The organism is Nocardia sp. NPDC005998, from assembly GCF_040614395.1.
Taxonomy (GTDB): Bacteria; Actinomycetota; Actinomycetes; order Mycobacteriales; family Mycobacteriaceae; genus Nocardia.
On the sequence record NZ_JBEXUI010000045.1, the window covers coordinates 1 to 56807 of the forward strand.

Here is a 56807-nt window from a genome sequence, read left to right on the forward strand (position 1 = left end):
CGCGTGCTGACCGGGTTCTTCTACACCGGCCCCGACGGCCAGCAGATCGCCGATACCGATGTGGGCACCGCGAAAGAGGTGCCGGGCGAGGCGCACGAAGCGGTCCCAGTCCGGGTACCGCGGTCGCAGCGTCTCGGCGGTCTGGAAGTGGCGCTTACCCCAGTGCGGGCGACCGTTGTACTTGTCGAAAACCGATTCGCAGGCGCGGAAATACGGTTCGAATTCCATTCCGCGATATTGGTGCACGGCGATGTAGCAGGTGTCGCGGCCACCGGCCGGGGACAGGAATGCGTCATCGGGGGCGACCCAGCGCACCTCGATCGGCATGGGCGTATCGAACCTCGTCGATAGTTCCTTGATCTCGCGGATGGCGGCGGCGGAATGCTCGCGCGGGATCGCGTACTCCATTTCGGTGAAGCGAATCAGCCGGGGCGAGGCGAAGACTCGATAGGAGCGGTCGACCTGGCGACGGTAGCTGCCCGCGTATGCCGCACCGCGATGGATCCACGGCACCAGCCGCGGCTGCCGCTTGCCCAGCCGACACAGCGCGTCGAAGGCGTAGTTGGACATCAAAATGTCGGCGAACCAGTCGGCGGCCTTGCCGCGTGGCTGCTCCGGCAGGTCAACGGGGTTGTTGCGCTTGGTCATCGCCAGCGGACTGTGTCCGAACATGTAGAACTCGAAATGCTGGTTGCCGTCGACATAGTCGTCCAGATCCGCGAGGACCTGCTCGACCGGCACCGGCCGCTCGATCCCTTCGAGCACGAACGAGGGCACCAACTGCAAGGTGACCGCACTGACCACGCCGAGCGCGCCGACGCTGACCCGCGCAGCCCGCCAGCCGTCCGGATCGGTCTGCTCGTTCACTTCGACCCGGCTGCCGTCGGCGAGTACCAACTCGATGGATTGCAGTGCGGCCGAGAGGTTTTGCAGGGTTGCGCCGGTGCCATGGGTGCCGGTGGCGGTGGCACCCGCGACGGTCTGCACATCGATATCGCCCAGATTGGGGAAGGCCAGACCGAGCGGATGCAGTGCGGTGCTCGCGGCATTGAGGGTGATGCCCGCCTCGACTCGGACGCGGCCGGTCTCCCGGTCCACGGTGAGGATGCGGTTCATCTTCGAAAGATTCACCAGGATGCCGTCGGTTAGCACCGCATCGGTGAAGGAATGGCCCGCTCCGGCGACTCGTACCGTCTGTCCGGTGGTGGCGGCGCGGCCGATGATCGCGGCCAGTTCTTCGGTATTGCGAGGGGTGGCAATGGAAGCCGGAGCGCACTGTTGATCCCCGGCCCAGTTCCCCCACGAGTTGGTCATACGTCCAACTTTAAGGGACCGGCCATATATGCGCTAGGTGTGTCCGATTTTTTGCGCTAGCGCTTTCTGCCTGCGCAGGCGAACGACTTGGCCTGTTCGACTTCCTCGTCCGTCAATGGAGGTACCGGAAGCGGTCGGCGCGGCGCGGTATCGCTGCGTACGCCGTTCAGTGCGATGGCCATGTAGCGCTGCCAGGTATTCGGGTTCACCCGTTTGGAGAACTCGGCGAGCGCGTCAACCATGTGGATCAGCGCGAAGAAGTCCGAGGGCTCGATATCGGGCTGCAGTGCGCCCGCGTCGCGGGCGCGATCGATGACCGCGGCGATGGTCGGCTTGATCCGGTCGCGCAACTGGGCGAAGCGGTCCATATCCTCTTCGAGTTCGAGCATCACCTCGCTGAAGCCGCGATTGGTAGCCAGGTGGGTGCAGGCGTACTCGAAGAACTGGACCAGGCCCAGCCAGGGGTCCGGATGCTGCGCGGCGGCCTCGGCGGCGACGGCGAACTCGCCGACGTTCTGTTCGAAGACCTCGGCGATCAATTCCTTCTTGTTGGCGAAGCGTCGGTAGACGGTGCCGACGCCGACTCCGGCGCGTTCGGCCACGTCGTCGAGGGTGATCTCGAGTCCGTGATCGGCGAAGAGCTGGCGGGCTGCCTCGACGATCCGCTGCTGATTGCGGGCGGCGTCGGCACGTAGACGCCGAGGTGGAGGCACGGTAGTGGCGTGATTCACAGGAACATCCTAGCAATAAGCGGGATTAAGCGGAGGTGTTGTCTCCGTTATTGTGTTAGCTTAGACCGGTAAGCGGAGGAGGTGCCTCCGCATTGGGACTCGAGACAAAGGGGACACATGACTACCACGTTGGACCGTGGGGCACCCGCCCCCGAGAAATCTGACTCGGGCCGCCGCGGCTCGCATGCCCTGCGCTGGTGGGTGCTCGCCGTACTCGGCGTGGCTCAGCTCATGGTGGTGCTCGACGCGACCGTCGTGAATATCGCGCTGCCCGCAGCGCAACTGGACCTCGGTTTCAGCGATGGCGACCGGCAGTGGGTCGTCACCGGTTACGCCCTTGCCTTCGGCAGCCTATTGCTGCTCGGTGGCCGACTCAGTGACCTGTTCGGCCGGCGCAACACCTTCATTATCGGCCTGGTCGGATTCGCCGTCGCCTCTGCGGTCGGCGGCGCCGCGACCAGCTTCGAGATGCTGGTCGCAGCCCGAGTCGGGCAGGGCGTCTTCGGCGCATTGTTGGCACCGGCCGCGTTGTCGCTGCTGACGGTCACCTTCACCGAACCCTCCGAGCGGGCCAAGGCCTTCGGCATCTTCGGTGCGGTCGCCGGTGCCGGTGGCGCGATCGGCCTGCTGCTCGGCGGCATGCTCACCGAATGGGCGTCGTGGCGCTGGGTGATGTTCGTCAACCTCGGCTTCGCCGCGGTTGCGCTGGTCGGTGCGGTGCTGCTGCTGGCACGGCATGTGGTGACCGAGCGGCCCAAGCTCGACATCCCCGGCACCGTCGTGGTGACCGCCGCGCTGTTCGGCATCGTCTACGGTTTCTCGCACGCCGAATCGACCAGCTGGACCAATCCGGTCACCCTCGGCTTCCTCATCGGTGGCGCGGCGCTGCTCGCGGTGTTCGTGGCGATCGAGACCCGGGTGGCGCATCCGCTGCTGCCGCTGCGCATCGTCTTGGATCGCACTCGCGGCGGTTCGTTCCTGACGGTATTCGTCATGGGCATCGGGATGTTCGCGATCTTCCTGTTCCTGACCTTCTACATGCAGCTGAGCATGGGCTACTCGCCGATCAAGACCGGTCTGGCCTTCCTACCGATGGTGGCGGGCATGGTTGCCTCCTCGACTACGGTGCCATCGCTGCTGATGCCCAAGGTCGGTCCGAAGATGGTGGTCGCCGGTGGCTTCCTGGTGGCCGCACTCGGTATGGCATGGCTGACCCAGATCGGCCTGGACAGCAGCTATGTCGGGAATATCCTGCCCGCGCTGATCCTGATGGGTCTTGGCCTCGGTGGCGCGATGTCGACCGCATTCCAGGGCGCGACGGCCGGTGTGCACCACGAGGACGCGGGTGTGGCCTCGGCGATGATCAACACCAGCCAGCAGGTCGGCGGTTCGATCGGCACGGCGCTGCTGAGCACCATCGCTGCTTCTGCCGCGACGGATTACCTGTCCACGCACCAGCCCGGTCCGCTGGCGATGGCACAGGCGCAGATCGAGAGCTACACGACCAGTTTCTGGTGGGCCACCGCGATATTCGTGGCCGGTGCGGTCATCACCGGATTACTGATGCCGAATACGGTGCCAGCGCCATCCGAGGGTGAGCCGGTCATCGTGCACTGAACTGTTCCGCCCGAACAGCACGGCGCCCGCGTCAATGATGACGCGGGCGTTGTGTTTTCGGTGCACCGGTAATCCGGTATCAGCAGTTGCTCGGGGCCGGAAGTCCCGCGAAACGATCGGACAGATAGGCGAATGCCCGTGGCGCGCCGATGAAGATCGCCGAGTTGTGGTCGGCGCCCGGGATCAGGTCGAGCAGCACCGGGGTGCCCGCCGCGCAATAGCGGCCCATCACGTCGCGGGCCAGCCAGGGATCGACCTCGTCGTTGGTGCCGTGCCATTCGTATATCGGCGCGCGCGGTACGCCGGAAAAGGTCTCCAGACTGTTGTCGTCCATGACCCCGATCGCGCTCGCGTCCGCGTCGAACGGCGAGCCATTGAAGACATCGTCGAAATCCATATTCGCGCCCGCCGCGATGATCTCGCTGGTGCAGGCGTTGGCGACCTGATCACGCAGTGCCCATCCCGTCGGATTGAGGAACCGTTCCATCGCCAGCTGGGTCGGGTATTCGCGCTCCAGCCCCATCCCGGCGGCGAAACCGAGGCCGAACAATCGATTCGGTGCCTGGCCGACCTCGCGGGCGAGTTTGCCGATATTCACCGGCACGCCACCCTGCGCCACCCCGACGATCGGCAGTTCCGGCGCATACTCCGGGGCGAGCGCCGCCGCGAATCCGGTCGCCGTGCCGCCGCCGGAGTATCCGGTCATGCCGACCGGACTGCCCGCGAGATCGGCTGGTGGGAAACGTTTTACCGCCCGGATGCCGTCGAGTGTCAGCATGCCGCCGAGGCGGCCCGTGCCGTAGGCGCTGGTCGGGCCGAGATGATCCGGAACGGCCACCGCCCAGCCGCGGGCCAGCAGCACATTGAGCAAGGGCGCCTCCTGCATACCGCCGTCGAAAAGGCTGTGCGAGGGCGCGCATTGCAGGCCGAGCGAATTGATGGCCGGTTGATACGACACCAGCGGCCGATCGAGTCCGCCGCCCACCGGTAGCAGCACCGTGGTGACGGCTGCAATGGGATTGCCCGCCGAATTGGTCGACCGGTAGAGCAACTGCCACGCCGTCGCGCCGGGGAAGCCCGTCGCGGCCACCGGCCTGCTGCGGATCACATCGCCGGGCTGGAAGTTGCCCACATCCGGTGGCGCCCAATAGAAACCGTCCGGATCCGGAATGGGATAGGTCGGCTGCGCCATGGCGGGCGGTGCGTAACCGAGTCCGGTCAGCGCGGTCGCCAAGATCGCGACACCGAGTCGCCGGACCGACGGTCGCCATGTCCGACGAATCGATCTGCCGAACAGTTGCTGGCACCCGGTTCGGCGGCCTGCCACCGTATTCCGAAGTGCGTTGGGTACTGCCCGTCGTGCCGCCATCATCGCTCCCGACCTGTCTCCGTAGGGGTAGGTGGGAACTTCGGCCAAACCTTCCAGGCATTCGTACGTGCTCCGGGGTGCCATGTCAACGAACGGCGCTGTTCATGGCGTGCGCCGCCGTCCCGGATATGCGGATCATCCGGTGACCGTTAGCATTGCGCCGGTGGTGCTCGCGGTGATCTCCCTCGGCGGTGGTCTCGGTGCGCTGCTGCGCTATGCCATCGGCGTGTGGTGGCCGGGGCAACCGCATCAGGTCCCCTGGTCGACGTTCACGATCAACGTCGTGGGATGCTTTGCGATCGTAATTCTGATGGTTCTGAACACCGAAGTGTGGGTAGCCCACAGACTGCTGCGCCCCTTGCTCGGTATCGGATTCCTCGGCGGCTTCACCACTTTTTCCACCTACAGCGTCGAGGTTCGTAGACTGCTCCAATCGGGTGCCACGGTCGAGGCGCTCGGCTATCTCGGGGGGACGATGGTGGCGGCATTGGGGGCGGTCGTGCTCGGCATGACTGTGGCACGGTGGGCGGCTGGTACGGCACGACGAACGAGTTGAACAGTGGAGAGCACGACGGAAGGGGGTCAGGCGATGAGTGATTCACCGGCGGGCACTGGTCCGGCCGCGGGACAGTGGCAGTCTGCGGCGCGACTGACGATCCTGCTCGACGAGGACGACAAGTGGCGGCACGGCCCCCTGCATCACGAGATCGTGCGACGTGCCCGCGACGCCGGACTGGCCGGAGCCAGCGTGTGGCGCGGAGTAGAGGGCTACGGCGCCTCCTCGCGCATCCACACCAGCCGGATCCTGGATCTGGCCGAACACCTACCCGTCCTGGTAATGGTCGTCGACGAGGTGCAGCGGCTGCGGACCTTCGTGCAGCAGAATTCCGAGGTGCTCGCCGGGGTGAACGTCGTGCTGTCCGACGTCGAGATCTGGCATCCGACACTGGGGGTCGCCCGATGATCGTCCTGCTCGTCGTCGTGGGTGGCATGGTCGGCGCACCCGCCAGGTACCTGATCGACCGTGCGGTTGCCGCGCGATTCGAATCTCTGCTGCCGCTGGGCACATTGACCGTTAACATTGTCGGTTCGGCGTTGCTCGGTGGACTGATCGGCGCCAGTGCGAACAGCTGGCTGTTGGCCACCGCGGGAACAGGCTTCTGTGGTGCGCTTACCACATTCAGCACCTTCGGCTACGAGACGATCCGCCTCACCGTCGAGGGCGCCGACGCGTATGCGTTGGGCAATGTGGTGCTCAGCGTCGTCACCAGCCTGACCGCGGTGTACGCCGCCGCGGCCACGACCCGGTGGTTGTGGCCATGATTTTGATGACGAGCCGGGCGCAGCCGACACGGAAGGGAGACCCGAGCATGGCCCATGATCGAGCCGGGCGACACGCGCGTCCCTCCGACCTGGAGGACATCGCGCGTCTGGTGACGGCCTACTACAGCCGCATCCCGGATCCGGCCGATCCCGCACAGCAGGTGGCCTTCGGTACTTCGGGGCATCGGGGTTCGAGTCTGGACTGCGCGTTCAACGAGGCGCACATTCTGGCGATCACCCAGTCGATCGTGGAATACCGTGCCATGCGCGGCATTACCGGTCCGGTCTATCTGGCCCGCGACACCCACGCACTCTCCGAGCCCGCGTGGACCACCGCGCTCGAGGTACTCGCCGCCAACGATGTGACCGCGATGATCGATGCCCGCGACCGCTACACCCCGACACCCGCCCTGAGCCATGCGGTGTTGCGCCACAATCGCGGCGGCGCCAAACACCAGGCCGATGGCATCGTCGTCACGCCCTCACACAATCCGCCGCGCGACGGCGGCTTCAAATACAATCCGCCGCACGGCGGTCCGGCCGACACCAGGGCCACCGACGCCATCGCCACCCGCGCCAACGAACTGTTGCGCGGCGGACTGGCCGGTGTGCGGCGGACCACGCTGCGGCATGCGCTGGAAAACGGCGTCGAGCGCTACGACTACCTCGACCACTACATCGCCGATCTGCCGAATGTGTTGAACCTGGACGCCATTCGCGGTGCCGGGATCCGGCTCGGCGCGGATCCGATGGGCGGGGCCAGTGTCGACTACTGGGAGGAGATCGGGCAGCGCTACGACCTCGAGCTCGAGGTCGTCAACCCGTTCGTCGATCCGACCTGGCGGTTCATGACCCTGGATTCCGACGGCAAGATCCGGATGGATCCGTCCTCGCGCTATGCGATGGCCTCGCTGATCGCCATCAAGGACGACTACGACATCTCCACCGGCAATGACGCCGACGCGGACCGGCACGGCATTGTCACCCCCGACGGTGGTCTGATGAATCCGAACCATTTCCTCGCGGTCGCGATCGAATATCTCGTCGCGAACCGGATGGGCTGGGACGCGCTGACCAAGATCGGCAAGACGGCGGTGAGTTCGTCGATGATCGACCGGGTGGTCAGCGTGCTCGGGCGTGATGTGTACGAGGTGCCGGTCGGCTTCAAATTCTTCGTACCCGGATTGTTCAGCGGCAGTCTGGCTTTCGGCGGTGAGGAGAGTGCGGGCGCATCGTTCCTGCGGATGGACGGCACCGTGTGGACCACCGATAAGGACGGCATCCTGCTCGCCCTGCTGGCGACCGAGGTGGCCGCCGTCACCGGTCAGAGTCCGTCGGCACGCTACGTCGAACTCGAGAAGCGCTACGGCAGTCCCGCCTATGCGCGGATCGATGCCGCCGCGACCCCGGAACAGAAAGCGTTGCTCGCGAAGTTGACACCGGACATGATCACCACAAAGGAGATCGCCGGTGAGCCGATCACGGCGGTGCTCACCCGGGCGCGCGGCAATGGCGCGCCGCTGGGCGGATTGAAGGTCACCACGGAGAATGCGTGGTTCGCGGCGCGGCCGTCGGGGACCGAGGACAAGTACAAGATCTACGCGGAGTCGTTCCAAGGGCCCGAGCATTTGGCACAGGTGCAGGCGGCCGCGGAGGAAGTGGTGGGGCAGGCGCTGTCCGGTGAGTGATAGATCGGTTACGGGGTCGGCTGGGGCGCCGGGTTCGGCGGATTTGGTGGGTTCGCTCGGTTCGTCGGGGGTGGTGGGTGTGCCTGGTTCGGTGGTGCCGGGGGGTTCGGCGAGGGTACGGGGTTCGGCGGAGACGGCTGGGGCGCCGGGTTCGGCGGATTTGGTGGGTTCGCTCGGTTCGTCGGGGGTGGTGGGTGTGCCTGGTTCGGTGGTGCCGGGGGGTTCGGCTGGGGTACGGGGTTCGGTAGAAACGGCTGGGGCGCCGGGTTCGGCGGATTTGGTGGGTTCGCTCGGTTCGTCGGGGGTGGTGGGTGTGCCCGGTTCGGTGGTGCCGGGGGGTTCGGCTGGGGCATGGGGTTCGGTAGAAACGGCTGGGGCGCCAGGTTCGGCGGATTTGGTGGGTGCGCGCGGTTCGTCGGGGGCGGCGGGTGCGCCTGGTTCGGTGGTGCCCGGGGGCTCGGCGAGGGCACGTGCGTCGGCGGAGACAGGGGGTTCGGCGAGGGGGTTGGGACCGACGGTGGCGTCGGGTTCGGTCGGGGGGCCGGGTGCGGCTGCTGCTGGATCGAGCGGGGCGGCGTCCAGGGCCTTGCCGGTCGAGATCTGGGTGTTGATCGGCGCATCGTTTGTTATCGCCGTCGGATTCGGTCTGGTGGCGCCGGTGCTGCCGCAGTTCGCACGTGGGTTCGGGGTCGGTGTCGCCGCTGCGTCGGCGATCGTCAGTGCCTTCGCCCTGATGCGGCTGCTGTTCGCGCCGGTCAGCGGTCGATTGGTGCAGCGGCTGGGGGAGCGATCAGTCTATCTGGGCGGACTGCTGATCGTCGCGGTGTCGACCGGGGCGAGTGCGTTCGCGCAGAGTTACTGGCAGCTGCTGGTGCTGCGATCGGTGGGCGGTATCGGGTCGACCATGTTCACCGTATCGTCGCTGGCGCTGGTCATCCGGATGTCACCGCTCGGACAGCGCGGCCGGGTGTCCGGGCTGTGGTCGACGAGCTTTCTGATCGGATCGGTGAGCGGGCCGCTGGTCGGCGGTGCGCTCGCCGGGCTCGGGCTGCGGGCGCCGTTCCTGATCTACGCGGGCGCGCTGCTGCTCGCCACCGCCGTGGTCTATGTGAACCTGCGGCATTCGACTTTGGCCGCCCCCGAACCCGTTGACGGGCTGCGGTTGATGTCGTTCCGCGAGGGGCTGTCCCGGTCGGAGTACCGCGCGGTACTGCTGTCGAATTTCGCCAATGGCGCTGCCGTATTCGGCGTGCGAATGGCGTTGGTGCCGCTGCTCGTTGTCGAAGTACTGCATCAGAAACCGGGTATGGCCGGTGTGACACTGACGGTGTTCGCCGCGGGCAATGTCGCGGTGCTGTTCGCCTCCGGCAGGCTCTCCGACCGATTCGGCCGCAAGCCGTTCCTGATCGCCGGATCCCTGATCTGCGCGATCGGCACTGCAGGACTCGGTATTGCGGCTGACCTGCCCTGGCTGTTGGCGACCTCATTCGTGGCCGGACTCGGATCGGGCATGTTCACCCCCGCCCAGCAGGCGGCCGTCGCGGATGTCATTGGACCGAAGGCTCGCGGCGGCCCGGTGCTCGCCGGGTTCCAGATGGCCGCTGATCTCGGCACGGTCATCGGCCCGGTCGTGGTAGGCGCGGTGGCCCAACACTTTTCCTACGGCCTCGCACTCACCCTCACCGGTGCCCTCCTCGCCGTAGCCGCCGCAGTCTGGTCCCTCGTCCCAGACCCCCTATACCGCCGAGCCACGGATACCGAAACCCCACCGGACTGCCCACCCGACCACATCTGCGGCCCCGACGGAGCCGACCACCTCCTACTCGACAAACCCCCCAACAACACCCCCCACCCCTAACCCCACAAAGCAGTTGGACGTTTGTTCACCATGCGCTGGTGCAGGACTGCTCTCGACGTTTACCTGCACCAGTGCATGGTGATCATGGTCCAGGCCCCCTCGGGAGTGGAGGTGGGGTGGGGTGGGGCAGAGTGTGGGGGGTGAGCGAATCGGGTTCGAAGTACACGCCGCGGCCGGTGTCCAATGTGACCACGTATGCGCTGGGGGGCGTGGCGCTTGTGGTGATTGTGTTGATCGTGATTCTTGCTCTTCGGTGGGGGCGTGATGATGCCTCGATTCGTAATGACGGGTATGGGGCGGTGCACGATGCGGCGGTGACCGCGGTGTTGGACCAGAAGAGCGGTGCGATTCTGCTCGGTCGCGGGGATGCGTCGAAGACCATCGATGTGTACGAGGATCCGCTGTGTCCATCCTGCGGTGCGCTGGAGCGGCTCTACGGTCAGGAGATCGCGCAGAAGATGGACGAGGGCAAGCTCGCCGTGCGCTATCACCTGGTGACATTCCTCGATCCCAAGTCCAAGAGCAAGGACTACTCGACCCGCGCGGTGGCGGCGAACGAATGTGTCGCGGAGACCGGCTCCGGTCCGGTGTACTCGAAGTTCCACGCCCTGCTGTTCACCTCGAAGCAGCCGAAGGAAGGCGGCGCGGATCTCAGCAATGAAGATCTGACGAATGTCGCGAAGGAGGCGGGCGCGTCGCTGGAGGCGGTGCAGTGCATCAGCACCGGCGCGAAGCTCGACGCGGCGAAGATCCACGCCCAGATGGCGCGTGCCGCGCTGACCGATGCGAATGGCGAGGTCGCGACGCCCGCTGTCTTCGAAGGCAAGGACAAGGTCGACGTGAACAACCACGAGTGGGTGGTCGACCTCACCAAGTGACCGGTTCGTGCCGGGCGATGCTGTCGCAGCGCCCGGCACGACGTGCTATTCGGCTGGTTCCGGTTCCGGTTCTTCCTTGATCGCGGCGAGTTCGCGCTCGACGCGCTCGTCGTGCGCCTTCGCCTCCGCGGCGGCCTGCTTCGAGCTCCAATGTCCGGACATCAGGAATACGAACGGCAGGAATACGACCTGCGCGATCAGGCAGATCCACCACCAGCGCTTCCACTGTCCGGGCGAATCCTTGGCCGCCTGCTGCACCTCGGTGGCGTGGGCGGCCAGATAGGCCTGGTCATCGACGGGGATGGTGCCGACCGACTGCAACTGCGCCGTCGCCTGCGTGAGCTTGGGGCCCACCTTGGCCGCGACGGCGAGATCGGCGGCCGGGAGCTGCTGGGTCGCCTGCAGGCGCGCGATGGCCTGGTCCACCGGGATGCCGAATTTCTTCGCGACCTGGCCGACCGCCGCGAGCCCGGCCGTGGCATCGGCCGGATTGGTGGACAGCGTCGCCAGGGTGGCCGGGTCGATCGCCTGTAGTGTCGCCAGCTCCTGCGGATAGCGGGTATTGAGGCCGATGGTTGTCTGGATATCGGCGGGTGACGCGCCGGTCAGCTTGGTGAGCGCCGCGACCTGTGCGGCCGGATCATTGGGGTTCTTCTGCAGTGCCGCGAGGGTATCCGGGCCGACCGTCTGAATGGTTGCGAGCTGTGGACCGTACTTGTGCTGGATCTCGGCGAGGCGAGGACCATAGTTGACCAGCGTGCCAGCGGTATTGATCACGATCAGCAAGCCGAACAGCACAATGGTGACGACGCCGCGCAGCGTGCCGCCCCAGACCGCGAGACCCACCGCGGTTGCGGCCGGATTCCGGTTCTCCACGGTCTCGGTGAAGCTGGCCATCCAGGTGGCGTAGGCGATACCCGCGCCGACCGCGATGACACTGAGCCACAATGCGAACGTGTAGTACCCGGTGTCGGGCTTCTCCGTGTAGCCGAGGAATACGAACAATCCGACAATGCTGATGAGCGCGCCGATGATCATGAACGGCTTGCGCACCTTGAGGTAGTCCGAAATGATGCCTGCCAGCACGAGCGCGATCGCATTGGCGATCCAATACCAATTTCCGAGGGCATTGGCCTTGGCCGAACTGAACCCGAAAATGGTTGCCATATAAACGGGTAGGAATGACACGATCGTGTAGAAGTAGGCGAGGAACAGGCTGATCGCCAGCGCCGATCCGACGATATTGACGCGCAGCATCTGCCGCCATTGCCCTTGTTCCAGCGTGCTGACGTCCAGCCCGCGCGCCCGCGCTTCGATCAGCGCGCGGTCGCGCAGGGACACCATGATCTGGTCGCGCAGCGCCGGACTCAGTTCACGCAATCCGATCACCGCGAATACCGCGATGACCATGCTGATCACACCGCAGAGCCGATAGTGGTACTGCCAATCGGGATGGGCATCGAGGGTGTGCGTGGAGATCTCGGTGGTGATCAAGGCGCCGAGCACCGGTCCGAGGGTCCAGAAGCCCATGGCCGAGGCCCGGCCCAGCTGTGGGGAGAAGTCACGAATCAATGCCGGTGTGGCGACCAGTACCGCGCCCTCGACAATGCTCACCACGCAGTAAACGACGAGATAGGCCTCCTTGCTGGTGGTCGCGGGCACGGCAAACAGGGTGAGCAGGGAGCAGATCACCACGCCGTAGGCGACGATATTGGCTCGTCCCCAGCGGTCGAGCAGACCGGCGAGCACCGAGGCGGCCGCGCCGAATGCGGCACCCGCGATGAAGATCCCGACGAAGTACCGGAAGGATAGGTGGAAGTAGGCGATCAGCTCATTGCCCACCGCTCCGGTGACGAACAACTGGTAGTACAGCGCCACTGATGTGATGACCACCAGGGCCAGATACCAGGAGCGGGCGGGAGTATCGGGATAGTGCGGTAGCTTGCGCTGCCACAGCCCCGTCAGTAGGGTCGGCGGCTCAGCGGTCCGGGTCGAGCTCATGGTCGAGATGCCTTTCTAGCCACGGCATTTCGTAAGGAACCTGAACCGTCCGCGGGCCAGGACGAGTTGCCGGGTGGAAACAGGGTAGTGATATGGATCACTTACCGCAGGTGTTTCGGGCCATGAGACCGATTGATTGCGTAACTGAAATGGGCGGTACCGGTGAGCGGGACTGGTAGTTGACTGTGCGAGCGCGCGCGGGAATCGCGAATTCCACTATCACGGAGTGATGTTCGAATCCGATGTGCCGCGGGTGGTCAACGGGTATCGCTGGAAATAGTTGCTCGGTGTCCGGATGATTGCTGGAAATAGTTCCGGTGCTATCGATTTCGGCGGTGCGGAGTCCGGTGTGCGGGCCGACGACAACGGGGTCCGTGCCGTTGGCACGGACCCCGTTGGGGAGATCTGGGCTTACAGGTAGGCGCCGCACACGGGCCACGCACCCGGGCCCTGGGTGGCGAGCACATTTTCGGCGACGCGGATCTGCTCGTCACGGCTGGCGCCGCTCGGGCTGCCCGAACCGCCGTTGGCGGACCAGGTGCTCTGTGTGAACTGCAGGCCGCCGGAGAAGCCGTTACCGGTGTCGGTACCCCAGTTGCCGCTGCTCTCGCACTGGGCAACGGCGTCCCAGTTGTGGCCGGCGGCCGATGCGGTGGCGGTGGACAGACCGAACGGAACTGCGGAGATGGCACCGGCGACGGCGGCGATACCGAGGGCGCGGGTGAACTTGCGGTTCTGAGTCATGTGTTTTCCTGGCTGCGCCCGCTCGGCCCCGGCGGACTTACCGCCGTGTCCCTGCCCCCAGCGATGTCGGGGATCCTCGGAACCGCGGGGCAGGGTTACCGGCGTTCGGCGGTTCGCGTTCGAGCCCGTCTCGTTGATCAGGGCTGTCGACGACGGTAGCGAAGAATTCGCCGCAGATCACGTAGAGATAACGTCCGAATTGCCTGAAGCGCAGAGCTAGGGTTTTTGATATTCCTGCAGTTCGAATGGGTAAAAATGTATATCTGCGGTTGGTCGTGATAGTTACGTTATGTGTTCGGGATCACTGTGAAATAGTGACCTGTATCGCGTTTGCGCGCCGATTCCTGGGATGAATGTCCGATTCGGCAGCGGCTTCGGATGGCCTCCCGCTGTTACACATGGTGCAGCAGTCATCTGCCGGGGTAATTGTGAATCCAACACACTCCGATTCACGGGTTCGATCAAATCGAGTAATCCGGTGTGGAGATTGGTTTGGCGCCGCCCGACAGAAGCGGCAGAGCGCTGTCGATGCGATACAGGAATCGGGCTCGTAGCGGGGCTTCTAGGGCCCGGATGCCCGACAAGGCCGGGCGAGCACGACCGCACATGGCTCTGACGTGCAATCGAGCGTGCGTTGTCACGAACGACGATGCGAGGTTGCGCCACCGCCTAGGCGACCCTGACCAGCCGTACGCCGTACCAGGGCAGCCACACGGATGTCCCCGTCGCCGAGAATGCGCTGGTGCAGGGGTGCTCTTGGCGTTTACCGACGTGAGCGCATGGTGATCGCTCGTCCAGTGGGCTTGTTGGGGCTGGTCGGTGATGGGAGGGGCTGGTGCGGCCCGGCAAAGGTGATCGTCAGCCTTTGCGGCTCACCAGAGCGATGCCGACGAGGGACGCGACCCACAACAACCCGGCGGCGATGACCCATCGGATGTCGTCCGGGTTCAAGCGCAGATGTGCGTTGGCCTGCCCGCCACATCGGGCGTCCGCCACGGCGGGAGCGCTGGTCGATAGGAGCATCCAGCCGACGTAGCAGCTCCATCCGACTCGCACCCAGTAGGGACGCCACCACTAGTCCGGTCGTCGCAAGGTGCCCCCATCGCCGCCAGGAAAACAACCGCACCCCGGTCCGATAGTCAGCCGAGAATGCGCTGGTGCAAGGTGCTCTCGACGTTTACCTGCCTCAGCGCATTGTGATCGCTCGTCCAACGGGGTGGGGCGGTCGCATCTGCGGGGTGAGACTGGCGGAGTTGGGCCGGTGCGTGGAGTCGGTGATGGCTGCTGGGTGGTGGTGGGTTGCGGGTGGGTGGGCGTTGGGGGTGGTCGTGGCGGATCTCATTCGCGACCGAGGCGGCGGAAGTCGGGGCGGGGTGCGATTACGGCGGACCTGGTGATCGGCGGGACGGACCGGGATCGTCAGAGATGCGCTTCGTTCCGTTCGGATCGGTGCAGGCCGGTGTACTGGGTGACGGAGCCGCTGCCGCGGTGGCTGTCGCTGTCGAACCGCGATGGCGGTGGGGGTGGTGTCAGTTGCTCAGTGCTCGAGTAGTGGGTGCCGAGGCGTTGGGGCTGGTTGTGGAGGATCCAGCTGCGCCCCGGATGGCGGAACTCGGGGGCGATTGTCTGATGGACCCGGTGGTGACCCTGCGGTGGTGATTGCGTTGGACCGCGATGGCCGGCCGGGGGTGTCAGTCGCTGGGGGCTCGGGCTGGTTGTGGTTTGTCGTCGGGGATCTCGTCTTCGGGGCGGATTCGGCGTAGTTGGCCGTGTACGACGATGTAGCCGTCGAGGGGGTAGGCGATGTCTTCGGCGGTTGGGCGATCGGCGAGGCGGCCGGGGATTGTCGCGGGTGCTTCGTTCGGCTCGGATCGGTGATGGCCGGTGTACGGGGCGGGGGCGTCGGTGTCGGTGCGTGGGAAGAGGTAGCGGGCGCCTTCGCGGACCGTGGTGTGGATATCTCCGGTCGGTGCGGTCCATTGCAGGCGGTCGAGGTCGGCGCGCCAGGTGCGCCAGGGGAGTCTTTCGTTGTCCGCCAACGTCTTCAGGCGATGGTGGCGGGTACACAGCACGGCCAAGTTGGTGCGTATGGTTCGTCCGCTGCGGTCGGGCCGCCGGCCGTCGGGGTGATTGTGGTCCAGTTCGGATTCCGCGGCGGGCATGACGCAACCCGGAAAGCGGCACATACCGTCCATCGCGCGCACCTCACGTTCCAGTCGCGGCGATGGCCGCCATTGCACCGCCTCCTCGGCCGCGGGCGGGTCGTCGGCGGCGGCCGAGCGCTCCGGAATCACTTGGAAGCGCGCGTGTTCGGCCAGAATCCGGGCCAGCGCCGCATCGATCGGCCCGTACCCGGCGAGAAAAGCCGGTGCCTCCTGAATGCCGAGCAGGGTGTCCGCCGGAATCCCGATCTGGATCAAGGGCCTGCGCGGCTTCTCGATCGGCACCCCGAACTTCGGACATCGCGCACCGCGCCCACAATGGCATCGCAGCCGCCCCGACCCATCCGCCAGCGCGACCAGGGCATCGGCCCGCCGCTGCGGCATGCTCCGCGGATCCGATGCGCACACCTGCAGACCCATCTCCCGCAACCGCATCGCAACCGTCTGCGCACCCGGGGCAGGGAGCAACCCGTCGAACACTGCCATGCCGTCCTGCACTGCCCGCAGCCGCACATCCCGCTCGTCCTGGCGCAACTCCCGCCGTCGCTGCGTCCCGCCCGGATCCAACCGCGCCGCCCACCGCCGCGCCGCCTGCCGCAGCCGCATCGAATTGTTCCGCCCTGCCGCATCCAGCAGCCGCGGCTCGAGAATATCCAGCACCTCCCTCGCCACCGCCCGGGTGTTGTCCACGATCACCCGCACCTTCGCCAGATCGATCCGCCCCGCGGCAAACGCCGCCCGCGTCTGCGGCAATGAATCCTCCAGTGCCAGACCGATATCGATCAACGCCCCCGCCGTGCCCTCGTCGACCTGCAGAGCCACGGCGGCCGCACTGGCCGCGAACTCCCCGGCCCGCACCCCGCCGGGCCCCGGCTCCGCACTCTCGGCCCGATGCCGCCGATACAACTCCCGCACCGCGAACACCTCGGCGGCCTGCGCCATTGCCGCCCGCCCGTGCGCCGCCCGAAGGGCCTCGATCAGCCCCTCGTCACTCATGGCCCCGAAGTCCACGGATGAGAGATCATTGCTATCGAACATGTGTTCGATTCTAGGTTCGAACAACCCCTTCCGCTACCCCCGAATCAAGGCGATTTGGTTGCCGACATGCCAGTGGTGTAACTTCGTTCAGGCAGTCAGGGAAACCTGAAAGCAACCCACTCGGGGCTATGGCGCAGCTGGTAGCGCACCACACTGGCAGTGTGGGGGTCAGGGGTTCGAGTCCCCTTAGCTCCACAGAAACACCAGGTTAGGCTCGGTTTTTAACCGGGCCTAACCTGTTTTATTTGGCCCGACCCCACGGAAACCCCACGGTTTGCATCCTGGTTTGTATCGGATGGGCCGGTGGGCGTGGTGATCCTGGGACCGACCTGGGGGCTGGGGAAGATGCTGGTGACCGGATCGCGTGTAGCCAGCTGGCTTCCGTGCCACCTCGGTAACGCACGGAACTCCGCAGTTGAGTGTGTTCGTCTACCGGCGCCGCGGCCCGGAATCTGTTCGAACCGACCGGACAAGGCCGCATCGAACTAGAACTCGGCCGCTCGCTCGAAGGCCGCGACGCCACATATCTGCGTTACCACGTGATCCATGCATGAACTTCGAACATCACAGCCATGCTCGAATTCGATCCTCGTTCGTTCGGTCGAGATGAGCTCGGCTCGTTGATCTTTCAGAGCTCGAAGCACCCAGGCTCGGCCTCAGCTCGCGGCCGCCAGCACCCTCCACATCTTTCTGGTACGCGAGCGGACCTGCGGAGCCGCGTATTCGATTCGCCGGCGCGCTTCGTCAGCGCTGATCCGCAGCAGGTCGGTCAACAGCTCCACGGTGTCCCGATAGCCGGTGTCTGCGGCGAGGCCACGACGCTCGGCTTCGGCGACGGCCGCGCGCATGGCAGCATCCAGTCGCCTCCGGCGGCGTTCGGTTTCGACGAGGGTGCGCAGCAAGTCGACATCGGCCAGTTCCGGCCATCCTGGTGTTCGAGCATCCGGCGCCAGCGCGGTCGAATGTATGTTCACCCGCAGCAGCCTACCTCACACATAGAACATATGTTCGATAACTCGCTTGCCGGCCATGCTCGAGTCGGTGTCACTGGATGAAGAACACGTTCCCTACGCCTGCTTGTGTGATTGCCGCGCCTCCCAAGGTTGCCGATCGCATTGGCGCCGTTCATGAGAGTAGTTTGCAGACCGAAGCTCTCTTGTCGTTGCCGTCCGGTTCGGCGGTCAGTATTCGTTCTTGATGACGAAGTAGGAGCCGCGAATTGTCCCGGCCAACTTGGACTTCTGCCTCGCGAACTTGAACGAGCCGAGTTCCTTGGGGACGTCCATCCCTTCGGAGAGTTTGAATCCGACCGCCCGCTTGTCGCTGCCGTCGACGGAATACATGACGTTGATGGCGAGCCCGTTCTCGTAGAAGACATAGGCGAAGCGAATATTCGCCACCTCGAACGCCGTGGCTTCCAGGGGCCGTGACGAGATGACGATGCCGCGTTCCTCTTCGAGGATCCGGCTCACCCAGTCGACGGTCGATTCGGCATCTCCCGCAGGTTCCACTGTGAAGTCGTGGCCGTACTTGTTTCTGAAATATCGGGCCTCGTTCGCCCGCAGGCCGGCGAGGGCATCCGCGACCGACGACGATTCCAGGCCGACGGTCGATACGGTGGTGAAGTCCACGGTGTAGGGCATGGCGAACTCCTCAGCGAATTTGTCCGTTCAACTTCCTGAACCCGGGTATCCATCTCGTCCCGAGACGGCATGGCGAGGTTGAATCGAGCTGGACTCTACAACCCCGTGGGACCACAGTGTGGAGTGCGAAGCGGTCGAACCGACGTATGCGGTGCTCATAGAGTGAGCCAGGCGGAGACGATCTGGTCGGCGCGGCGTGTCGCAAGGGTACCCACGTCCGATAATCGGCACTACCGCGCGTTCGAGGTAACTCGTGGTGCAGGTTGCGTACGTTTGGTGGTGGTTCGCGGATGTGGGCGCAGACTCGAGCCGGCCCTACGGTTACCCCACTCTTTCGTCGTCGATGTGACGTCGACGTCGGGTGCGCCTACAGGGGGAGGACTGCTCGCGGAGCCGAAGCGGCATCGTCGGTCGCGTAGCCTTTTCCCTGCTCAGTCGTCTGCTCGGCGTCACGGACCGTCTCGGGCGTAGTGGTCGGGAGGCTGCGGTGCTGCCGGTCGACTTGACGTTCTGATGAGCGAGTCATTGAGGGTTGAGTATCCGTAGTGGGGGGGGGAGTTCGGGGGAGGCCGTGCAGTTCGGTTCAGGCGGGAGTTCCTCGCTATGTGCTGTATTTCCGTTGTGGCCGAACGTAATTCGTAGCCCTGGTCGAACACGCTGGTCTGGCACCGCGAGAGAAGCTGTCCGGCACGTTCACCGGACGCACCAGACTCACCGGCCAAGGACGATCCAGCCTGCGTTTGGCCGCGTGGCGAGCGGTCTGGGGCGCGTGGCGGTCTCAACCCTTCGTCCATGTCCTGGGGAACAGTCGGATGACTTCGGGGAGGTGGCTAGGGTTGGCGGCGGGATCTCGAAGGAGACTGCATGCGCCGCGGAGAAGTCTGGTGGGCCGAGTTCGATGAGCGGCGCCCTGTGGTGTTGCTCGACGGCGACGAGTCGTCCGGCTTCCAGGCGTTGCAGATCGTGCCGCCGTCGGGCATCGATATCAGTGGGTTGGGCATCGAGGTGCAGATAGGTGCCATTGAGGGGCTGCCGTATCAAGGTGTGGTACGGCTTGGATTCCCAAATCCGGAATTCGTCTTCTGTACCTGGCTGACCACCGTCACCGCGGAATCGCTCATTGAACGGGCGACGGTGTTGACGACGGCCAAGCTCGACAAGATCGATGAGGCCCTGCGGCTGACTGCCCAGCCGCAGGAATCGACCCCTGAGGCGACGGCCAGGCTCAAGGAGATCAGGGATGCGCTGCGGCGGGGCGAGTTCCAGAACTGACTCGCGTGTCGCGACGATTCAGATTTTGGTCGGCGGCGGCGCGCGCCGCTCGGCTGCATCAAGCCTCGTGGAGGACCTGCCATCGATGTAGTCACGGAATAACGTCCGCTCATCGGCATTACCGAGCGCTCTCAGGTGATCTCGCCACCCGTGGCATCAACCATGTGACCGGCCAGATCCTGCCGAGATCTTGACTCAAGCGGTTTGGCGATGCCGGTGATCCACGCATACGGTGCGGGGTCGCCGTTCTCGTCCGCCGCGTCGAGGTCGATGCCGCAGGGTATGCCGTCCTTGCGATCGGGCTCCTGCCGCACCAGGCCCAGGATTTCCCCGGGCCGGATCGTCAGAGCCAGACCGACTTCGTCAAGCCGCTACGCGGGGGTGCATCGTGCGCGGAATGCATCAGCACCAACGTTTGCTGCCCACGTGCGGTCGGCGACGAACTCTGGCAGGCGAATAGGTTGGGGCACTTCATATTTGATGCTGTGATCGCTTACCCGCCGGAAAGCAGCTTCGTTGCACCGCGCCGGATTTCCTCGATCACCGCGTCGAGCGCGCGGCCCGTCGACCGGCGGCGGTGACGGACCAGCAGCAATCCGGGTTCGACGATCGCCGGCCCGGGGAAACGAGCCAGCCGCCGCTCGTCGACGGCGAAAACGGGCAGTACGGCCAGTCCGAGTCCAGCCGCGACGCAGGCCCGGGCGGCCTCGATACTGCCCAACCGAGTCGTGCGAACCACTGCCGCACTGTCCCGCAGGCACCGAGCGACCTCGTCGCTGTAGGTGCAGCCCTCTTCGAGTAGGAACCATCGCTGCTGCGCCAACTCCGCCCACGATTGCGCTGTCACCGATTGCCGCCGATCGGTAACGAATGCGAGTTCGAGGGTGCCCAGCTGATCGACAACGAGATCGGGCGCCTCGAGCGACGGCTCGAGCATCAGTGCGAGCGCAAAGCGGCCGGTACGTAGCGCGTCGGCCGCGTCGGCCGTGCCCGCCGGCGACAGCATGACCTCGACCCCCGGATGACGTCGTTGCAACGCCGCGATCACTCCGGGAAGCAGGTGCCCGCACAGGGATTCCGGCGCCACGATGCCGACCGTGCCTTGGATCGGGCCGGCTACATCCGGATCGGCGCGCAGCGCTGCCTCGGCATCGAGGACCAGACCGGCTTTCTCCAGGGTCCGCCGCCCCGCGTCGGTCAGCGTCGCGCCGAGCCGCAACCGATCGAACAGCCGCAGCCCGAGCTCGGTCTCCAACGTCTTGATGTGTGCGGTCACCGTCGACTGGGCGAGGTGTAATTCGGCCGCGGTCGCAGTGAAGCTGCCGGTCCTCGCGACTGCGACGAAGGTGGCGAGTACCCGGGTGTCCATACCGCCGATGCTATCGGAATATCCGATGGAGAATATCAAAATACATCGTTGGACTCGATCGTCGCGCGATGCGAGCATGAGACATATGAGCACCGAAGTACTGCGCTACACCGCATTCAGTACCGATCCGGCCGGCGGCAACCCCGCCGGGGTCGTCCTCGACGGGACCGGACTCGACGACTCCGAGATGCAGCGGATCGCCGGGAAGGTCGGCTATTCGGAGACTGCCTTCCTGAACCACACACGCGACCGGCACTACCGGGTTCGCTATTTCAGCGCGCTCGCCGAGGTCGATTTCTGTGGCCACGCCACCATCGCAACCGCAGTCGCACTCACCGAACGCATCGGTCCCGGCACACTGAATTTCCGAACCAACATCGGCGATATCGTCGTCGAGACCAGTACCGCCGACGATCACCCGGCCGCGACATTGACCAGCGTCGCAACGCATTCCAGGGCGGCGACCGCGACCGAGATCTCCGACACGCTGGCAGCGCTCGGCTGGGACCCAACCGATCTCGATCCGGCCTTTCCTGCCCGGGTGGCTTATGCCGGCAACGACCATCTGATGCTGGCCGCCGCATCCCGCGAACGCCTGGCCGCCCTGGACTACGACTTCGACGCCCTCGGCGCAGTCATGCGCGAGGCCGGATGGACGACGGTGCACCTGTTCTGGCACGAGGACGACCGCCGCTTCCAGGCCCGCGACCCCTTCCCCATCGGCGGAGTCGTCGAGGACGCCGCAACCGGTGCCGCAGCGGCGGCCTTCGGCGGATACCTCCGCGACATCGGTTATGCCGAATCTGGCCGAATCACCATCACCCAGGGCGTCGATATGGGGCGGCCGAGCCAGCTGCTGGTCGACCTCGATCCAGCCGCAACCGGCATCCGGGTCACCGGACACGCAGTGCGGATCGACTGAGCATCAGCCGCAACCGCGCCGAATTCCGGATCGGAGCGGCAAATTACCGCGGCGGCGGTGCAGTCGCTAAGCCATGCCTGTACCGCTGCCGTGATCGCCGGGGTCAAGGTCGCCCCCTGCAAGCGAACCTTGTCACCGGCGATATCTGGTCGAGCTGACAGCGCGTGATCGGAACCATTTCCGTCAGGTTCAGTGTGAGTTCTTCGGGCGTGTCAGCTATCGGATAGGTCGGTTCTGCCATGCGGTCCAGTCGCTGGTGGTCGCCGCGGTGGCCTGGAGCAGCAGGGGCAGGTACTGCTCGGTGAGGGTTTCGATGGAGGTCTCGGCGGCGTGCACGGTGACGTTCATTGCGGTGCGGACGATTCCGCGTCCGTCGCGCACCGGGGCGGCGATCGATCGGACCCCGGGGGCTAGATCTTGGTCGGCGAGGGCCCAGCCGCGTTCTCTTGTTTCGGTGAGGATTTCGTCGATTTGGGCAGGGCTGTAGTCGGTGGTCCGCAAACCCGATCGGCTGGGTTCGGCCAGGACGGTATGGACGGTTTCGGGGTCGAGCGCGGCGAGCAGGACCCGCCCTTGGGAGGTGACCATTGCCGGGAAGCGGGTTCCTATGTCGACGCGTAGGGCGATCAGTTTCGGGACGGCGACGCGGGCGACGTAGACGATGTCGGAGCCGTCGAGTTCAGTCATCGATGAGGACTCGCCAGTGTGGGAGACGAGTTCTTCCATGTGGGGTCGTGCAATGTCCCACAGGTTGAGCGCGCCGATGTAGGCCATTCCGAGTTCGAGAACCCGCGGGGTGAGGGTGTAGCCGTTGTGTCCGGATCGGACGTAGCCGAGTTCTTCGAGGGTGAGCAGGATGCGCCGGGCGGTGGGCCGGGCCAGGTCGGCTTCTTTGGCGACTTCGCTCAGCGACATCACCGGCCGGGTGGGGGTGAAGATTTTCAGCACGTGCAGACCTCTGGCCAGGGCTTCGATGAAGTCGGGTCCTTGCCCACGTTCGGCCATTGCAGCCCCTTCCAGGTATGGCGGTTGCCTCTCGAGTTTGTAGCTCGAGTCGGAGGTATTGGGTAGCGAGGTGTCGGTGCCGGCTCTCACAGTGCGCCCTCCTATGACGCTTGACACAGCGATCTGAGCGGGGCATTGTTGACCCTACACGAACGGACGACTGTCCGCCAGGCGGACAGAATTCGTTTGAACTGCATTTACTGCCTGCAGTAGCGCGTTCGTGGAGCACAACAGAAACGTGCGGCACCCGACGGTGAGCACGCGCACAGCGCATAGACCGTCATCGATCGACCGAACACTGCGGATCGCTTTCGGTGCCTGCACGTCGCACTTTCCAATCTCCGGCCTCGAGGTCGGATGGCACGGCATCTCGAAAGGACCACCAGCGTTGAAAACCTACGACATCGTCGTCATCGGTTTCGGACCTGTCGGGCAGATGATGAGCATCCAGCTCGGCCAGGCAGGGCACTCGGTCGCCGCATTTGAAGCCCACGAAACCCTCTACGGCCTGTCCCGCGCGGGCCACATGGACGACGAGATCGTCCGCACACTGCAGAAGATCGGCATCGATGAGGAGTTCAAGTCCGACGCGGTGGCCTGGGAGATGTACGACATGCGTACCAAGGCTTTCGATGGGGAGCTGCTGTTGCGTTTGGACTGGAGCCAGGTCGGACCCCATGGGCACCGCGGGCACTGGATCTTCTATCAGAACTATCTCGAACTCGCGATGAACCGCGCCGCGACCGAGACCGGCAACGTTGATGTCACGATGGCGACGAAGGCCGTGTCGTTCGAACAGGACGATGAGGGCGTCACCGTGACCCTCGAGAACCGCAAGACCGGGGAACGCAGTCAGGTGCGCGCGCGGTATCTGGTCGCCGCCGACGGCGCCAACAGCACCATCCGTGAAGCCCTCGGCATCGAGAGCTGGGTCGGCAACTGCGACTACGAACAGCTCGTGGTCGACTGCAAGGAGAAGCACAAGCTGCACTTCGAGTTCGACAACGGTCAGTTCGCCGATCCCGCGCGTCCGGGCTGTCTGTTCCAGCTCGGTGCTCAGCATCACCGCTGGGAATGGACGTTGCTGCCCGGGGAGAAGCCTGAGGACTTCACCGAGGAGCGGGTCTGGGAATTGCTGTCGCCGTGGGTGGGTCCCGAGGATGTGGAGATCCTGCGCCGGCCGGTCTACCGGTTCCGGGAAGTTGTCGCCGAGCACTGGCAGGACAGGCGGGTGTTCCTTGTCGGCGACGCCGCCCACGTGCTGTGGCCGTTCGCCGGGGAAGGCATGTGCAACGGCATCCGCGACGCGTCGGCACTGACCTGGCGTATGGATCTGGTGCTGCGCGGACAAGCCTCGCCGCAAATTCTCGACAGCTATACCGCCGACCGTAAGCCGGTCTTCACAGCGTGGATGAACCTGTCGCGCGAGATCGGGTTGCCCTGTGTGATCACCGATCCCGGCATCGCCGAAATGCGCGATCAGGGGATGAAGGTGGCCCTGGCCGACCCGTCGCTGGCACCGCCGTTGCCGCAGATCCCCGGCCCGAAGGCCTTCGTCCGTCCCGGGGACCCGACCGCGGGAACAGTCGGCTACCAGGGCCTGGTCGAAGTCGACGGACAGATTGGACTGTTCGACGATCTCGTCGGTACCGGCTGGGTGCTGCTGAGCGCCGATGCCGCGGCTGTCGACTCACTGAGCGAAAACCAGCGGGATTTCGCCGATCGGATCGGCATCGTCACCGCCTACATCGGCGCGCCCGGATCCGGCGCCCCGGTGATCGACGTGGACGGAACCTACACCTCATGGCTGTCCGAACTCGGCGCATCCACCGTCCTGGTGCGCCCCGACTTCTGGTTGTTCGGCAGCGTGTCGAGCGCCGGGGAGGCGGGGCTGCTGCTGGACTCGCTGGCCGACGGGTTCGCGGGCCGCTTCCCCGCCCCGGCCAGGGTGCCGCAGCCCGACGCGCAGCCGGCGGCGGTGTGATCATGACCGAGACCGCAGAGTCGGCCGTCGCAGCCGCGCCGTGGCGGGCCGAGGTCGACGCGCACAAGCGGGCAATGCCGCTGCAGCGGCTGATCGGCAACGGCTTGGACTACGCCGACGTCGTCGAGTTGTATGCCCTCGCCGACGCCGGGATTCCCTGGGCGGATGCCGGTGCTCGAATCGGTGAACGGATCGCCGACTCGGCCATCGAGTCGCTGGCGGCCGGGCACACCCGCACAGCACATGCCGATTTCCTGCGCGCCAGCGCCTGCTACCGGGTCGGACAGGTGCCGCTGCCGGACACCGACGCCCGCAAAACGCCCATGTACCGCAAGCTCATCGAGTACTACGGCGCAGCCGGCGCGCTCAGCGATCCCGCCGTCGAGCACATCAGCATCCCCTACCAAGGTGCCGAGCTGCGCGGATGGCTGCTCAGACCGCGCGGGGTGAGCAGGCCCCCGACAGTAATCGTGATGGGTGGGTTCGACGGCTGGCGCGAGGAATACCACGTCGGGGCGACCTATTTGGTCGCGCGCGGGGTAGCGGTCCTGCTCGTCGACGGCCCCGGCCAGGGCGAGACCCGGGTGCTGCAAGGCCTGTATCTCGACCACGATGTGCCCAAGGCGTTTTCGGCGATGGTCGACTACCTGCTCGCCGACCACCGGCTGGGCGACCGGATCGGTATCTGGGGCAACAGCATGGGTGGATTCCTCGCCGCCCTCGTCGCGGCCACGGACTCGAGGATCGCGGCCTGCTGCGTGAACGGCGGCACGATCCGTCCAGCGGAGATCCTCGACCGCTACCACCGGTTCATCACCAAAGTACAAGCACTGCTGGGGATTTCCGATCCCAGCCACGCACGGGAGGTGATGGAAACCTTCGTGCTCACCGATTCGACGCTCGCCTCGCTGCGGTGCCCGTTGCACGTCATGCACGGCACACCGGATCGCGTGTTCCTGATCGAGAACGCCCGCGCCCTCTACGACAGCGCCGCCGCACAGGACAAGACCTTCAGCGAGTTCCCCGACGGCGACCACTGCATCTACAACCACTCCCACGACAAACACACACGCATTGCGGACTGGTTCGCCGACCGGCTCAGCGACGACCAAGGAGACCCCCGATGACCAGTACGGCCAGGCCCGACATCCCGCAGGGCCGCATCCTGATCCGCGGCGCACACCTGCTCACCCAAGATCCGGCTCTGGGGGAGTTCGTCGGCGATGTTCTCATCGATGACGGTGTCATCGCCGAGGTCGGTACCGGCATCGACGACGCCGGCGCCACCGTTATCGACGGCGCCGACCGGGCTGTGCTGCCCGGATTCGTCGACACTCACCGCCACACCTGGCAGGGCGCGATCCGCCAGGTCGGCACCGGGTGGGACTTCCCGAAATACCGTCAGCACATCCAGCTCACCTGGGGACCGCAGTTCACCCCCGACGACGTCTACATCGGTAACCTCGTCGGCGCGATCGGCGCGATCGACGCCGGGATCACCACCTTGCGCGACGAATCCCACATCCAGAACAGCCCCGCCCACACCGACGCCGCGATCGCCGCGTTGCGTGAGTCCGGGATCCGCGCGGCCTTCGCCTACGGCTGGCCCTCGATCGACTCCGACAAGTGGATGCTGCGTGGAGAAGCCACCCACCCCGACGATATCCGCCGGGTGCGCTCGCAGGTGCTCAGCGACGACGACGCCCTGGTCACCCTGCAGGCCATGCTGCGCGGCCCGGAGCTGTCCACCCTCGACGTCACCACACAAGACCTCGCGATGGCCCGCGAGCTCGGCATCCGCTCGAGCATGCACGTCGGAAACGGCCCCTGGGGCCCGCAATACCGTGGCATCGGCAGCCTCGGCGAAGCCGGCTTGCTCGGGGAAGACCTGCTGTTCATCCACTGCTGCACCAGCGATGACGAAGAACTGAAGATGCTCGCAGACTCCGGTGGCCACGCCTCGGTCTCGGCCGCGGTGGAGGCGGTCCTGCCCGGCCTCGGCGCGCCCGCCACCGGCCGGCTGCTGGCCAACGGAATCCGCCCCAGCCTGAGCGTGGACACCGAAGCCTCGGTGGCCGGCGACATGTTCAACGTCATGCGCGCGGCGCTGTCGGCACAGAACGTGGGCGTCAGTATCGACCCCGCAAGCTATGAGTTCCTGCCCGCCTTCACTCCCGCCGACCTGCTCGCTATGGCCACCATCGAAGGCGCCCGCGCCTCGGGCCTGGACCACAAGACCGGCAGCATCACCCCCGGCAAAGCCGCCGACCTGATCATCCTGCGCCTCGACGCCGCCAACCTGCTGCCCGCCAACGACATCGCCGCCAGCATCGTCGGTGCCGGTCACCCCGGAAACATCGACACCGTTCTGATCGCCGGACAGGTCCGCAAATACCAGGGTCGGCTCGTCGGCCTCGACCTCACCGACATCCGACACCGCGCCGAAGCCTCACGCGACCGGCTGTTCAGCGTCGAGCTCGTCGACGGCTGACCACACCACTACGGACCCCCGACGGGTTCAGCGAAAGGAAACCGCAGTGACTTCCGATCCGACCCCCCGACTGCGACCTGCCCGCCCCCTCGACGGCATCGTCATCGCCGATCTGTCCCGCGTGCTGGCCGGCCCCTATGCCACGATGCTGCTCGCCGACATGGGCGCCGAGGTGATCAAGGTCGAAGGACCGGGCGGCGACGACACCCGCTCGTGGATGCCACCAGTCCGCCCGGACGGCGTCTCGACCTATTACTCGGCCATCAACCGCAACAAACGCTCGGTCGTGCTCGACTTCAAAGATCCCGACGATCTCACCGTCGCCCACGCGCTGACCACTCGCGCGGACATCGTCGTGGAGAACTTCAAACCCGGCGGCCTCACGCGTTTCGGCCTGGACTACGAGGCGGTCAGAGAACGCAACGAGGCCGTCATCTACTGCTCGATCAGCGGATTCGGCACCGCGAAGGGAGCGTCGCTGCCCGGTTACGACCTGATCGTGCAGGCGATGTCGGGGCTGATGAGCCTGACCGGTGATCCTGATGGCTCTCCGTATCGAGCAGGGATCAGCGTGTTCGACGTCATGGCCGGGTTGCACTCGACCATCGGCATCCTCGCCGCATTGCGCCACCGCGATGCCACCGGCGAAGGACAGCGCATCGAAACCAACCTGATGTCCTCGGCCATGAGCGGCCTGGTCAACCAGACCTCGGCCTACGTGGCTGGCGGCGTGACCCCGCACCGGATGGGTAACGCACATCCAAGTCTGTTCCCGTATGAGCCGCTGCCCACCGTCGACAAGGACCTGATCGTCACGGCCGGCAACGACGCACAGTTCCGTCGACTGGTTGAAGTCCTCGGTATCGCCGACGTCGCCGACGATCCCCGCTTCGCGAGCAATGCCGACCGCACCGCCAACCGTGAACAACTGCGGCCGCTGCTGATCGAACGGCTCCGGACCCAACCAGCGCAGCACTGGTTCGAACGGCTCAACGCCGTCGGTGTCCCCAACGGACCGATCAACACGATCGCCCAGGGCGTTGAGTATGCCCGTGAGCTCGGGTTGGACCCGGTGGTGCAAGTCGGCCCCGAACGACACGCGATCCCAGGTGTGCGCAACCCGATCACGTTCTCCACCCTCACTCCCCGCTACGAACTGCCGCCGCCTGGCCTCGGCGAACACAGCGACGAGATCCGTGCCTGGCTGTCTGCCACCGCGACCACCTCGGAGGAACGATGAGTACCGACAACACTCCGAACCGATACCCCACCGCTCTGGGCACGTCCACCCGCACCGAGATCAAACTTCTCGGCCACGACCTCGCCGGCGACCTCATGGGCCAGGTCGGCTTCGGAGAGCTGGCGTTCTGGCTGGTCACCACCCGCCGCCCCACCCCCGGTGAGCTTCGGGTGTTCGAGTCGGTGCTGGTCGCTCTGGCCGACCACGGCTTCACCCCGACCGCGATCGCTGCCCGGCTGACCTACCTCAGCGCTCCGGACTCGTTGCAGGGTGCGCTCGCAGCCGGTCTTCTCGGTGGCGGCTCCCGGTTCCTCGGCGTCACCGAGGACTGCGGGCAGTTCCTGCACGAGACCCTCGCCGCCCACACCGCCGACGGCTCCGCTCTCCCCGACAACGACGACGGCTGGGACCAGCTCGCCCTCGCCGCGATCGAGCAGCAAAAACAGCGCGGCAGTTACGTCCCCGGACTCGGGCACCCCAACCACAAAGACGGCGATCCCCGCACGCCCGCCCTGATGCGCATCGCCGAAGAGGAAGACCTGATGGGCCCGCACCTGCAGCTGTTCGCCGCAATCGGTCGGATGAGCGAAACCGCACTGGGCCGCTGGCTGCCGCTCAACGGTGCCGGAGTCTGCGGAGCCGCACTGGCCGACCTCGGCCTGGACGTCGACCTGCTGCGCGGATTCGCCCTGCTGGCCCGCTGCGCGGGCCTGCTCGGCCAGATCGCCGAGGAACGCCGCAACCCGATCGCCAACGACATCTATCTCAGCGTCGACCGCAGCGCCTACTACCAGGCACCCGGCGCCCCGGACACCAACCCGACGCACCAGTCCGCCGCCGATTCTTCCACCGCAACCTCTGCAAGGAGCCTGTGATGGCATTCGTCACCGAGGACAACATCACCGATCTGGCCATCAAACGCTGGTCGACCGCGCACTCACCACGCCTGGCGCAACTGATGACCACCCTGGTCCGTCACATCCACGAATACGCCCGAGAGGTCGATCTCACCGAGGCCGAATGGATGGCGGCCATCGAATGGCTGACCCGGGTCGGGCAAATCTCCGACGACAAACGCCAGGAATTCATCCTCGCCTCCGATGTCGTGGGACTCAGCATGCTCGTCGTCCAACTCAACAATCGCTTCGACAGCAAGGCAACCCCGGCCACCGTCCTCGGCCCCTTCCACATCGACAACTCACCCGCCGCACCCTTCGGCTACGACATGTCCGACGGCATACCCGGCATCCCGCTGTTTCTCACCGGAACGGTCAACGACACCGCAGGCAACCCGATCCCCGGAGCGATCCTCGATGTCTGGCAGGCCGACGCCGACGGCACCTACGAAGCACAAATGCCCGAGATCGACGAGGCACGCCTGCGCGCCAAGTACCAGACCCGCACCGACGGCACCTACTGCGTACGCACCATCGCCCCCCTCGGCTACACCATCCCCATGGACGGCCCCGTCGGCGAACTGATCAGCCGTAGCGACATCAGTGAATACCGTCCCGCTCATGTCCACTTCATGTTCGACGAACCGGGCTACGAGAAGCTGATCACCCACCTGTTCCAGGAAGGCACCGACTACCTCGACACCGACGTCGTCTTCGGCGTCAAAGACCCCCTGATCGTCAAATGCGTCGAAAATCCGGCCGGGCCCAGCCCCGACGGGCGAGTGATGGACACACCATTCCTGGTCGCGCATTACGACTTCGTGCTGCAGCCGAAGAACTGAGGCCGTATCACCAACGGCCGCATCTCCACCGAAAGAAATCATGCAACCGTTCCTCCGCTGCACCGGGATCGCGGTCCCGCTGCGCCGCAGCAACGTCGACACCGATCAGATCCTTCCATCGGAATTCATGAAACGTACGACCTGCACCGGCTATGAGGACGCGTTGTTCGCCGAATGGCGCAAGGACCCCGGATTCATCCTCAACCACACCCCTTTCGACCGAGGCCGCATCCACGTCGCCGGTCCCGACTTCGGCATCGGATCCTCGCGCGAACACGCAGTCTGGGCGCTGCTCGACTACGGATTCCGGGCCGTCCTCTCGTCCCGGTTCGCCGACATCTTCCGCACCAACGCCGGCAAGGCCGGCTTACTGTGTGCGCAGCTGGCTACCACCGACATCGAGGCCCTGTGGCACAGCATCGATCTAGCACCACAGGTACCGCTCACCGTCGACCTGGCCACCCAGGAAGTCACGGTAGGCAACAACACTCACGCCTTCGATATCGACAACTCCACCAAATGGCGCCTGCTCCGCGGACTCGACGACATCGACCTCACCCTCGGACACGCCGACGCCATCACCGAGTTCGAGCGCCACCGTCCACGATGGAACCCCCGAACCACATGACGCCCCTAACGCCAAGGCTGCGTAGTTAAGGGATCCTCCCCGGTTGTCTCGGATGCCGTCGAACTTCACCTCGAATACCCCTGGCATCGCGCCGGGAGCTACCGGCATCGCCGGCAACGCCCAGATCCGCTGGAAACACGCCTGATAGGCGGCGATCCCGTCGGGGTTCAGGCGGGCGCCCTGCACGGTAGCGACCACCAGGCCGCCCCTTCGCAGGACCTGCAGATGCTGCGACACCGGATTCCCTGTGATCACACAGGTCCAAGCCGACGCCGGGTGCGCACCCGCGCGTTCGCTACGTCCGCCCTCCCCGCCGTCCGGCCCGTTGGGCGACCTTCCGAGCGAGGTCGTCGAGCGGAGGCGGTAGGAGCGGCATGTGGTCGAACTACCGACCGGCCATCCTCCATGCGCGCCACCGTCGAAGCGGGCCGGACCGGCCTGGGAGTTACCCGAACCGTTTCCCTGCTGCGGCCGGCACAGTCGGAGCGAAGTTGTGTGTCCGTACTGCTTGAACAGCGACCACTTCGATATCGGCCTTACCGCCATGATCGATGGCTTTGCCCATCACCTCGGCTCGGCAGACCGACCTGATAGCTGACCGACTTTCCCTGCGCTCCAGGAGATTTCACCCATGCATATCGCTGCCTCAAGCGTGCGGCCAGGAAGTCGCGACCGACCAGGCCGAGCGCGGGTGGCGAGCGGGTCCGCACGCCTTCTTCGAATCGCTTGCGGACGGCCGGATGGTTCACACAGCCGGCGCCTCGCGTTCCGTGGTCAGGCTTTCACGAAGCGCAGGAGCGCTGTGTTGACCTCGTCGGCGTGGGTCCACAGCAGGCCGTGGGGTGCGCCGTCGATTTCGACGTATTCCGCGTGCGGGACCAGTGCCGCGAACCGGCGGCCCGAGGCGTCCACCGGCAGGATGTTGTCCTTGGTGCCGTGCAGGATCAGTGTCGGCAGTTGGGTGGTGCGCACGGCATCGACATCGGGGCGGAAGTCCTCGATCCATGCCGGGACGACGGCGTAGGCGGCGACCGGCGCGCTGGTGGTGGCGGTATTCCAGTTCGCCCGGACGACCTCTTCGCTGATGCGTGTGCCGAGCGTCTCGTCGAGGTTGTAGAAGTTCTTGTAGAACTGCGTGTACCAGGCATAGCGGTCGGCCCGCGCGGCGGCGGCGATGCCGTCGAAGACCTCCTGTGGCACGCCCTCGGGATTGTCGTCGCGCTGCACCAGGAACGGTTCCAATGAAGCCAGGAATGCCAGCTTGGCGACCCGCTCGGGTCCGTAGTTCTTGATGTAGCGAGCCAGTTCGCCCGTGCCCATGGAGAAGCCGACCAGGATGACCTCACGCAGGTCCAATGCCGTCAATACCGCATTCAGATCGGCGGCGAAGGTGTCGTAGTCGTACCCCTCGCCGACCTTCGACGATCGCCCGAACCCACGGCGATCGTAGGTGATCACACGGAAACCGGCCGCCAGCAGTTCGCGCGCTTGCCGTTCCCAGCTGGCGCCGTCCAGCGGGTAGCCGTGGATCAGTACGACCGGCTGTCCGCTGCCGTGGTCTTCGTAGTACAACTCGACTGTGGTGCTGTTCTCGGTGCCGACGGTGATGAATCCCATGACTGACTCCTCGCGACTCGATTGTGTGAACGACTTCGACTTCATCGTGGAGAACGATCGTTCTCCACGATGTCTGCTATGTTAGAGAACGTGCGTTCTCGGCGCAAGCGAAAGAGAGGCGTGATGTGACTCACACGGTGCAGCGTCCTGTCGGCGACGTGCGTGAGCAGGTCATCAAGGCTGCCGACACGCTGTTCTACGAGCGGGGAATCCAGTCGGTGGGCATGGACGCGGTGCGGGAGGCGGCTGGCGTGTCGCTCAAACGCATCTATTCGCTGTTCGGCTCGAAGGACGACCTGATTGCGGCGGTGCTGCGGCACCGGTCTGCCATGTGGGACGACGGCCTGGCGTCGGCCGCGCGGCCGACGATGACCGCGCGAGAGCGGTTGCTGGCGATCTTCGATTTCCTCGACGCATGGTTCCGTGCGCCGGACTTCCGGGGCTGCGCGTTCATCAACGCCTACGGCGAATTGAGTTCGGGCTCACCGGCTGTGAGCGAGGCGGTGCGGGCGCAGAAGGACGCCTTCGGCGAATACGTCGCCCGCCTGGTCGCCGAGGCCGGCGCCCCACCTGAGCTGGCACCCCAAATCGCCATACTCGCCGAAGGCGCCCAAACCACCGCGGCCATCGCGGGCACCCCGGCCCCCGCACGTCAGGCCCGAGCCGCAGCGCAAACTCTGCTTGACGCCGCATCGGCAAACGCTCGGCACAGCACCGACTGATTCGTCGGCGACTGCCCCAGCGATGTCGAAAGCCTCACCGTGCATCGTCCGCGTAGTACTGGCCCTTCGCGAAAACCGCTGCCGCCCTTCGCCATGTGACCGGCTCTGTCGGACTCGGACTACTACGGCGGCTCCTCCCCACCCGCCCCGTTCAGCGGTCGGTGCACCTATCCCGGACCACGCCGGCCGGCTGCCGGCGTGGTCCGGGAACCGGCCGGATGGTTCCCGTGTTCACTGGCCGCCACAGCGGCTGGGGTTACGGCGGCTGCCGCGGTCAATGGAGGCTGCTCCTAACCGACCGAGGGGTGCTGCTCAGTGTGCTGGCCGGCCAGCGATCTTCGCCAACCGCCGTGCTGTTCCAGCAAGGGGTCGAAGTCGATCAGCGTTGGGGCGGGTGGATCACTCGTCCGGGGACGGGTATGAGGCGATATGTGTCGCCGTGGGTCCGGACCAATCCGGCGGTGGGAGGGGCGAAGTGGCTGCCCAGCAGGAGTGTGTCGGTATCGGCGAGGTCGGCGAGCAGGTCGCGGCGGGTGCGGGCGGCTCGATCCGGGTCGACGTCGACGCTGCTGCACAACGCCGGGTCGGCCAGCTGTACGGGGTGATGGATGCAGTCGCCGGTAACGACGGCGGAGCGCCCGGCGCTGTGCACAGCCACGGCGACCTGGCCGGGGGTGTGACCGGGAGTGGGCACAAGCCGCAGTCCAGCAGCGATGTCGGTGCCCTCGGCGCGGACGTCGATGAGGTCGAGTTGGCCGCTGTCGCGGACGGGTTGAACGGAGTCGGCGAGCATGCGCCTACGGCTGTCATCGATGTCTGCGCCGTCCCAGTAGTCGGATTCGACGCGGGAGGTGATGTAGCGGGCGTGGGGGAACGTCGGTGTCCAGCCGCCGTGACCGTCGGGGCGTGTGTTCCATCCGACGTGGTCGGTGTGCAGATGGGTCAGGATGACCAAGTCGACGGATTCGGGTGCGAAGCCGACACCGGCCAGACGTTCGAGATAGGGGGTGTGCAGATTGTGCCAAGCGGGGTTCGGGCGGATCTTGCCGTTGCCGATTCCGGTGTCGATGAGTACACGCAAGCCTGCGGTCTCGACGGCGAAGCTGTGCACGGCCAAGTGCAGAGTCCCGGCTTCGTCGGCGAAGTCGGGAGCAAGCCAGTTCGTGCGCTGCACGACGTCGGCGGTGGCCCCTGGCAGCAGCCATGGACCGGTTTCGGGAGGCAGGATCACCTCATCGATACGGTGAATGACTGTATCGCCGACGCTCCAACTGGGAGCACTGCCGGGCGGTCGAAGGGGCTGTGGCATGCGGAACTCCGTGTGTGGCAGATGTGTCGAGTTTCGGTGTGGTGCTTCGGATGTCGGCGCCCGGCCTCAGCCTCGGGGCGCGGTTGAGCGATAACGACTGAGGAAGGTGGCGATCGCTTCGTCGATGACTGTCTCGCGCGGGGGAGTGCTCGATGAGGTCGTGGGGACTGCCATCACCATGGGCCAGACGATGAATTCTTGGATGAGCCCGAGGAATTGGTGAGCGGCCAGTTCCGGTGACGGGCATGCGATCGTGCCCGCCTCGCTCATCTGCTGCAGGCAGGCAGCGAGGGCTTGCATCAAGGGCTGCTTGCCCAGTCGGTAAAACTCCTCGGCAATCCATGGGGCGCGTCGGGATTCGGAGATCACCAGCCGGGTGAACGCGATCTGATCGGTTTCGTCGATGAAATCCAGGAGCGCTTGGGAGAAGTCGCGCAGAAACTCTGCCGGATCATCTCCGCCGGCAACTTTCGCCGCGAAACGTACAGGCAGAGTGTCGGGGTCGAGGTTGCCCCAATGTTCCTGCATGACTGCGCGAAAAACGGCTTCCTTACTGCCGAAGCGGTTGTAGACCGTCTGCCGTGCGACGCCCGCCCGGGTTGCGATGCTGTCGAGGTTGACACCGTCGTAGCCGTCGTCCAGGAACAAGGATCTCGCTGCCGAGAGGATCTTGGTGCGGCTGCGTTCCCGCACCGCATTGTTGCCGGACAGCGACTGCGAGGAAGCGGTGGGGGGCACCGTCGAACACCTCCGTGTGGAACTGGACTGGACTGATCAATCTAAATTGTGCCCTGTAGCACTTGTGGACACATTACTTAGATTGTACAGTCCAGTCTAATCATGGCCCTGAACTGGCCTCCTTTCGCACCCAAGGCAAACCATGGACTATCCACAACAAGTCGGCGGCCTCTCCGTCGCCGCGCGGCTCGACCGACTGCCCATGACTTCGCTGCACAAGCGCTTCACCGCGATCATGGCGCTGGGCACCTTCTTCGAGATCTACGAGCTGTTCCTGTCCGGAGTCCTCGCGACCACCTTGAAGAAGACCTTCACACTGCACGGCCTCGAGCTGTCACTGGTCCTCGCGTCGGCTTTTGTCGGCGCATTCATCGGAGCCGTGGTCATCGGGCGAATGGCGGACCGAGTCGGTCGGCGCAGCGCCTACATGCTCACACTCAGCCTCTACTCGGCAGCCACTCTCGCCTGTGCCTTTGCACCCAACGTGTGGACTTTGGTCCTGTTCCGCTTCATCGCGGGGATCGGACTCGGTGGCGAATTGCCGGTGACCGACTCTTTCCTCGGCGACATCCTGCCGCCCGAGCGCCGCGGCCGCTATGCCGCATGGGCGTTCACCGCCGCCTATCTCGCTGTCCCCGTTGTCGGGTACCTCGGGATGACGCTGGTCGGCACGACTCCGCTCGGGATCGCTGGCTGGCGGTGGATGTTCGGCTTCGGCGCCTTGGGAGCAGTGCTCACCTTCCTGGCGCGACGAGGCCTGCCCGAGTCGCCGCGGTGGCTCGAGTCGGTGGGCCGGTCGAAGGAGGCAGACGCGATCACCGCGCGTCTCGAGGCGGCCGCGCAGCAGGAAGGGTGGACACCACCTGCCTCGGAGCCCGTCACCGCCGCTGCTTCCGCTCCCGTGCAAAAGCTGCCGATTACCAGCCTGTTTCGGGAGCCCTTCACCCGACGCACGATCCTGATGGCCATCCTGTGGGTCCTCGCGCCTGTCGGCTACTACGGGTTCAGCAGCCTCGCCACACTCGCCCTGGCCGCAAAAGGATTCACCGTCAGCAGCTCGCTGACCTATCTGACCTTCTCCTTCATCGGATACCCACTCGGCTCGTTCCTGTCTGTCCTGGTCATGGACAAGTACGAGCGGAAATGGATCCTGTGCGCCGCGTTCACCGCGATGGCTTTGACCGGGATGGCATACGGAAACGCGACGACAACGGCGGCGATCATCATCTCCGGTTTCTGTTTCACCATGGTCGCCAACGTGATGTCCAACGCCGGCCATATCTACCAGCTCGAGCAGTACCCGACCGGTGTGCGGACCACCGCGACCGGTTGGCTGTACTCGTTGAGCCGACTGTCCACCGCGGCAGCACCGTTCTACCTGATCCCGCTCCTGGATTCCTACGGCGCCGCCGCTGTGTTCACCCTGGTGGCCGTCGTCATGCTCGCGGCCGCGTTCGCCATGACATTCGGCGTCAAGACCACCGGCCTGTCCGTGGACGCGATCGCCGACCCGAACACACAAATCAGCCCCGAGGTGTCGGCTCGCTCCACGGCGTTGCCGCTGAGCACACCCGAAACCCCCTGAACGGCAAGGAGTTACCACCATGTCCGAAATTCATTGGAACCGTATGACTGCGCCAACTCTGCGCCAGCGCGCGGCTCAGGGTGCTCCCGTGCTGCTGCCGGTCGGCTCGACCGAGCAGCACGGACCGCACCTACCCACCGGTGTCGACGACTTCCTCAGCGCCGAGGCTTGCCGTCGCGCCGCAGCCATCATGGTCGCGAACAACCGGCCGGTGGTCGTCGCCCCTTCCCTGTGGTGCGGACTCGCGCAACACCACATGGAATTCGGCGGAACCTTCACCCTCACCCTGGCGACGTATCACTTGCTGCTACGGGACCTGTGTCGGTCGGTACTCACAGCAGGATTCACCAAGATCCTCGTCGTCAACGGCCACGGCGGAAACGTCACAGCCCTCAACGCGCTCAGTAACGAACTGTCCGAGGAACTATCGGCCACCATCGCCGTCACCAGCTACTTCACCGCAGCGCAGACCCGCACGGCAGAGGTTCTCGACACGCAGGACACATTGATGCATGCCTGTGAGGGGGAGACCTCCATGATGATGGCCATCGCCCCTGAACTGGTCGATCTCACCCAGCTCCCGAACGCGACGGGGCCGGACATCGCGTTGCAATCAGCGCCCGACCACATTGTCTACACGCCGCGATCGTTCAAACATGTCACACCCTCCGGCGTCGCCGGAGACGCCAGAGCCGCAACCGCGCAGAAGGGTGAAGCCATCCTCGACGCGAGCGCGCAAGCCATCGCCGAATGGCTGATGAATTGACCGCTCGCTCAGCGCACTAGTCCGCCATCACGACATCGCGTGTCTCCGGACCGAGGGCCGCTCCGGCGGCGACCAAGATTCCGCCGAGCACTGCGAGTATGGGCGCGGCCGCTTGCTCTGAGAAAACGCTCGAAAGTCCGCTGATATAGAAGGCATAGAATGCGGGGACAACGAGCGCGAGGCTGTAGCCCACGCCGTAACCGGTCGCCCGGATTCCGGCCGGAAAGCGCTCGGTCAGGTACGCCGCGATCGGACCGTACAGCGATATCGTGCTGATCTGGATAGCAAAGGCGCACAACGCGATCGGTACGACGGCTGCACCGTCGAGCGTGGACAGTACCAAGAACCCAGTTGGCGTGACGATGGCTGCGACAATTCCTGCGCCGATGTAGAAGCGGCGGCGACCTATCCGCTGGGAGAGTACCGCTGCTGCGATGAAGGTGCCGACGGTGATCAACGAGGAGATCAACATGATCGGCGTAACGGTGGTACTCGGGACTTGGAGCTGCAACCGCATCATCGACGGTAGAACGGCGAGACCGAGGTTGGCCAAAAGCCAGGCACCGGTCATCACCACGAACACTTGCACCAAAGCCGTTCGGTGTTCGCCTCGCACCAACTGCATCAAAGGCGACGTCGACGAGGTGGTAGATGCCGTCACCGGGGCATTGTCATCGCTGTTGTCGAATTCTGGGGACTCCTCGACGTGCGTCACGTAGTAGATGAAGGTTGTGGCTGCGAGGAGAGCGCCGATGACGAATGGTATGCGCCAACCCCATTGAACGTAGGCGGAGTCGGTTCCGGTGGAGGTCATGGAGTTGAGCAGGACCAACGTGATGAGAGCGATGGACGCATTAGCGAGTGGGTTGGTGCAGGTGATCAAACCGCTCACTAGGCCACGTTTGCGCGCGGGGCTCCATTCCATGGCCAGCGGCACCGCGGTGCTGTATTCACCACCGAGGAAGAAGCCGCCGAGGAAGCGGAGGGCGATCAACATGACGATCGCCCAGTGACCGACATGCTGGAACCCGGGCAGGAGGGCGATCGCGAAAACGGAGATGCCGAATCCGGCCACCGCGACCAGGGTTGGTCGCCGCCGACCCATCCGGTCGGCCCATTGACCGAAGAAAGCAGCACCCAGCGGTCGGGCGATGAGTGTGGAGGCGAAGACGAACGCCGAAATGATGGCTTCGGTCGCGGCGCTGGTAGACGACGACTGAAAGTAGCCCATCGCCGGTGCGAGGGCGATGATCGGCAGAAATATGTCGAATTGGTCCGCGTAGTAGCCGAGCACTCCGCCGCGAATCGCGGACTTGCGATGCTCGCTGCGCTCAGCGCCCGCATTCTTTTCGTCGTGACCGAGGTCGGTCCGGGGTGTGTCTGTCATGGTTTTCTAGCTCTCCGGGGAGATTTCAGTGGCAAGACCCAAGGGGCGGGCCGCGGTGCGTTGGGTGGTGGGTCGGCGTAGTCGCGTGCGAGGACAAGCTCCCGCCATGGAGTTCGGTGATCTCGGAGTTGAGCGCGCGAGGACAGCTATCCGGAGGATCGCGCCCGAATGGGATTCGTCGTCGTGGCCCCGGCGACCGTGGTCCTTCTGACGCTCACCACTGCACCTTTTGCCGTACTCGGGACATCAGGTTGGTCGCCGCGGAGCGCATTAGCGCGATATCGGAGCTGACAACGATGTAGTGGAATCCGGCGGAGATCGCGCGATCGACCTCTGACTCGTCCGCGGCGAAGATGCCGAGCGCGGTGCCGGTTTTCTTCCCGGCGGCGACGATGGAGTCGGTGATCCGCACCGCCTCCGGTGTGTCGTGACGACCCGGCGTTCCCACGGAGACCGACAGATCGAGGGTACCGATGAAGGCGATATCGAGCGGGCCCACGATATCGTTGATCGGATCTTCGAAGCTCGCGGTTTCCAACTGCCCGATCGCCAATGGGTGGCTCGTGTAGCGATCGAGATACTCGGTCAACGGTATCGCGCCGTAGCAGGCGCTCGACTGCGCCAGGCTGATACTGCGGGAGCCGCCGGGCCCGTACCTCAGCGCCTGTACGAACCTGCGCGCTGAGGTCGCGGACCGTACGGTGGACAACTGGATTCCGGCTGCTCCGGCCTCGAGTAATCGGTTGGCCAGTCCGGTGTCGAGCGTTGGGATCCGCACGGTTATGTCGAGACCGTTCGCGCGGGCCACCGCGAGCGAATGACGCGCCTCGGCATAGGACAGTTGGCTGTGTTCGAGATCGAGCACAGCGAAGTCGAACCCGGCCAGGGCAACCAGATCGATGACCTCGCCGCCGGCGATCTTCACGAACGTTCCTATTTGGGGCGCGCGAGTGAGCCGGGACCGCAAATCCTCGGCCGATGCTGTCTCGGTGGTCACGAGATGCCGACCAGGGCCGCAGTGTTCGTCACAGTCATCGTCCGCAGGTCATCGGCCGACACTCCCGCATCGAGAAGATCACCGATGACGCGGTCGTACCCCTCGACCGGCAGTGGGTTGCCTCGCTGGCCGAGATCGGAGCCGAAAATGGTGTTTTCGACGCCGAGCAGACGGATCAGCCGAACCAGTTCGGCGGGCTCCCAGTTACAGAACGACGATCGGTCGTCGTACATGCAGAGGGAATGCTCGATCACGGCGCCGAGTGAGATCCACTGCCGGACGAGCTCTTCATCAGCCTCGATGACGAAATTGGGGTGATTGACCAGCAGGCGGCCGATTCCGCGGCGCGCCGCCTCGGTGAGAACAGCGGTTATTTCTGTCGGCGCCATGTGACCGGTGGAAAGGATCAGATCGTGTTCGGCGATCAGGTCGAGCACGTCGTGAGCCGCGGGGATCAGCGTGCCGTCCGAGTCGAGGACCTCGATCGGCGCACCGACGCTCAATGAATGATCCGTGGTGGGAAAGCGCAGCTCGTCGCTGTGCGCGCAGATGTGGCGATCGGAGCTGATCGTCGGGAACCAGACGATGCGGCCGCCGCGATTGATCGCGAGCTCGACCGCGGTCGGGTTGACGCCCCCGACGTAGTTGTTCAGCGCCACTCCCCCGAACACCGGAATGGGCAAGGGTCCGCTCGAGAGCTCCGCCGATTCGATATCGGGAAGCATGCTGTGGTGGTGCGATTTGACGAGAATCGCACGGAAGCCCGCGGCGTGTGCCTGTTCGGCTGCCTCCTTGATGCCGATGCGCCGGGGGAATGGCGACGGTCCGGGGTGTACATGCAGGTCACACGCTCCGTCGAGAACTTCGGCCACGCGAGAATCCATGGCTTCCTGCCCTTCCTCTGCCGAGATCGGGATTGATAATCCCGGAATGGTAGATGTGATGTTCGTTATGCGGAACCGCTTGCTCACTGTGCGGCAAACGGTCGGCAATAGCAAGGGCTTTGACAAAATTTCTGTGAGCTAGCACACTGCAGTCATCCCGCTTTGATAGACATCATGCCCAGATATCGAGACAGATTGATCAACGAGGAGCTGGAGGTTGTGGATGAGTGATGAGTCGGAGATGGATCCGCGCAACAGCGACGACGACATCCCCAAGGCCGACCTACAGGTCGTTGCCCGAGTCGCCGCGATCCTGCGCCTGTTCACTCCCGGGCAGCCGACGCTGAGGCCCACTCAGGCGGCGGAAAGTCTACGGATGCGGCGTTCCACCATCCACCGCTATCTCTCGTCACTGGAGTTGCACGGCCTGTTGAAGAAGGCGGGCGACGGAGGTTACGAACTCGGGCCCTTGGTCGATCAGTTGGCGTCGCTGGGCTCGAGGCGATGGCGCATTCAGGATGCCGCTGGTCCTGTGATGGACGAGCTCGCGGCGGCGACACATCAGACAGCGGTGCTGAGCATGTGGGGTGGCAGCGAACCGGTGATAACCCAAGTGCGCGAGGATGCGAGCCAGATCGTCCACGTATCCGTTCGTGTCGGCGCCACCCTGCCGGTCGAATCGGCGCAAGGCTTGGTCTTTCTGGCATTCCGCAAAGACGAGCGTGCCCGCAAGCGCCTGATCGCGAATCTGACCGAGGATCAAGCGCAACGAACTCAGCAGAAGCTGGCGTCGGTCGTGGCACAGCGAATCGCTATCCACCAACGCGTCGTCCAAGGTGTCCGCACCGTCGCGGTACCGATCCTCGGTTCAGACGGCGATATTCGCGCGACGCTCGCCCTGGTCGGCACAACGAATTCCATCCCTGAAGACATCGACTCGGGAATCGCCCAGGCTTTGCGCGCGGCGGGCGAAACCCTGACCGGGCTGATCGCCGACGTGGACCCAGCTTCGCCAACCCACCACTGAGACACTCCGCTTCGGCGACATACGACAGGAGCACCAATGTCCGAGAACTACAGCGAATATGTCTACGGGAAGGTCGTAAATTTCTACGATCTCGAGCAAGAAAGTGTCCGGCACGGTGTGACAAGGTCGGGTTACGCGACCGACGACGTCATGCTGGTGATGAATGTGTTGAAGAAGGATATGGAACTTCGTCCGCACGTCCATGAAGACTTCGACCAACTCGCGATCATTACCCGCGGGGAGGCCAACTACTACATCGGCGACGTCGCTCATCGCATGATCGAAGGTTCGGTCCTACTGGTGCCCGCGGGTCGATACCACCACATCGAGCCGCTGAGCGACGAGGTGCACAACCTCGATCTTTTCTGCCCGCCGCGTAGCGACTACATCCATCTGCTCCACCATTTGTTACCGCAGGGCTCGGCCTGAGCGCTGCACCGGCCCGACCCGCCGCTCGTTTCGACGGCACATGCACCGGACCGCCGGCTCGAGTTCAACGGCATACGACTGTCGCGGTGGATGGGCGCTGGGAGGGAATCCTTGGTCCGCGGGGGCGTCAGTCGTTCGAGGTCGATGACGCGTTCGGGAGGCGCCGCCCGGTGCCGCTCGTCCCGACGCCTTCGTAGGCGTCCCGTCCTGAGCGCGGAACCAGGCAAACGGTCATCACGATCCGAGATGACTGTTGTCCTGGTGCCGTCGCCGCACAACTCATTGCGGGAGTGCGGTTTTCGGGTCTTTCCGGCGTCGATGCCGCGGGCTATCCGGTTGGCTCGAAGCGCACGGACAGGGCCTGCACCCCGGCCGGAGCATTCCAGATGAGATCGACACCCTCGATCTCGGATCCCGCACCGCACGCGGAATCGCCGAACAGGTAGGCCCGGTCGCTGGTGCCGTTCTCGAAACGCACTGTGGCATCCTGCAATTGGATACAGGCGCCACTGTCCGGCCGTTCGATCGACAAGATCTTTCCCGCCGCAGTGACGTAGGAGGCCCGGCCAATGGCCGCCTGCGCGGTACCGGGCAGCAGCGCGAGCAGTGCGAGCGCCGCAATGCCCGCGCCGGCTGCCTTGCCGAATTCACTTGGCAATCCCATGATTCCCTCTCTCGGCCGCCGCCCGGCCGACTACACTGATCGATCCCGCTCTAGCGAGTCAAATATGTTGGGAGACAACGGCTGTCAACGGTATCACTGGTGGGCGGATCGCTTGCAGTGGGCGAGAATCACCTGCCCGGGCCATAACTGGCCGGGTCAGGTCCGGGGTGAACCCGGTGATACGTTCAGAACGTCGCGACCAGGTTGACGGGACTCCAGGCGATCGGGATTCGGATCCGGCGGCGCTGCGCCACAACCGGTTCCCGACCCGAAGATCTACAGGTGAGACTCTTGATGGCGACGGTTGCAGCGCGACCAGTGTGCCCGCGGCGGTCGGAGCGGTGTGGTTTATCTATGTGACACGATGACCGGCGACTGCGTTTTGTCCCTGGCATTGCCACGACAGGAGCCCGACCATGCCACGTATTGCCGCCGCCGACCGGGTCGAACGAGCCGAACTGCTGGAATTCCTGCGTACCCGCCACCGCGGCGTCCTGGTCACCAACCGCGGCGACGGCCGCCCGCAATTGTCGCCGGTAACTTGCGGGATTGATCCCGAGGGCCGCATCGTGGTGTCGACCTACCCGACCCGCGCCAAGGTCGGCAACGCGCGACGGGACCCGCGCGTGTCGATCTGCGTGCTGTCCGACGACTGGAACGGCCCCTATGTACAGGTCGATGGCCGCGCCGAGGTCCTGGACATGCCGGAGGCCCTCGACGGTCTCGTCGAGTACTTTCGCGCTATCTCCGGCGAACATCCCGACTGGGCCGAGTACCGCGAGGCCATGGCACGGCAGAACAAGTCGCTGTTGCGCATAGATATCGAACGCTGGGGACCTGTTGCGACGGGCGGCTTCCCGCCCGAACTCGCGGACTGAGACGATCGATCGACTCTTGGATGGCGATGCGCCGCGGCGGTTCGATCAGATCTCGGTGCAATCAGCCGGCTGTCACCGGTGGCTGGTGATGAACCGCCCCAGTTGCGGTACCGCTTCACCGGGGTGTTTGGCTTGGAAGCCTTCGCCTAGTGCCTGCAGTTTCCACTCCCCGCCGGCGCGGAAGACCTTGGCCATCGCGATCGCGGTGAATGCCATGCCTCCGGTGAGTGAGTATCGGGCGAGCTCGACATCGGTGGTGCTGTCGACCAGGCGGCAGAACGCGTTGGTGACCTGTTCGAAGGTTTGGCCCTGGTAGGAGGTCACGACGAACAGCAGGGTGGTGATGTGGGCCGGGATCCGGGTGAGGTCGACCAGGATCACTTCGTCGTCGCCCTCGCCTTCGCCGGTGAGGTTGTCGCCTTGGTGGCGGATGGATCCGTCCTTGGAGGTGAGTTGACCGTAGTAGGCGACATCAACCAAATTAGCCTCGGCGAACAGAGCCACCCAGGCGTCGAGATCGATCTCGATCGTGCGACCGCCGAACAAGCCGCCCTTCTTGACGGGGTCCCAGCCCAGACCCATCCGGATATAGGTCAGCGCGACACCACCGTCCTTGCGGAGCGTGACGCGCTGCCCCTTCGCCAGGCTGACCGGACGGTTTTTGGAGAGACTGACCTCGCCCGGCGATGGTGTCGTATGCAGACCGGGCGATGGCCGATAGCCCTGGCTCGGACCCGCAGAGTCGGGAGCTGATGTCGGAGGATAGCCACCCTGGGGGTGATGGCCGGTCGAGGGCCGGTGGGACGCTGCGGGCGGATGCTGCTGCCGCCGAGCGGAATTCACCGGATCGGCGGTTGGCGGCGGGTAGCTCGGCGCGGGTTGTGCGGGGTAGCTGGGAGCAATGGGCGGCGCTGGCGTGTGTGTGATGGTCGGCCGGGGTGAGTCGTCGACGGTCACGCCGTGGTCGGTGACCAGGGCGGCGAATCCACCCGCGTAGCCCTGTCCGACCGCGCGTACCTTCCAACCGCCCTGGCGGCGGTACAGTTCCAGGGCGATCACGACGGATTCGGTGCTCAGACCCTCGATCCGATACTCGTACAACCGATTACCGCGAGTATCGGAGACGACTGCCAATGGTGCGGCGATGCGACCGAATCGACTGTTCGCATCATCAAGAGTGATCACCGCCCGGATCTGAGCGATATCCGCTGGCACCCGATGCAGTGATAAGGCCAACGCGGCGGGCCGACCGGGTTCCATCGACTGCAAGCGAACACCAGGACCGGTCGGCTGATCGAAGAATACGAAATCCGCGTCAGAGCGAACTTTCCCGGTCTCGGTGACCAGCAGCGCTGACACCTCCGCTGGCGCGGCAATCTGCACCGAGACCACCACATCGGTGACCGTCAACGGGCCGTTCTGGCCCTTCACCAGTGTCGCGGACACATCCGGCCCCTTCACCCGTCACTGCACTCTGTTACCAACTCTACGAGAAATCCTCCTACCGCGGCCGACCACCGGTGATGACACCGAACAACTTTGGCGCGCGGTTCGTGCTCGGGGCGAGTGCGGTGCGAATTATCGACTGTGAGTGCGAGATTCGGCGGGTCGTGATCGCCGCGGGACAGGCTTTGGCTGTGGTCCTGGACGCCGCACGTCCTCGGGCCGCGAGCCCGGTGTCGTTGAATCGGTAAGTCCACCAAAGGTACTCGCGAACATCTAGAATCGAGGCGTGGACTTTCTGTTGACGAGCATCGGGATAATCGGCGTGCTCGTGCTCGGCGGTGCGGCGTGGATGGCGTTCCTCGTCCTGCAACGCCGCAAGTAGGAATATCGCCACCACATCGACCTCGCCCTGCCGGAGCCTGCGTAATCGTTTGCTATCCAGCATATTCGGATGCCGGAGCGGACTTCGAAATGTAGGCGGCGGTGGGAGGGACGAATCTGTGCTGACGGGAGCGCATTCAGCGCGGTGTGGAACGACAAACTGACGTTCCACACCGAGTGAAGGTATGGCGGCGTGAGGTCGACCGTCGGCAACGGTATCCGGCGGCGCCACCTGCTCGACGATCCGACCGCCGTGCTGGGCGAGCGCGTCACCCACTTGCGCTACCGGGTCGGCAATGGCTAGCGCAAAGCCCGTCTGCGCCACCGACAGTCTCATCGACCTGCCCAATGGCTGTCGCACCGGTCGCCGATACGCGCCGGGGGCGGCCCTACCCGAGCGTGACCTTCTTGGCCTGCCCGGAGACAACAGTGTCGTCGCGATCGACCAGCGCGACCCGCACTTGCACCGTCTGCCCCGCCGACAATGGCGCATCCCGACCGGCGGCTCCGGCGAGGATGATCACGGCGGAATGCTGGGCTCCGTCGCATGTGACGGCAGTCTGTGCGCCGGTGGCCGAGGGACTGTCTGCGTTGGGATCGCCCACCATTGCCTTGATGGCAGTCACTCCTGCCGATGCATCGCAGCTGTAATCGACCCCGATATTGGCCGGACCGACGCCGCTGACGTCGATGTTGTTGGCGGCCAAGGCGGGAGCAGCGGTCGATATTCCGGCCAGCCCCATCACGCCGAAGACGGTCGCGATTAGGGCAGGACGTCGGTAGTTCCGGAAAGTCATCATGGATCTTCGTCCTCCTGCGTAGGTGGAAGTAGATCGCGGAACACACTCAGAAGACGGCACGGCGCTCACCGCACCGCACTCCATGTTCCCTCACCGCCGTCCACGGCACAGAACTTCTCGAAGATCTATCCGAACTAGGCTGTGACGAGCCGATGCGAGCGCTCGAAGATCACCTCGGCAGTTCAGATTCATGTGATGGCTGACTACCCCGCCGCCGAGCGTGCCTGTCCACGTCGGGACAGCAGCGACTGCGATACGACGAGCGCGCCGAGGACGAGTACGGTCACGCCGATCGCCCGCAGTCCGAAGTCCGTGCCCGAGACGAATGCGGTGATGACATCGTTGGCGCGGTCGGGTGTGGTGGTCGCGAGTGCCTGGGCCACGGTGTGCGGATCGTGGTCGGTGCGGATGTCCAGCGGTAGTGCGGCGACGAACCGGGCGGTGAACACCGTGCCGATGACGGCGACGCCGAGGGCGCTGCCGAATTCGCGGGTGGTGGCCTGCAACCCGGCTCCGACCCCGGCCTGGTCTGGTGGGAGCGAGCTCGCGATGGCTCCCGAGAGTGTCGGAAGTGCGAGCAGCACACCGACTCCCGTCACGAGGAGCCATGCGGCGTAGGCGAGGTAGGGCGTCTGTGCGTCGCTCGTGGAGAGTCCGAGTAGTCCACCGCCGACGAAGACGAATGCGATAGCGATGGTGGCGTCGAGGCCGATGCGCTGTGACAGCCGTCCGACATACTGTGCGCCGAGAATGATCGGGACGGTCAGCGGGATGATTCCGAGACCGGTCCGCAGCACGCCGAATCCCTTGCCGTACTGCAGGAACGACGCGTTGACGTAGAACAGCGCGAACATGCCGAAGAAGACCGCCGTCATGCCGAGGCAGGCGCTGCGCAGAGCGGGGAGGCGGAACAATCGGGGATCGAGCAGCGGGTGTTCGACCCGCAGTTCGATGATCGTCCATGCGACGAAAAGAACAGCGGCACAGAGGAATCCGGTGATGACGAGCGCGCTGCCCCAGCCCGCCTCCGGACCCTGGACGATGCCGAGCAGCAGCGCGACCGACGCACCGACGAGCAATGCCGCGCCGAGCGGGTCGAGGCGACGGTCATGGCGCGGTGAGATCGGCGCGACCCGGCCGACGAGTGCGAGAAGAATCAGCGAAATCGGCACGGCGGTGGCGAACAGCCAACGCCATGATCCGCCCGACAGGATCGCCCCGCCGCCGACATTGCCGACGACTCCGCCGATACCTGTCATCGATGCCCAGACCGCGATCATCGCGCTCTTGCGTTCGACGGGGACGGCGTGCAGCAGAACGGCGAGCGTATTGGGCAATACGGCGGCGGCGCCGACACCTGTGATCGCACGGCCGGTGAGCAACAGTGCCACATTCGGTGCCGTCGCCGACAGCAGCGCGCCGACCGCGAACAGCCCGAGGCCGACGAGCAGGATCCCCTTGCGCCCGAGACGATCTCCCGCGGCCCCGCCGGGAATCACCAGACAGGCGAAGACGATTACATAGGTGTCGACGATCCAGACCAGCGCCGATGCGGAGGGGTGCAGTGCGCTGGCGGCCAGCATCGGGACGGCGAGGTTGATGGCGGCGACCATCCCGATGACGAGCACGACGCAGGCGCACATGGCCGCGAGCAGGCCGCGCTGCGTGCCGGGACGGGCCGACGGGTCTCGCGAGGTCGGCGCGGTCGAGATGTTGTATGACATGGCTGCGACGCTAGGGACCAGCGCGGTCTCCGCGCCACGCAACTTCAACAAGAGATCCTTGCGTACGATGCAACTATGACCGAGCAGCTCGATCTGAATCTGCTGCGCGTATTCGACGCGCTGCTCCAGGACGCTAGCGTCACGGCCGCCGCCGAGCGCCTGCATCTGTCCATCCCGGCGACCAGCCGGGCGCTGGGTCGGTTGCGGCGGGCGATGGGTGACCCGATTCTGGTGCGTGCCGGTCGCGGGATGGCCCCGACACCATTCGCGCTGCGCGCCGCGCCGCGGGTGCGGTCACTGCTGGACGAGGCGTCGGCACTGATCAGCGCCGACCGCGAGATCACGGTCGCGGAACTGAAGCGCACCTTCACGATTCGCATCAATGACGGTGTGGCCGCGACCCTGGCGGCCGCGGCGGTCGAAGCCACGGCAGCACTCGCTCCCGACGTCACACTGCGCTTCGTCACCGAGGGCAGTGAAAGCAACGATGCCCTTCGCGACGGCTCGGTCGATCTGGATATCGGCACAGGCGAAGCGGCGCCCGACATCCGGACGGCCGTGCTGTATCGCGAACGAATAGTCGGCATCGTCTGCGCCGACAGCTCGCTCGGTCGGCGCCGCCGCCCGACGCTGGCGCAACTGTGCCAGCATCCCCACGTCTCGGCCTCCCGCCGTGGCCGCGCTCGCGGACCACTCGACGACGCACTCGATGCCGTGGGCCTGCAACGCCGCGTCGCCGCCGTCGTCCCCACCTTCGCCGTCGCCGCGCTGCTGGTCGCGTCGAGTCAGTACGTCGGGCTCGTCCCGCAGCGCCTCGCCGAACAATACGGCCGGGCCCTCGGCCTGCGCTGGTTTCCCATCGCCGCGGCCCTGCCAGCAGTGGAAGTGCGGCTGGCTTGGCATGCACGGCTCGACGCCGACCCGGCACAGTGCTGGCTGCGTGACACGATTCGTGATGCGCTCGGCTCGCCCGGCGATCCGGTGGGCCGCCAGGGGTGACTCAGCGCGTGATCGCGGTGCGGGTCCAGGGGCGGGCAGAGTGGTCGGTCGGACCAGCGGGCGCCCGTGTGGCCGGATGAGCACTGCTCCACGTGGACCGAGGTCGAAGCGATCGGCGTATGCGCAGGTGAGAGGCTCGATGTGGAGCGGCCACGATGCGGCGGCCTGTTGCTTCCAGTGGCGGGGTCCAGGGGGAGCGGGGTGAACCATTCGCCGATGGCGTCGAATGTTGAGCGGTCGGGCGTGAGCCACTGGTGTGGTATACGGCAGCCCGGCTCAGGGTGGGCACCTAATCCATGCCGGTGTCGGATGGTTCGGGTGGCGTGCGTGACCGAAACCCGGATCCGACGCTCACAGCTGGCACAAATGTTGCTCACATTCCGGACAGAGGTTGGGGCGCAACGATTCTCGCGTCGGCACGAGATGTCGGCCGACGGTTTCGGATCGAGATGCACCCTCAGGAGGAATGTATGGGAGTTAAGTCGAAGCTGGTGACGGCTGCCGCGGCGGGTGTCGTGGTACTCGGCGCGCTCGGCGTCGGCGCTGGTGTCGCGAACGCCGACCAGCCCCAGGGACCGGACTCCGGACAGCAGTGTCCGCCGCCGCCCGGTGACCACCAGGGCCCGCCTCCTGGTGACCACCAGGGCCCGCCGCCCGGTGACCACCAAGGTCCGCCGCCGGGTGATCAGCAGGGCCCGCCGCCTGGATGCCAGCCGCCCGCACAGTGATCTGAGACCGCGGCCCTATGTCCGGCAAGGACATAGGGCCTTTTCTCGCGCTGCATCCGGTTGCGTTCGACACGAGCGGTGAGCTGGCCGGGGAACTATGGTGTGGTCGTGCGGATTCGACGGTGGCGCCGGGTTTATCTGGGCGCCGAGTATGCGGCACTGTTCTTCGGCGGGGCGACCGCGTACAACGCGGTATTGCGCGGCCGGCCCCCGATTCCCGCATTGCTCGCGCTGGCGCTGGGGGTCTCCGGCTACCTGCGGCGCTCGCCCGATTTCGACCGTGCCGCACTGTGGCGCACCGAGGCGCTGCGGACGCAGGCACGCTCGATGGCCGCGCTGGCGGGCGGGAACGCGCTGGCACTCACCGCGGCGGTCGCGCTGGCGCGGCGGGACGACCTATTCGACCTGCCTCGGCGCAATCCTTGGCTGTGGCTGGCGGTCATGGTGCTGTATCCCGTGCTCAGCGTGTACCCACAGGAGCTGATCTTCCGTTCCTTTCTCTTTCATCGGTACGCGCCGGTCTTCGGCGAGGGCACCGGGCTGGTGGCCGCGAGCGCCGTCGCGTTCGGATATGTGCACATCCTGTTCGGCAATTGGATCTCGGTCGTTATGAGCGGTATCGGCGGCTGGATCTTCGCAACGCGATATTTGCGGACACAATCGCTGTTCACCGCTTCGGTCGAACATTCGGTGTACGGAATGCTCGTTTTCACCATCGGTTTGGGCCGATACTTCTATCACGGTGCCACGGGGATTCGGCAGGGTTCCCAGCTGCCCGTGGGATGATCGCCGAATTCGACTACGTCTTCGCCACCAGGATCTGCTCGGCGCTCGGGGGTCGCAGCCCATCCGTGCGCCGGCGAAATAGAGCTGGGTCATGGCCGACGTCGAAATATGTTGCGCCGATGGGAAACCCGCGTCTTCGGCCAGTCCGATCAGCTCGTCGGGGCGGAACATGCTGAGGAACGGGACTCCGCTTGCGCGCGCGGCATTCTCGACCGCCTGACGGATCGGGCGCTCCTCGTCGCCGAGCAGTTCCAACGGCAACTGGAATGTCGTCACGAAGGTCGAACCGGGGGCGAGCGTCGCGAGATGACGCAGCGTCTGGATATTCGCCTCCCGGGTGAGGTACATGGAGACGCCCGTCGAGACCACCACTGCACGCCGCTGTGGATCGAAGCCTGCGGAAATGAGCCGGTCCCACCAGGATTCGGTTTCGAAATCGACCGGCACCAGACGCAGCCATTCCGGAATTCCGAAACCTAGTTCGAGTAGCCGCTGACGCTTCCACGCCTGCGGTCCGGCTTGGTCGACCTCGAATATCGTGAGGCGGGCCGCGATTTCGGGTCGGCGCTGGGCGAAGGTGTCGAGACCGGCCCCGAGGATGACGTACTGGTCGACACCCTGGGCGGCCTGTTCGATCACCAGATCTTCGACGAAGCGGGCGCGCGCCGTGACGCAGGCTCGGGAGAGCGCGGTCCGCTCGGGATCCATATCCGCTCGGTCGCGCCACCCCGGGGCCGGGTCGACCAGCCGAAGACCGACCTCATCTTCGAGGACATGCGGCGATTGATCGAGTTCGATATGCAGAGCGCGCCAGAGTGCGACCCGCTCCGCGGTGCTCTCGGGACCAATGATCTGCTGCACGTGTACTCCTTCAGCCGAGCTTTCCGACCTGCAGATTCCAGATCCGTCCGTCGGGGTCGCGGACCGTCATTTCCTTTGTCCCGTAATGGGTTTCCTCGAACGGTGTGACCACCTCCACATCGCTGCCGGGCCGGAACGCATCGGGTTCGGTCACCGTCAGCACGAGTTGGGTCGACGGCGTCTCGCTCGCCGGAATCTCGGCGATGAAGACATACGGTCCGTCGCCATTGCGGAACAGGCCGGAGTTGTGGTCGGTGGTGAATTCGGGTTCGAAGCCGAGCGCCATGAAGAATCGTGCCGTCTTGCCCCAGTTGTGGGTTTCGACGAAGACGCCCTGAATACCTTCTGTCGCCATATGGAATCTCCTTGTCGCGATCACGGTTGCTGGTCGTGGGTGTCGTCGAGGTAGCCGCGCAGTGCCTCGGCGACCAGGGCCGACAGTGACATGCCGGACTCGATCGCACGGAACTTCACCTGCTTGATCAGTCCGACCGGCAGGTACACGTTGAACTGCTTCACATCCTCGTCGCCCACCACTCGAAGCTAGCATGCTAGCAAGCTAGTGTCACGTGTGTCGGGCAAGCCTTGACCTGGCCGACTCTGGCAAGTAACTTGCTAGTCAACAAGGAAGTTTCCAGGAGGGTCGTCGATGGACGAATCCGGGTACCGCCCCGACCTTTACCCACCAGCGCATCACTCACCGCGACGGTACGAAGGGGAGCGCATGAACGATGCCTGAGCCGCGCCGCCATCGGCCGCTTCACCTTGCGAGATACCGTCATGACGATAGGTCGCACCCGGGAGGAATGGTCATGAGTCGAGCTGACGCCACATCGCGTCGGTCCCAGGAGGAACGCCGCACCGAGGCCGAGCGGCGGCTGCTGGAATCGGCCGCCGAACTGGTCGGCGAGATCGGCCCCTCGAAGGTGACGCTGGCCGCGATCGGTGATCGCGCGGGCTACAGCCGCGGATTGGTCACCCATCACTTCGGCTCCAAGGGCGCGATGATGGCGCGGCTCGTCGGCGTCGTCGGCGAACGGTTTCAGGATGACCTCATCATTTCGACCGCCGCCACGTCGCCGATGGACCAGATGATCGGTTTCGTACGTACCTACTTCGACATCGTGTCCGATATTCCGCCGATGAATCGAGCCCGGCTGGTGCTGTGGGCCGATGCGGTGGCCACACCATCGGAGCTGCGTCCGGCCATCGTCGTCGCCGATCGCGAATTCCGCGGCGAACTCGCCGAACGCATCGCACAGGGGCAGGCCGCAGGGGAGTTCTCCCGCGATATCGATGCGCAAGGGCTCGCCACCACCGCCGTCGGCATGCTGCGCGGCATCGCATTGCAAAAACTGCTCGACCCGGAGGTCGATCTCGACGCCTGCCGCCGCGAAGTCGAACAACTATTTCTTACTCGCCTCCGCCCTGCGGAGCACGAGGTGCCACCCGAATAGAAAGAACCCGTGTAATGAGTCGAATCTTCGGTCAGATCGCCCAGATCGGTTACGTCGTCCGCGATATCCGCGCCGCGATGGACCACTTCATCGAAAATGGCGTCGGCCCTTGGTTTTACGTCCACAAGGTGGAGACCGACTACTTCACCTACCGCGGCATCGACTCACCGCTCGAGATGAGCGTGGCCTTGGCCAACTCCGGTGACGTGCAGCTCGAATTGATCCAGCAGCGCAACGACGCTCCATCGCTCTACCAGGATTTCCTCGACTCCGGTCGCGAGGGCGCGCAGCACATCGCCTACTGGACCACGGATTTCCAGACCCTCTACGACAGGGCGCTGTCGCTGGGCTATGTGGTCGGGCAGGAAGGTTCCATCGGCGGCGAGCAAGGTCGCTTTGCCTATCTCGACACCGAGCACACCCAGGGCACGATCATCGAGATCTCCGATATCAGCGGGCCCAAGGGGGAAGTCTTCAAATACATCCGGGAAGTCGCGGCCACCTGGGACGGCACCGATCCCATCCGTGGCGATATCAGCGAGCTCTGACCCCGCGCACTACGACTTCCGAGGAACCGCAATGGAATATCCCGATCCCGCCACCCTGCCCGCCGAACTGCGCGAGGCGCTGACCACTCACACTGCGAATATCTATCGGATGGTGGCGCATTCGCATGGCTTGGGTCTCAGCTTCCTGGACATGGCCGCTGCGATGCTGCAAACCAATTCGGTGCCGTTCCCATTGCGGGAGTTGGCGATTCTGCGCGTAGGACATGTCTACGAATCGCCCTACGAGCTGCACCATCACGAAAGGTTCGCGCGTGCGGTCGGTCTCAATGAGAATGCCATCGCCGCCGCGGCTACCGGTGTCCGGGCGGGTTTGTCCACCGAGGAGGCGTCGATTCTGGGGTGGACCGATCACCTGCTGGCCGAGCACACCCTCGGCGAGGCCGAACGCAAGCAAGCCCTGGAACTCTTCAGTGTGACGCAGCTGGCCGATTTCGTGCTCACCGTCGGCTTCTACCAGCTGGTGTGCAATTTTCTCAATACCTTCGATGTCACCACCGAAGGCGAAGCCTGAGCTGCCAACCGAAAATGTCTGGGCCCGCGTCGATTTCGACCCGGGCCTCTTGCCTATGCGATTGCCGTGGCGAGTTCGAACATGCTCGGATCGTGCGAGCAGACCATCAGGAGATCGGGTCCGTCGCGGTGGTAGAGCTCGCTGCGGCGCGCATGATTCTCGCGCACCACCTGCGGTCGAGTGCGGCGGTAGTTTTCACTGCCCGCAGGACGAATGGGACGTGGGATCGGCCGACGACCGTGCCGGGGTGATGGAAGGCGTCACCGCACCGATGTCCGGCATCGACGGCGACCGCGGCGTGGCCGCGGGTATGGCCGGGCAGCGCGATGAGCGCCGCTCAACAGAGGCAGGACGCGGCTGCAGGTCAGTAGGGTCTACCAGCTCCTAACACTTACTTGTTGTATAACAAGTAATATGCCCAGTCAAAGGCTTCATGGCTGGAGTAACCGGTTCTACTGAGGTGTTGCGCCTGCTATCGAACCCAAGAGGGCGCCATGCCGCATTCGATATCCGGTCGCACAGCTTTGTGGTCTTGAACACGGCCGTGCTGCCGGGGTGGTGCAACACCCCACATCGGCGGCGGGTCATTCGGTGGATCGGGGGGTGGCGCGATAACTTGATCGGGTGATCGAGAGTTCTTTATCCGCGACGGCTGGGGCTTGGCGGGTAGGTGACGGCGACCCGGTGTCATTGCGGGAGGCGACGGTGGCGTGGGCGATTGCCGCGCATGCCGAGCTGGCCGAGATTGCCACCGGGTATGGACATTTCATTACGGTCGGGGAGTTGGCCGAGCGGGTGCAGGACGTGTCGGGGGTGCAGACCGGGGCGCCGACGCGGACCTGGATGGCGGCCATTCTGCGCAAGGTCGCGCGGCGCTGCCACAATGCGGGCGAGCCGCCGCTGACCTCATTGTGCGTGCAGGACAACCACACGGTCGGCGACACCTACAAATACGTGCTCGAACTCGCGGGGCTACCGATCCCGAACGACCTCGAGTTGCATGCGTCCTACGCCCGGTGGCAGTGCTACGAGCACTACGGGGCCACCATGCCCGCCGATCTGGCCGTCCCGCCGCTGATTCCCAAGGTGGCGGGACGCCGGCACTCTGCGGGCGCGACGGCGCAGGAGGCCAAGCCGCAGCCGACCCGCCCGGCGGTATGCGCGCAATGCTTCATCCAGCTCCCCGCCAGCGGGACCTGCCAGTACTGCGTGTGACGAGCCGCCTCAGTTGCCCGGCGGGAACTGCCCGTTCGCTTGGACCGTGGTGCCGTTCAGGCTGAACGTCACCACGCTGGGGCCGCCCTGTGGGCAGCACAGCGCATCGTCGGGCTTGGCCCATCGGTACTGGACCGAGACGGTGTCCTTGGTCTTGCCGAGAATTTCGGTGTAGCCGTACGGCTTTGACGTGGCGGTGCCGAGGTAGGTGCCGTTGGTGAAGAACAGAATGTGGCTTCCGGGATGAATTCCCTGCCATTCCACCTGCATCCACGACAGCACGCCCGAGCATCCCGCCTGAATCGGATCACCGCTTCCGCCCTGTACGACCCAGCCGCTACCCGCCGGTGGCGGCGCTAATTGAGCGACCGCGGAGGCGGCGAGTGCTGAGTTCACATCGAAGCACAGACCGTGTCCGCTGCCGTAGGGCCCGGATTCCGCCGGCGCGGAGGTCGTTACCGTTTGTGGACCGGCCGCGGGCTCGGGTGCGGCCGAAGGCTCCTGTGTCGCTACGGGTTTCGGATGCACTGCGGGCTCGGGTGCCGGTGCCGCCGGTGTCGCGGCTGGTTTCGGATCGGCCGCGGGTTGTGAACGATCGGTGGCGCCTGCCTGCACCACATTCGGTGAACTCGCCGACGGGCCGGATGCTGCGGTGACAACAGTCGGCGATGAGTTCGTGCCGCACCCAGCAGTGCCGATCGCAATGCTCGCCGCGAGCATGACGAACGCCGTTGACCTGATATCCATGGCTTCCCCTCGAGCTGATCGCAAACGCGAATTTCCCTGTGCCGCAACCAATTTGTGCACAAACAGCACATCGGACGAATCGCGATCGGTGTTACCGGGGTAGCGGGAGAAACGTGCCCCGAATTATCGGGGCACTCGACGAGCGACTCAGTACCAGTGGTGTACTTGCCAAAAGGCCCAGGCGCGTTCGGGGCTGCCGTAGCGCTGGATCATGTAGTCGTAGGTCCAGCGGATCTGGGTGAGCGGGTTGAAGCGCCAGTCCATGCCGTGCGTGGCCATCTTTTCCGGCGGCAGGGCCTGTCCGATGCCGTAGGCGCCGGAGGCCGGGTTGGTGGCGAAGGGGTCCCAACCGCTTTCGCGGGTGACGATCTTGTCGAACGAATCGAACTGGTGGGCGGGGACAACCGTCAATGCCAGAACCTTGGTGCTCGCGCGGACCAGTGAGAACGCGAACCCGGCCGATGAACCGGAGATTTCATCGTTGTCGGTGGTGGCCGCCGCGGGAGCGACGCAGATGAACGACATGCAGACAGTGGCGAGAACGGCGCTGATGATGCGTGACATC

55 protein-coding genes, 1 tRNA gene and 2 pseudogenes are annotated in these 56807 nt (G+C 65.1%); 31 read left to right on the top strand and 27 right to left on the bottom strand.

Features of this window, described 5'->3' with window-relative positions; genetic code table 11:
* Positions 1-138: 138 nt before the first annotated feature.
* Positions 139-1314 (bottom strand): annotated as a pseudogene (locus ABZ293_RS36260) (D-arabinono-1,4-lactone oxidase); the annotation flags it as partial.
* A gap of 56 nt (positions 1315-1370) precedes the next feature.
* On the bottom strand, positions 1371-2045 hold the full coding sequence (locus ABZ293_RS36265) for a TetR/AcrR family transcriptional regulator (protein ID WP_355188248.1): 675 nt from the start codon (positions 2043-2045) through the stop codon (positions 1371-1373).
* A gap of 117 nt (positions 2046-2162) precedes the next feature.
* On the opposite strand from ABZ293_RS36265, the gene ABZ293_RS36270 reads away from it, so the two are divergent.
* A complete protein-coding gene (locus ABZ293_RS36270; RefSeq protein WP_355188250.1) occupies positions 2163-3662 on the top strand; it encodes an MFS transporter in 1500 nt (499 codons plus the stop codon).
* Positions 3663-3741: 79 nt separating this feature from the next.
* On the opposite strand, the gene ABZ293_RS36275 is transcribed toward ABZ293_RS36270, so the two are convergent.
* Positions 3742-4854 carry a lipase family protein gene (locus ABZ293_RS36275; protein WP_355188361.1) on the bottom strand — a complete coding sequence of 371 codons (1113 nt, stop codon included), beginning with the start codon at positions 4852-4854 and terminating at the stop codon, positions 3742-3744.
* A gap of 319 nt (positions 4855-5173) precedes the next feature.
* On the opposite strand from ABZ293_RS36275, the gene crcB reads away from it, so the two are divergent.
* The 6 genes from crcB to ABZ293_RS36305 all read left to right on the top strand — a co-directional run bounded on the left by crcB (position 5174) and on the right by ABZ293_RS36305 (position 10778).
* The gene (crcB, locus tag ABZ293_RS36280; protein ID WP_355188252.1) at positions 5174-5587 is read left to right on the top strand and encodes a fluoride efflux transporter CrcB; all 414 of its coding nucleotides are present in this window, start codon (positions 5174-5176) and stop codon (positions 5585-5587) included.
* 33 nt (positions 5588-5620) lie between these two features.
* On the top strand, positions 5621-5995 hold the full coding sequence (locus ABZ293_RS36285; protein WP_355188254.1) for a DUF190 domain-containing protein: 375 nt from the start codon (positions 5621-5623) through the stop codon (positions 5993-5995).
* Positions 5992-6354, top strand: a complete 363-nt coding sequence (locus tag ABZ293_RS36290) for a CrcB family protein (RefSeq protein WP_355188256.1) — start codon at positions 5992-5994, stop codon at positions 6352-6354. Before ABZ293_RS36285 ends, ABZ293_RS36290 begins: the two co-directional genes overlap by 4 nt.
* 47 nt (positions 6355-6401) lie before the next feature.
* On the top strand, positions 6402-8042 hold the full coding sequence (pgm, locus tag ABZ293_RS36295) for a phosphoglucomutase (alpha-D-glucose-1,6-bisphosphate-dependent) (protein ID WP_355188258.1): 1641 nt from the start codon (positions 6402-6404) through the stop codon (positions 8040-8042).
* Between the two features lie 586 nt (positions 8043-8628).
* Positions 8629-9900 carry an MFS transporter gene (locus ABZ293_RS36300; RefSeq protein ID WP_355188260.1) on the top strand — a complete coding sequence of 424 codons (1272 nt, stop codon included), beginning with the start codon at positions 8629-8631 and terminating at the stop codon, positions 9898-9900.
* 140 nt (positions 9901-10040) lie between these two features.
* Positions 10041-10778, top strand: a complete 738-nt coding sequence (locus ABZ293_RS36305; RefSeq protein WP_355188262.1) for a thioredoxin domain-containing protein — start codon at positions 10041-10043, stop codon at positions 10776-10778.
* A 45-nt stretch (positions 10779-10823) separates the two neighbouring features.
* Here the strand turns inward: ABZ293_RS36305 and ABZ293_RS36310 are convergent, their stop codons facing one another.
* The 4 genes from ABZ293_RS36310 to ABZ293_RS36325 form a co-directional block, all read right to left on the bottom strand.
* Positions 10824-12779 (bottom strand): MFS transporter, encoded by a 1956-nt coding sequence (locus tag ABZ293_RS36310; RefSeq protein ID WP_355188264.1) that lies wholly within the window; start codon positions 12777-12779, stop codon positions 10824-10826.
* 411 nt (positions 12780-13190) lie between these two features.
* Complete coding sequence (locus tag ABZ293_RS36315) at positions 13191-13523, bottom strand: transglycosylase family protein (RefSeq protein ID WP_355188266.1); 333 nt, start codon at positions 13521-13523, stop codon at positions 13191-13193.
* 858 nt (positions 13524-14381) lie between these two features.
* Entirely contained in the window at positions 14382-14546 is a 165-nt protein-coding gene (locus tag ABZ293_RS36320) for a hypothetical protein (RefSeq protein ID WP_355188268.1), read from the bottom strand.
* A 668-nt stretch (positions 14547-15214) separates the two neighbouring features.
* Positions 15215-16723: a DUF222 domain-containing protein gene (locus ABZ293_RS36325; protein ID WP_355188270.1), complete on the bottom strand. Its 1509-nt coding sequence runs from the start codon at positions 16721-16723 to the stop codon at positions 15215-15217.
* 122 nt (positions 16724-16845) lie between these two features.
* Here ABZ293_RS36325 and ABZ293_RS36330 point away from each other — a divergent pair.
* Positions 16846-16918: transfer RNA gene (locus ABZ293_RS36330), tRNA-Ala, on the top strand.
* 461 nt (positions 16919-17379) lie between these two features.
* On the opposite strand, the gene ABZ293_RS36335 is transcribed toward ABZ293_RS36330, so the two are convergent.
* Together ABZ293_RS36335 and ABZ293_RS36340 are read right to left on the bottom strand one after the other, a co-directional pair.
* Positions 17380-17697 (bottom strand): DUF222 domain-containing protein, encoded by a 318-nt coding sequence (locus tag ABZ293_RS36335; protein WP_245567547.1) that lies wholly within the window; start codon positions 17695-17697, stop codon positions 17380-17382.
* A 207-nt stretch (positions 17698-17904) separates the two neighbouring features.
* Positions 17905-18366, bottom strand: a complete 462-nt coding sequence (locus ABZ293_RS36340; protein ID WP_355188272.1) for a phage tail protein — start codon at positions 18364-18366, stop codon at positions 17905-17907.
* Between the two features lie 644 nt (positions 18367-19010).
* Between ABZ293_RS36340 and ABZ293_RS36345 the strand changes: the two genes are divergently transcribed.
* Together ABZ293_RS36345 and ABZ293_RS36350 are read left to right on the top strand one after the other, a co-directional pair.
* Positions 19011-19268, top strand: coding sequence for a transposase (locus tag ABZ293_RS36345; RefSeq protein ID WP_355188363.1), 258 nt, complete (start codon positions 19011-19013; stop codon positions 19266-19268).
* Between the two features lie 10 nt (positions 19269-19278).
* The gene (locus tag ABZ293_RS36350) at positions 19279-19638 is read left to right on the top strand and encodes a hypothetical protein (protein ID WP_355188274.1); all 360 of its coding nucleotides are present in this window, start codon (positions 19279-19281) and stop codon (positions 19636-19638) included.
* Between the two features lie 131 nt (positions 19639-19769).
* Here the strand turns inward: ABZ293_RS36350 and ABZ293_RS36355 are convergent, their stop codons facing one another.
* Both ABZ293_RS36355 and ABZ293_RS36360 read right to left on the bottom strand, forming a co-directional pair.
* Entirely contained in the window at positions 19770-19952 is a 183-nt protein-coding gene (locus ABZ293_RS36355; RefSeq protein WP_355188276.1) for a hypothetical protein, read from the bottom strand.
* Between the two features lie 179 nt (positions 19953-20131).
* Positions 20132-21007: a LysR family transcriptional regulator gene (locus ABZ293_RS36360; RefSeq protein ID WP_355188278.1), complete on the bottom strand. Its 876-nt coding sequence runs from the start codon at positions 21005-21007 to the stop codon at positions 20132-20134.
* An 85-nt stretch (positions 21008-21092) separates the two neighbouring features.
* Between ABZ293_RS36360 and ABZ293_RS36365 the strand changes: the two genes are divergently transcribed.
* Entirely contained in the window at positions 21093-21929 is an 837-nt protein-coding gene (locus tag ABZ293_RS36365; protein ID WP_355188280.1) for a PhzF family phenazine biosynthesis isomerase, read from the top strand.
* A 216-nt stretch (positions 21930-22145) separates the two neighbouring features.
* Here the strand turns inward: ABZ293_RS36365 and ABZ293_RS36370 are convergent, their stop codons facing one another.
* Positions 22146-22934, bottom strand: coding sequence for an IclR family transcriptional regulator C-terminal domain-containing protein (locus ABZ293_RS36370; RefSeq protein WP_355188282.1), 789 nt, complete (start codon positions 22932-22934; stop codon positions 22146-22148).
* A 388-nt stretch (positions 22935-23322) separates the two neighbouring features.
* Between ABZ293_RS36370 and ABZ293_RS36375 the strand changes: the two genes are divergently transcribed.
* The 7 genes from ABZ293_RS36375 to leuD are packed head-to-tail and all read left to right on the top strand — an operon-like array spanning position 23323 to position 31015.
* Positions 23323-24918 carry a bifunctional 3-(3-hydroxy-phenyl)propionate/3-hydroxycinnamic acid hydroxylase gene (locus ABZ293_RS36375; RefSeq protein ID WP_355188284.1) on the top strand — a complete coding sequence of 532 codons (1596 nt, stop codon included), beginning with the start codon at positions 23323-23325 and terminating at the stop codon, positions 24916-24918.
* 2 nt (positions 24919-24920) lie between these two features.
* Positions 24921-26045 carry an alpha/beta fold hydrolase gene (locus tag ABZ293_RS36380; RefSeq protein WP_355188286.1) on the top strand — a complete coding sequence of 375 codons (1125 nt, stop codon included), beginning with the start codon at positions 24921-24923 and terminating at the stop codon, positions 26043-26045.
* Complete coding sequence (locus ABZ293_RS36385; RefSeq protein WP_355188288.1) at positions 26042-27409, top strand: amidohydrolase family protein; 1368 nt, start codon at positions 26042-26044, stop codon at positions 27407-27409. The genes ABZ293_RS36380 and ABZ293_RS36385 overlap by 4 nt, the downstream gene beginning before the upstream one ends.
* 46 nt (positions 27410-27455) lie before the next feature.
* Entirely contained in the window at positions 27456-28649 is a 1194-nt protein-coding gene (locus ABZ293_RS36390) for a CoA transferase (protein ID WP_355188290.1), read from the top strand.
* Positions 28646-29524, top strand: a complete 879-nt coding sequence (locus ABZ293_RS36395; protein ID WP_355188292.1) for a citryl-CoA lyase — start codon at positions 28646-28648, stop codon at positions 29522-29524. The genes ABZ293_RS36390 and ABZ293_RS36395 overlap by 4 nt, the downstream gene beginning before the upstream one ends.
* On the top strand, positions 29524-30387 hold the full coding sequence (locus ABZ293_RS36400) for a dioxygenase (RefSeq protein ID WP_355188293.1): 864 nt from the start codon (positions 29524-29526) through the stop codon (positions 30385-30387). The genes ABZ293_RS36395 and ABZ293_RS36400 overlap by 1 nt, the downstream gene beginning before the upstream one ends.
* A gap of 40 nt (positions 30388-30427) precedes the next feature.
* The gene (gene leuD, locus ABZ293_RS36405; protein ID WP_355188295.1) at positions 30428-31015 is read left to right on the top strand and encodes a 3-isopropylmalate dehydratase small subunit; all 588 of its coding nucleotides are present in this window, start codon (positions 30428-30430) and stop codon (positions 31013-31015) included.
* Positions 31016-31789: 774 nt separating this feature from the next.
* Here leuD and ABZ293_RS36410 read toward each other — a convergent pair.
* Positions 31790-32632: an alpha/beta hydrolase gene (locus ABZ293_RS36410; RefSeq protein WP_355188297.1), complete on the bottom strand. Its 843-nt coding sequence runs from the start codon at positions 32630-32632 to the stop codon at positions 31790-31792.
* Positions 32633-32790: 158 nt separating this feature from the next.
* Between ABZ293_RS36410 and ABZ293_RS36415 the strand changes: the two genes are divergently transcribed.
* The gene (locus ABZ293_RS36415) at positions 32791-33354 is read left to right on the top strand and encodes a TetR/AcrR family transcriptional regulator (protein WP_355188299.1); all 564 of its coding nucleotides are present in this window, start codon (positions 32791-32793) and stop codon (positions 33352-33354) included.
* A 379-nt stretch (positions 33355-33733) separates the two neighbouring features.
* Here the strand turns inward: ABZ293_RS36415 and ABZ293_RS36420 are convergent, their stop codons facing one another.
* Together ABZ293_RS36420 and ABZ293_RS36425 are read right to left on the bottom strand one after the other, a co-directional pair.
* A complete protein-coding gene (locus ABZ293_RS36420; protein ID WP_355188301.1) occupies positions 33734-34663 on the bottom strand; it encodes an MBL fold metallo-hydrolase in 930 nt (309 codons plus the stop codon).
* A 66-nt stretch (positions 34664-34729) separates the two neighbouring features.
* The gene (locus tag ABZ293_RS36425; protein WP_355188303.1) at positions 34730-35401 is read right to left on the bottom strand and encodes a TetR/AcrR family transcriptional regulator; all 672 of its coding nucleotides are present in this window, start codon (positions 35399-35401) and stop codon (positions 34730-34732) included.
* 142 nt (positions 35402-35543) lie between these two features.
* Here ABZ293_RS36425 and ABZ293_RS36430 point away from each other — a divergent pair, with 142 nt between their 5' ends.
* Positions 35544-36986 carry an MFS transporter gene (locus ABZ293_RS36430; protein WP_355188305.1) on the top strand — a complete coding sequence of 481 codons (1443 nt, stop codon included), beginning with the start codon at positions 35544-35546 and terminating at the stop codon, positions 36984-36986.
* 19 nt (positions 36987-37005) lie between these two features.
* Positions 37006-37752: a creatininase family protein gene (locus tag ABZ293_RS36435; protein WP_355188307.1), complete on the top strand. Its 747-nt coding sequence runs from the start codon at positions 37006-37008 to the stop codon at positions 37750-37752.
* 16 nt (positions 37753-37768) lie between these two features.
* On the opposite strand, the gene ABZ293_RS36440 is transcribed toward ABZ293_RS36435, so the two are convergent.
* The 3 genes from ABZ293_RS36440 to ABZ293_RS36450 form a co-directional block, all read right to left on the bottom strand.
* On the bottom strand, positions 37769-39139 hold the full coding sequence (locus ABZ293_RS36440; RefSeq protein ID WP_355188309.1) for an MFS transporter: 1371 nt from the start codon (positions 39137-39139) through the stop codon (positions 37769-37771).
* 214 nt (positions 39140-39353) lie between these two features.
* On the bottom strand, positions 39354-40136 hold the full coding sequence (locus ABZ293_RS36445; protein ID WP_355188310.1) for an aldolase/citrate lyase family protein: 783 nt from the start codon (positions 40134-40136) through the stop codon (positions 39354-39356).
* Positions 40133-41008, bottom strand: coding sequence for a DUF6282 family protein (locus tag ABZ293_RS36450; RefSeq protein WP_355188312.1), 876 nt, complete (start codon positions 41006-41008; stop codon positions 40133-40135). The genes ABZ293_RS36445 and ABZ293_RS36450 overlap by 4 nt, the downstream gene beginning before the upstream one ends.
* 235 nt (positions 41009-41243) lie before the next feature.
* Here ABZ293_RS36450 and ABZ293_RS36455 point away from each other — a divergent pair, with 235 nt between their 5' ends.
* Positions 41244-42047, top strand: a complete 804-nt coding sequence (locus ABZ293_RS36455; protein WP_355188314.1) for a helix-turn-helix domain-containing protein — start codon at positions 41244-41246, stop codon at positions 42045-42047.
* Positions 42048-42083: 36 nt separating this feature from the next.
* Positions 42084-42476 carry a cupin domain-containing protein gene (locus ABZ293_RS36460; RefSeq protein WP_355188316.1) on the top strand — a complete coding sequence of 131 codons (393 nt, stop codon included), beginning with the start codon at positions 42084-42086 and terminating at the stop codon, positions 42474-42476.
* A 328-nt stretch (positions 42477-42804) separates the two neighbouring features.
* Here the strand turns inward: ABZ293_RS36460 and ABZ293_RS36465 are convergent, their stop codons facing one another.
* Positions 42805-43140, bottom strand: coding sequence for a hypothetical protein (locus tag ABZ293_RS36465; RefSeq protein ID WP_355188318.1), 336 nt, complete (start codon positions 43138-43140; stop codon positions 42805-42807).
* Between the two features lie 416 nt (positions 43141-43556).
* On the opposite strand from ABZ293_RS36465, the gene ABZ293_RS36470 reads away from it, so the two are divergent.
* Positions 43557-44018 carry a PPOX class F420-dependent oxidoreductase gene (locus ABZ293_RS36470; RefSeq protein ID WP_354955593.1) on the top strand — a complete coding sequence of 154 codons (462 nt, stop codon included), beginning with the start codon at positions 43557-43559 and terminating at the stop codon, positions 44016-44018.
* 72 nt (positions 44019-44090) lie between these two features.
* Here the strand turns inward: ABZ293_RS36470 and ABZ293_RS36475 are convergent, their stop codons facing one another.
* From ABZ293_RS36475 to ABZ293_RS36485, 3 genes are all read right to left on the bottom strand, one after another.
* Positions 44091-45464: a TerD family protein gene (locus ABZ293_RS36475; protein WP_355188320.1), complete on the bottom strand. Its 1374-nt coding sequence runs from the start codon at positions 45462-45464 to the stop codon at positions 44091-44093.
* A gap of 770 nt (positions 45465-46234) precedes the next feature.
* Positions 46235-46645, bottom strand: a complete 411-nt coding sequence (locus tag ABZ293_RS36480) for a hypothetical protein (RefSeq protein WP_355188322.1) — start codon at positions 46643-46645, stop codon at positions 46235-46237.
* A 203-nt stretch (positions 46646-46848) separates the two neighbouring features.
* A complete protein-coding gene (locus ABZ293_RS36485) occupies positions 46849-48369 on the bottom strand; it encodes an MFS transporter (protein ID WP_355188324.1) in 1521 nt (506 codons plus the stop codon).
* A 75-nt stretch (positions 48370-48444) separates the two neighbouring features.
* On the opposite strand from ABZ293_RS36485, the gene ABZ293_RS36490 reads away from it, so the two are divergent.
* From ABZ293_RS36490 to ABZ293_RS36500, 3 genes are all read left to right on the top strand, one after another.
* On the top strand, positions 48445-49368 hold the full coding sequence (locus ABZ293_RS36490; protein ID WP_355188326.1) for a LysR family transcriptional regulator: 924 nt from the start codon (positions 48445-48447) through the stop codon (positions 49366-49368).
* A 470-nt stretch (positions 49369-49838) separates the two neighbouring features.
* Positions 49839-50096, top strand: a complete 258-nt coding sequence (locus ABZ293_RS36495) for a hypothetical protein (RefSeq protein ID WP_355188328.1) — start codon at positions 49839-49841, stop codon at positions 50094-50096.
* Between the two features lie 108 nt (positions 50097-50204).
* Positions 50205-50882 carry a CPBP family intramembrane glutamic endopeptidase gene (locus tag ABZ293_RS36500; protein ID WP_355188330.1) on the top strand — a complete coding sequence of 226 codons (678 nt, stop codon included), beginning with the start codon at positions 50205-50207 and terminating at the stop codon, positions 50880-50882.
* A gap of 135 nt (positions 50883-51017) precedes the next feature.
* Here ABZ293_RS36500 and ABZ293_RS36505 read toward each other — a convergent pair.
* From ABZ293_RS36505 to ABZ293_RS36515, 3 genes and pseudogenes are all read right to left on the bottom strand, one after another.
* Positions 51018-51743: pseudogene (locus ABZ293_RS36505) on the bottom strand (class I SAM-dependent methyltransferase); the annotation flags it as partial.
* A gap of 10 nt (positions 51744-51753) precedes the next feature.
* Positions 51754-52098, bottom strand: a complete 345-nt coding sequence (locus ABZ293_RS36510; protein WP_355188332.1) for a VOC family protein — start codon at positions 52096-52098, stop codon at positions 51754-51756.
* A 20-nt stretch (positions 52099-52118) separates the two neighbouring features.
* Complete coding sequence (locus ABZ293_RS36515; protein ID WP_062985155.1) at positions 52119-52277, bottom strand: ribbon-helix-helix protein, CopG family; 159 nt, start codon at positions 52275-52277, stop codon at positions 52119-52121.
* Positions 52278-52555: 278 nt separating this feature from the next.
* On the opposite strand from ABZ293_RS36515, the gene ABZ293_RS36520 reads away from it, so the two are divergent.
* The 4 genes from ABZ293_RS36520 (at position 52556) to ABZ293_RS36535 (ending at position 55495) form a co-directional block, all read left to right on the top strand.
* The gene (locus ABZ293_RS36520; protein ID WP_355188334.1) at positions 52556-53200 is read left to right on the top strand and encodes a TetR/AcrR family transcriptional regulator; all 645 of its coding nucleotides are present in this window, start codon (positions 52556-52558) and stop codon (positions 53198-53200) included.
* A 14-nt stretch (positions 53201-53214) separates the two neighbouring features.
* Positions 53215-53748, top strand: a complete 534-nt coding sequence (locus ABZ293_RS36525; RefSeq protein WP_355188336.1) for a VOC family protein — start codon at positions 53215-53217, stop codon at positions 53746-53748.
* Between the two features lie 31 nt (positions 53749-53779).
* Entirely contained in the window at positions 53780-54280 is a 501-nt protein-coding gene (locus tag ABZ293_RS36530; protein WP_355188338.1) for a carboxymuconolactone decarboxylase family protein, read from the top strand.
* Between the two features lie 624 nt (positions 54281-54904).
* Complete coding sequence (locus ABZ293_RS36535) at positions 54905-55495, top strand: hypothetical protein (protein WP_355188340.1); 591 nt, start codon at positions 54905-54907, stop codon at positions 55493-55495.
* Positions 55496-55504: 9 nt separating this feature from the next.
* Here the strand turns inward: ABZ293_RS36535 and ABZ293_RS36540 are convergent, their stop codons facing one another.
* Together ABZ293_RS36540 and ABZ293_RS36545 are read right to left on the bottom strand one after the other, a co-directional pair.
* Positions 55505-56242 (bottom strand): LppP/LprE family lipoprotein, encoded by a 738-nt coding sequence (locus ABZ293_RS36540; protein ID WP_355188342.1) that lies wholly within the window; start codon positions 56240-56242, stop codon positions 55505-55507.
* Positions 56243-56389: 147 nt separating this feature from the next.
* Positions 56390-56806 (bottom strand): lytic transglycosylase domain-containing protein, encoded by a 417-nt coding sequence (locus tag ABZ293_RS36545; protein ID WP_355188344.1) that lies wholly within the window; start codon positions 56804-56806, stop codon positions 56390-56392.
* Position 56807: the final 1 nt, after the last annotated feature.

Bases quoted from the DNA above. Each gene is read 5' to 3' on its own strand.
- ABZ293_RS36270 (WP_355188250.1), top strand. From the start codon at position 2,163: ATGACTACCACGTTGGACCGTGGGGCACCCGCCCCCGAGAAATCTGAC.
- ABZ293_RS36275 (WP_355188361.1), bottom strand. From the start codon at position 4,854: ATGGCGCAGCCGACCTATCCCATTCCGGATCCGGACGGTTTCTATTGG.
- ABZ293_RS36285 (WP_355188254.1), top strand. From the start codon at position 5,621: ATGAGTGATTCACCGGCGGGCACTGGTCCGGCCGCGGGACAGTGGCAG.
- ABZ293_RS36290 (WP_355188256.1), top strand. From the start codon at position 5,992: ATGATCGTCCTGCTCGTCGTCGTGGGTGGCATGGTCGGCGCACCCGCC.
- pgm (WP_355188258.1), top strand. From the start codon at position 6,402: ATGGCCCATGATCGAGCCGGGCGACACGCGCGTCCCTCCGACCTGGAG.
- ABZ293_RS36310 (WP_355188264.1), bottom strand. From the start codon at position 12,779: ATGAGCTCGACCCGGACCGCTGAGCCGCCGACCCTACTGACGGGGCTG.
- ABZ293_RS36315 (WP_355188266.1), bottom strand. From the start codon at position 13,523: ATGACTCAGAACCGCAAGTTCACCCGCGCCCTCGGTATCGCCGCCGTC.
- ABZ293_RS36320 (WP_355188268.1), bottom strand. From the start codon at position 14,546: ATGCTCCTATCGACCAGCGCTCCCGCCGTGGCGGACGCCCGATGTGGC.
- ABZ293_RS36325 (WP_355188270.1), bottom strand. From the start codon at position 16,723: ATGTTCGATAGCAATGATCTCTCATCCGTGGACTTCGGGGCCATGAGT.
- ABZ293_RS36340 (WP_355188272.1), bottom strand. From the start codon at position 18,366: ATGCCCTACACCGTGGACTTCACCACCGTATCGACCGTCGGCCTGGAA.
- ABZ293_RS36360 (WP_355188278.1), bottom strand. From the start codon at position 21,007: ATGGACACCCGGGTACTCGCCACCTTCGTCGCAGTCGCGAGGACCGGC.
- ABZ293_RS36365 (WP_355188280.1), top strand. From the start codon at position 21,093: ATGAGCACCGAAGTACTGCGCTACACCGCATTCAGTACCGATCCGGCC.
- ABZ293_RS36370 (WP_355188282.1), bottom strand. From the start codon at position 22,934: ATGGCCGAACGTGGGCAAGGACCCGACTTCATCGAAGCCCTGGCCAGA.
- ABZ293_RS36380 (WP_355188286.1), top strand. From the start codon at position 24,921: ATGACCGAGACCGCAGAGTCGGCCGTCGCAGCCGCGCCGTGGCGGGCC.
- ABZ293_RS36385 (WP_355188288.1), top strand. From the start codon at position 26,042: ATGACCAGTACGGCCAGGCCCGACATCCCGCAGGGCCGCATCCTGATC.
- ABZ293_RS36395 (WP_355188292.1), top strand. From the start codon at position 28,646: ATGAGTACCGACAACACTCCGAACCGATACCCCACCGCTCTGGGCACG.
- ABZ293_RS36400 (WP_355188293.1), top strand. From the start codon at position 29,524: ATGGCATTCGTCACCGAGGACAACATCACCGATCTGGCCATCAAACGC.
- leuD (WP_355188295.1), top strand. From the start codon at position 30,428: ATGCAACCGTTCCTCCGCTGCACCGGGATCGCGGTCCCGCTGCGCCGC.
- ABZ293_RS36410 (WP_355188297.1), bottom strand. From the start codon at position 32,632: ATGGGATTCATCACCGTCGGCACCGAGAACAGCACCACAGTCGAGTTG.
- ABZ293_RS36420 (WP_355188301.1), bottom strand. From the start codon at position 34,663: ATGCCACAGCCCCTTCGACCGCCCGGCAGTGCTCCCAGTTGGAGCGTC.
- ABZ293_RS36430 (WP_355188305.1), top strand. From the start codon at position 35,544: ATGGACTATCCACAACAAGTCGGCGGCCTCTCCGTCGCCGCGCGGCTC.
- ABZ293_RS36435 (WP_355188307.1), top strand. From the start codon at position 37,006: ATGTCCGAAATTCATTGGAACCGTATGACTGCGCCAACTCTGCGCCAG.
- ABZ293_RS36440 (WP_355188309.1), bottom strand. From the start codon at position 39,139: ATGACAGACACACCCCGGACCGACCTCGGTCACGACGAAAAGAATGCG.
- ABZ293_RS36455 (WP_355188314.1), top strand. From the start codon at position 41,244: ATGAGTGATGAGTCGGAGATGGATCCGCGCAACAGCGACGACGACATC.
- ABZ293_RS36460 (WP_355188316.1), top strand. From the start codon at position 42,084: ATGTCCGAGAACTACAGCGAATATGTCTACGGGAAGGTCGTAAATTTC.
- ABZ293_RS36465 (WP_355188318.1), bottom strand. From the start codon at position 43,140: ATGGGATTGCCAAGTGAATTCGGCAAGGCAGCCGGCGCGGGCATTGCG.
- ABZ293_RS36470 (WP_354955593.1), top strand. From the start codon at position 43,557: ATGCCACGTATTGCCGCCGCCGACCGGGTCGAACGAGCCGAACTGCTG.
- ABZ293_RS36480 (WP_355188322.1), bottom strand. From the start codon at position 46,645: ATGATGACTTTCCGGAACTACCGACGTCCTGCCCTAATCGCGACCGTC.
- ABZ293_RS36485 (WP_355188324.1), bottom strand. From the start codon at position 48,369: ATGTCATACAACATCTCGACCGCGCCGACCTCGCGAGACCCGTCGGCC.
- ABZ293_RS36490 (WP_355188326.1), top strand. From the start codon at position 48,445: ATGACCGAGCAGCTCGATCTGAATCTGCTGCGCGTATTCGACGCGCTG.
- ABZ293_RS36495 (WP_355188328.1), top strand. From the start codon at position 49,839: ATGGGAGTTAAGTCGAAGCTGGTGACGGCTGCCGCGGCGGGTGTCGTG.
- ABZ293_RS36510 (WP_355188332.1), bottom strand. From the start codon at position 52,098: ATGGCGACAGAAGGTATTCAGGGCGTCTTCGTCGAAACCCACAACTGG.
- ABZ293_RS36520 (WP_355188334.1), top strand. From the start codon at position 52,556: ATGAGTCGAGCTGACGCCACATCGCGTCGGTCCCAGGAGGAACGCCGC.
- ABZ293_RS36525 (WP_355188336.1), top strand. From the start codon at position 53,215: ATGAGTCGAATCTTCGGTCAGATCGCCCAGATCGGTTACGTCGTCCGC.
- ABZ293_RS36530 (WP_355188338.1), top strand. From the start codon at position 53,780: ATGGAATATCCCGATCCCGCCACCCTGCCCGCCGAACTGCGCGAGGCG.
- ABZ293_RS36540 (WP_355188342.1), bottom strand. From the start codon at position 56,242: ATGGATATCAGGTCAACGGCGTTCGTCATGCTCGCGGCGAGCATTGCG.
- ABZ293_RS36545 (WP_355188344.1), bottom strand. From the start codon at position 56,806: ATGTCACGCATCATCAGCGCCGTTCTCGCCACTGTCTGCATGTCGTTC.